The organism is Agrobacterium sp. 16-172Ci (assembly GCF_053522725.1).
Map to the genome: position 1 here is coordinate 111,246 of NZ_JBNWBW010000007.1, position 55,952 is coordinate 167,197.

At 59.7% G+C, this 55,952-nt stretch carries 57 protein-coding genes, 1 pseudogene and 1 riboswitch (2 of these 59 cut by a window edge); of the genes and pseudogenes, 31 read left to right on the forward strand and 27 right to left on the reverse strand.

What is annotated here, in order from left to right; genetic code table 11:
• The 13 genes from ACQZ40_RS09740 to ACQZ40_RS09800 all read left to right on the forward strand — a co-directional run.
• On the forward strand, nt 1-727 hold the final stretch of the coding sequence (locus tag ACQZ40_RS09740) for a chloride channel protein (RefSeq protein WP_078052968.1). The gene continues 1,055 nt to the left of window position 1, outside the view; 727 of the gene's 1,782 nt are visible here — the last part of the coding sequence; its start codon lies off the left edge, out of view; the stop codon is at nt 725-727.
• Between the two features lie 486 nt (nt 728-1,213).
• Nucleotides 1,214-2,515, forward strand: a complete 1,302-nt coding sequence (locus ACQZ40_RS09745; RefSeq protein ID WP_448747852.1) for an MFS transporter — start codon at nt 1,214-1,216, stop codon at nt 2,513-2,515.
• Nucleotides 2,516-2,609: 94 nt separating this feature from the next.
• Nucleotides 2,610-3,863: an efflux RND transporter periplasmic adaptor subunit gene (locus ACQZ40_RS09750; RefSeq protein WP_271046097.1), complete on the forward strand. Its 1,254-nt coding sequence runs from the start codon at nt 2,610-2,612 to the stop codon at nt 3,861-3,863.
• A complete protein-coding gene (locus ACQZ40_RS09755) occupies nt 3,860-6,982 on the forward strand; it encodes an efflux RND transporter permease subunit (RefSeq protein ID WP_448747853.1) in 3,123 nt (1,040 codons plus the stop codon). Before ACQZ40_RS09750 ends, ACQZ40_RS09755 begins: the two co-directional genes overlap by 4 nt.
• Complete coding sequence (locus ACQZ40_RS09760; protein WP_271046099.1) at nt 6,982-7,746, forward strand: 4'-phosphopantetheinyl transferase family protein; 765 nt, start codon at nt 6,982-6,984, stop codon at nt 7,744-7,746. Before ACQZ40_RS09755 ends, ACQZ40_RS09760 begins: the two co-directional genes overlap by 1 nt.
• Nucleotides 7,747-7,770: 24 nt before the next feature.
• The gene (locus tag ACQZ40_RS09765) at nt 7,771-8,550 is read left to right on the forward strand and encodes an amidohydrolase (protein ID WP_271046100.1); all 780 of its coding nucleotides are present in this window, start codon (nt 7,771-7,773) and stop codon (nt 8,548-8,550) included.
• Between the two features lie 137 nt (nt 8,551-8,687).
• Nucleotides 8,688-9,347 (forward strand): TetR/AcrR family transcriptional regulator, encoded by a 660-nt coding sequence (locus tag ACQZ40_RS09770; protein WP_271046101.1) that lies wholly within the window; start codon nt 8,688-8,690, stop codon nt 9,345-9,347.
• Nucleotides 9,348-9,531: 184 nt separating this feature from the next.
• On the forward strand, nt 9,532-9,885 hold the full coding sequence (locus ACQZ40_RS09775) for an ArsR/SmtB family transcription factor (RefSeq protein WP_448736894.1): 354 nt from the start codon (nt 9,532-9,534) through the stop codon (nt 9,883-9,885).
• Between the two features lie 83 nt (nt 9,886-9,968).
• Complete coding sequence (locus tag ACQZ40_RS09780; RefSeq protein ID WP_078052966.1) at nt 9,969-10,496, forward strand: arsenate reductase ArsC; 528 nt, start codon at nt 9,969-9,971, stop codon at nt 10,494-10,496.
• Complete coding sequence (gene arsB / locus ACQZ40_RS09785) at nt 10,496-11,554, forward strand: ACR3 family arsenite efflux transporter (RefSeq protein WP_448747854.1); 1,059 nt, start codon at nt 10,496-10,498, stop codon at nt 11,552-11,554. The genes ACQZ40_RS09780 and arsB overlap by 1 nt, the downstream gene beginning before the upstream one ends.
• A 2-nt stretch (nt 11,555-11,556) precedes the next feature.
• Nucleotides 11,557-11,979, forward strand: a complete 423-nt coding sequence (gene arsC, locus ACQZ40_RS09790; RefSeq protein WP_448747855.1) for an arsenate reductase (glutaredoxin) — start codon at nt 11,557-11,559, stop codon at nt 11,977-11,979.
• On the forward strand, nt 11,954-12,682 hold the full coding sequence (arsH, locus tag ACQZ40_RS09795) for an arsenical resistance protein ArsH (protein ID WP_448747868.1): 729 nt from the start codon (nt 11,954-11,956) through the stop codon (nt 12,680-12,682). The genes arsC and arsH overlap by 26 nt, the downstream gene beginning before the upstream one ends.
• 591 nt (nt 12,683-13,273) lie before the next feature.
• Nucleotides 13,274-14,023 (forward strand): DUF1062 domain-containing protein, encoded by a 750-nt coding sequence (locus ACQZ40_RS09800; RefSeq protein WP_448747856.1) that lies wholly within the window; start codon nt 13,274-13,276, stop codon nt 14,021-14,023.
• Between the two features lie 73 nt (nt 14,024-14,096).
• On the opposite strand, the pseudogene ACQZ40_RS09805 reads toward ACQZ40_RS09800, so the two are convergent.
• Nucleotides 14,097-14,308 (reverse strand): annotated as a pseudogene (locus tag ACQZ40_RS09805) (HpcH/HpaI aldolase family protein); the annotation flags it as partial.
• Between the two features lie 28 nt (nt 14,309-14,336).
• Nucleotides 14,337-15,548 carry an MFS transporter gene (locus tag ACQZ40_RS09810; protein WP_448747857.1) on the reverse strand — a complete coding sequence of 404 codons (1,212 nt, stop codon included), beginning with the start codon at nt 15,546-15,548 and terminating at the stop codon, nt 14,337-14,339.
• A 242-nt stretch (nt 15,549-15,790) separates the two neighbouring features.
• Here ACQZ40_RS09810 and ACQZ40_RS09815 point away from each other — a divergent pair, with 242 nt between their 5' ends.
• Nucleotides 15,791-16,447 carry a peroxiredoxin gene (locus ACQZ40_RS09815; protein WP_035217366.1) on the forward strand — a complete coding sequence of 219 codons (657 nt, stop codon included), beginning with the start codon at nt 15,791-15,793 and terminating at the stop codon, nt 16,445-16,447.
• A gap of 53 nt (nt 16,448-16,500) precedes the next feature.
• Here the strand turns inward: ACQZ40_RS09815 and ACQZ40_RS09820 are convergent, their stop codons facing one another.
• Nucleotides 16,501-16,953, reverse strand: coding sequence for a DUF5680 domain-containing protein (locus tag ACQZ40_RS09820; RefSeq protein WP_448747858.1), 453 nt, complete (start codon nt 16,951-16,953; stop codon nt 16,501-16,503).
• Nucleotides 16,954-17,120: 167 nt separating this feature from the next.
• Here ACQZ40_RS09820 and ACQZ40_RS09825 point away from each other — a divergent pair, with 167 nt between their 5' ends.
• Genes ACQZ40_RS09825 through fghA form a run of 3 tightly spaced genes read left to right on the forward strand, consistent with a single transcriptional unit; the run spans nt 17,121 to nt 19,123 of the window.
• The gene (locus ACQZ40_RS09825) at nt 17,121-17,576 is read left to right on the forward strand and encodes a YaiI/YqxD family protein (protein WP_080852077.1); all 456 of its coding nucleotides are present in this window, start codon (nt 17,121-17,123) and stop codon (nt 17,574-17,576) included.
• Nucleotides 17,577-17,601: 25 nt separating this feature from the next.
• A complete protein-coding gene (locus ACQZ40_RS09830; RefSeq protein ID WP_174035979.1) occupies nt 17,602-18,261 on the forward strand; it encodes a DUF1345 domain-containing protein in 660 nt (219 codons plus the stop codon).
• Nucleotides 18,262-18,289: 28 nt separating this feature from the next.
• Nucleotides 18,290-19,123 carry an S-formylglutathione hydrolase gene (gene fghA, locus ACQZ40_RS09835; RefSeq protein ID WP_142779156.1) on the forward strand — a complete coding sequence of 278 codons (834 nt, stop codon included), beginning with the start codon at nt 18,290-18,292 and terminating at the stop codon, nt 19,121-19,123.
• Nucleotides 19,124-19,183: 60 nt separating this feature from the next.
• Here fghA and ACQZ40_RS09840 read toward each other — a convergent pair whose 3' ends face one another.
• From ACQZ40_RS09840 to crcB, 6 genes are all read right to left on the reverse strand, one after another.
• The gene (locus tag ACQZ40_RS09840; RefSeq protein ID WP_448747859.1) at nt 19,184-19,573 is read right to left on the reverse strand and encodes a RidA family protein; all 390 of its coding nucleotides are present in this window, start codon (nt 19,571-19,573) and stop codon (nt 19,184-19,186) included.
• Between the two features lie 248 nt (nt 19,574-19,821).
• Entirely contained in the window at nt 19,822-20,310 is a 489-nt protein-coding gene (locus tag ACQZ40_RS09845; RefSeq protein ID WP_271046118.1) for a hypothetical protein, read from the reverse strand.
• Between the two features lie 60 nt (nt 20,311-20,370).
• Nucleotides 20,371-21,165, reverse strand: coding sequence for an ATP12 family chaperone protein (locus ACQZ40_RS09850; protein WP_448747860.1), 795 nt, complete (start codon nt 21,163-21,165; stop codon nt 20,371-20,373).
• Nucleotides 21,166-21,194: 29 nt separating this feature from the next.
• On the reverse strand, nt 21,195-21,863 hold the full coding sequence (locus ACQZ40_RS09855) for an HAD family hydrolase (RefSeq protein ID WP_448747861.1): 669 nt from the start codon (nt 21,861-21,863) through the stop codon (nt 21,195-21,197).
• A 6-nt stretch (nt 21,864-21,869) separates the two neighbouring features.
• On the reverse strand, nt 21,870-22,859 hold the full coding sequence (locus ACQZ40_RS09860) for an RluA family pseudouridine synthase (protein WP_035264040.1): 990 nt from the start codon (nt 22,857-22,859) through the stop codon (nt 21,870-21,872).
• A 66-nt stretch (nt 22,860-22,925) separates the two neighbouring features.
• Nucleotides 22,926-23,303 (reverse strand): fluoride efflux transporter CrcB, encoded by a 378-nt coding sequence (gene crcB / locus ACQZ40_RS09865; protein ID WP_003523608.1) that lies wholly within the window; start codon nt 23,301-23,303, stop codon nt 22,926-22,928.
• Between the two features lie 204 nt (nt 23,304-23,507).
• On the opposite strand from crcB, the gene ACQZ40_RS09870 reads away from it, so the two are divergent.
• A complete protein-coding gene (locus ACQZ40_RS09870; RefSeq protein WP_065655458.1) occupies nt 23,508-23,810 on the forward strand; it encodes a hypothetical protein in 303 nt (100 codons plus the stop codon).
• Between the two features lie 238 nt (nt 23,811-24,048).
• On the opposite strand, the gene ACQZ40_RS09875 is transcribed toward ACQZ40_RS09870, so the two are convergent.
• Entirely contained in the window at nt 24,049-25,020 is a 972-nt protein-coding gene (locus ACQZ40_RS09875) for a copper chaperone PCu(A)C (protein WP_448747862.1), read from the reverse strand.
• Nucleotides 25,021-25,107: 87 nt separating this feature from the next.
• A complete protein-coding gene (locus ACQZ40_RS09880; RefSeq protein WP_448747863.1) occupies nt 25,108-25,488 on the reverse strand; it encodes a hypothetical protein in 381 nt (126 codons plus the stop codon).
• A gap of 173 nt (nt 25,489-25,661) precedes the next feature.
• Between ACQZ40_RS09880 and ACQZ40_RS09885 the strand changes: the two genes are divergently transcribed.
• The 6 genes from ACQZ40_RS09885 to ACQZ40_RS09910 all read left to right on the forward strand — a co-directional run bounded on the left by ACQZ40_RS09885 (nt 25,662) and on the right by ACQZ40_RS09910 (nt 32,345).
• A complete protein-coding gene (locus ACQZ40_RS09885; protein WP_448747869.1) occupies nt 25,662-25,847 on the forward strand; it encodes a DUF3008 family protein in 186 nt (61 codons plus the stop codon).
• Nucleotides 25,848-25,971: 124 nt separating this feature from the next.
• A riboswitch (glycine riboswitch) is annotated at nt 25,972-26,059 on the forward strand.
• A gap of 154 nt (nt 26,060-26,213) precedes the next feature.
• Entirely contained in the window at nt 26,214-27,353 is a 1,140-nt protein-coding gene (gcvT, locus tag ACQZ40_RS09890; protein WP_125145717.1) for a glycine cleavage system aminomethyltransferase GcvT, read from the forward strand.
• A 28-nt stretch (nt 27,354-27,381) separates the two neighbouring features.
• Nucleotides 27,382-27,744: a glycine cleavage system protein GcvH gene (gcvH, locus tag ACQZ40_RS09895; RefSeq protein ID WP_065655405.1), complete on the forward strand. Its 363-nt coding sequence runs from the start codon at nt 27,382-27,384 to the stop codon at nt 27,742-27,744.
• On the forward strand, nt 27,744-30,608 hold the full coding sequence (gcvP, locus tag ACQZ40_RS09900; RefSeq protein ID WP_433823618.1) for an aminomethyl-transferring glycine dehydrogenase: 2,865 nt from the start codon (nt 27,744-27,746) through the stop codon (nt 30,606-30,608). Before gcvH ends, gcvP begins: the two co-directional genes overlap by 1 nt.
• A gap of 217 nt (nt 30,609-30,825) precedes the next feature.
• The gene (locus tag ACQZ40_RS09905) at nt 30,826-31,383 is read left to right on the forward strand and encodes a fasciclin domain-containing protein (RefSeq protein WP_065655403.1); all 558 of its coding nucleotides are present in this window, start codon (nt 30,826-30,828) and stop codon (nt 31,381-31,383) included.
• Between the two features lie 158 nt (nt 31,384-31,541).
• Entirely contained in the window at nt 31,542-32,345 is an 804-nt protein-coding gene (locus tag ACQZ40_RS09910; RefSeq protein WP_161987928.1) for an endonuclease/exonuclease/phosphatase family protein, read from the forward strand.
• A gap of 39 nt (nt 32,346-32,384) precedes the next feature.
• On the opposite strand, the gene ACQZ40_RS09915 is transcribed toward ACQZ40_RS09910, so the two are convergent.
• A complete protein-coding gene (locus tag ACQZ40_RS09915; RefSeq protein ID WP_080856330.1) occupies nt 32,385-32,888 on the reverse strand; it encodes a hypothetical protein in 504 nt (167 codons plus the stop codon).
• A gap of 194 nt (nt 32,889-33,082) precedes the next feature.
• Between ACQZ40_RS09915 and ACQZ40_RS09920 the strand changes: the two genes are divergently transcribed.
• Nucleotides 33,083-34,369: an MFS transporter gene (locus ACQZ40_RS09920; protein ID WP_448747864.1), complete on the forward strand. Its 1,287-nt coding sequence runs from the start codon at nt 33,083-33,085 to the stop codon at nt 34,367-34,369.
• Nucleotides 34,370-34,427: 58 nt separating this feature from the next.
• Here ACQZ40_RS09920 and ACQZ40_RS09925 read toward each other — a convergent pair whose 3' ends face one another.
• From ACQZ40_RS09925 to cysG, 5 genes are all read right to left on the reverse strand, one after another.
• Nucleotides 34,428-35,240, reverse strand: coding sequence for a ferredoxin--NADP reductase (locus ACQZ40_RS09925; protein ID WP_338810331.1), 813 nt, complete (start codon nt 35,238-35,240; stop codon nt 34,428-34,430).
• Nucleotides 35,241-35,386: 146 nt separating this feature from the next.
• A complete protein-coding gene (locus ACQZ40_RS09930) occupies nt 35,387-35,893 on the reverse strand; it encodes a DUF934 domain-containing protein (RefSeq protein ID WP_448747865.1) in 507 nt (168 codons plus the stop codon).
• A gap of 10 nt (nt 35,894-35,903) precedes the next feature.
• Nucleotides 35,904-37,574, reverse strand: a complete 1,671-nt coding sequence (locus tag ACQZ40_RS09935; RefSeq protein WP_003521340.1) for a nitrite/sulfite reductase — start codon at nt 37,572-37,574, stop codon at nt 35,904-35,906.
• Between the two features lie 8 nt (nt 37,575-37,582).
• Entirely contained in the window at nt 37,583-37,897 is a 315-nt protein-coding gene (locus ACQZ40_RS09940) for a DUF2849 domain-containing protein (protein ID WP_003521341.1), read from the reverse strand.
• Entirely contained in the window at nt 37,890-39,353 is a 1,464-nt protein-coding gene (gene cysG, locus ACQZ40_RS09945) for a siroheme synthase CysG (protein ID WP_078052952.1), read from the reverse strand. The genes ACQZ40_RS09940 and cysG overlap by 8 nt, the downstream gene beginning before the upstream one ends.
• A 263-nt stretch (nt 39,354-39,616) precedes the next feature.
• Here cysG and ACQZ40_RS09950 point away from each other — a divergent pair, with 263 nt between their 5' ends.
• Nucleotides 39,617-40,204, forward strand: coding sequence for a deaminase (locus ACQZ40_RS09950; protein WP_142845485.1), 588 nt, complete (start codon nt 39,617-39,619; stop codon nt 40,202-40,204).
• A 77-nt stretch (nt 40,205-40,281) separates the two neighbouring features.
• Complete coding sequence (gene mazG / locus ACQZ40_RS09955) at nt 40,282-41,127, forward strand: nucleoside triphosphate pyrophosphohydrolase (protein ID WP_271046128.1); 846 nt, start codon at nt 40,282-40,284, stop codon at nt 41,125-41,127.
• Nucleotides 41,128-41,286: 159 nt separating this feature from the next.
• On the opposite strand, the gene hflX is transcribed toward mazG, so the two are convergent.
• From hflX to dusB, 8 genes are all read right to left on the reverse strand, one after another.
• Nucleotides 41,287-42,723: a GTPase HflX gene (gene hflX / locus ACQZ40_RS09960; protein ID WP_173999839.1), complete on the reverse strand. Its 1,437-nt coding sequence runs from the start codon at nt 42,721-42,723 to the stop codon at nt 41,287-41,289.
• Nucleotides 42,724-42,815: 92 nt separating this feature from the next.
• Entirely contained in the window at nt 42,816-43,058 is a 243-nt protein-coding gene (hfq, locus tag ACQZ40_RS09965; RefSeq protein ID WP_003496145.1) for an RNA chaperone Hfq, read from the reverse strand.
• Nucleotides 43,059-43,242: 184 nt separating this feature from the next.
• Nucleotides 43,243-44,619, reverse strand: coding sequence for a Trk system potassium transporter TrkA (gene trkA, locus ACQZ40_RS09970; RefSeq protein ID WP_125145726.1), 1,377 nt, complete (start codon nt 44,617-44,619; stop codon nt 43,243-43,245).
• 48 nt (nt 44,620-44,667) lie between these two features.
• Complete coding sequence (ntrX, locus tag ACQZ40_RS09975; RefSeq protein ID WP_003521348.1) at nt 44,668-46,032, reverse strand: nitrogen assimilation response regulator NtrX; 1,365 nt, start codon at nt 46,030-46,032, stop codon at nt 44,668-44,670.
• A complete protein-coding gene (locus ACQZ40_RS09980) occupies nt 46,022-48,283 on the reverse strand; it encodes a sensor histidine kinase NtrY-like (RefSeq protein WP_078052949.1) in 2,262 nt (753 codons plus the stop codon). Before ACQZ40_RS09980 ends, ntrX begins: the two co-directional genes overlap by 11 nt.
• Before the next feature lie 150 nt (nt 48,284-48,433).
• On the reverse strand, nt 48,434-49,885 hold the full coding sequence (ntrC, locus tag ACQZ40_RS09985) for a nitrogen regulation protein NR(I) (RefSeq protein ID WP_035217434.1): 1,452 nt from the start codon (nt 49,883-49,885) through the stop codon (nt 48,434-48,436).
• The gene (locus ACQZ40_RS09990; RefSeq protein WP_035264009.1) at nt 49,882-51,030 is read right to left on the reverse strand and encodes a two-component system sensor histidine kinase NtrB; all 1,149 of its coding nucleotides are present in this window, start codon (nt 51,028-51,030) and stop codon (nt 49,882-49,884) included. Before ACQZ40_RS09990 ends, ntrC begins: the two co-directional genes overlap by 4 nt.
• Nucleotides 51,027-52,043 carry a tRNA dihydrouridine synthase DusB gene (dusB, locus tag ACQZ40_RS09995; RefSeq protein WP_174035963.1) on the reverse strand — a complete coding sequence of 339 codons (1,017 nt, stop codon included), beginning with the start codon at nt 52,041-52,043 and terminating at the stop codon, nt 51,027-51,029. Before dusB ends, ACQZ40_RS09990 begins: the two co-directional genes overlap by 4 nt.
• Before the next feature lie 276 nt (nt 52,044-52,319).
• Here dusB and ACQZ40_RS10000 point away from each other — a divergent pair, with 276 nt between their 5' ends.
• Nucleotides 52,320-53,507 (forward strand): bifunctional 2-C-methyl-D-erythritol 4-phosphate cytidylyltransferase/2-C-methyl-D-erythritol 2,4-cyclodiphosphate synthase, encoded by a 1,188-nt coding sequence (locus ACQZ40_RS10000; RefSeq protein ID WP_174035962.1) that lies wholly within the window; start codon nt 52,320-52,322, stop codon nt 53,505-53,507.
• Entirely contained in the window at nt 53,504-54,013 is a 510-nt protein-coding gene (locus tag ACQZ40_RS10005) for a CinA family protein (RefSeq protein WP_448747866.1), read from the forward strand. Before ACQZ40_RS10000 ends, ACQZ40_RS10005 begins: the two co-directional genes overlap by 4 nt.
• Here the strand turns inward: ACQZ40_RS10005 and ACQZ40_RS10010 are convergent.
• Together ACQZ40_RS10010 and ACQZ40_RS10015 are read right to left on the reverse strand one after the other, a co-directional pair.
• Nucleotides 53,995-54,450 carry a type II toxin-antitoxin system RatA family toxin gene (locus ACQZ40_RS10010; protein ID WP_065655387.1) on the reverse strand — a complete coding sequence of 152 codons (456 nt, stop codon included), beginning with the start codon at nt 54,448-54,450 and terminating at the stop codon, nt 53,995-53,997. The genes ACQZ40_RS10005 and ACQZ40_RS10010 overlap by 19 nt on opposite strands.
• 9 nt (nt 54,451-54,459) lie before the next feature.
• Complete coding sequence (locus tag ACQZ40_RS10015) at nt 54,460-55,029, reverse strand: P-loop NTPase family protein (RefSeq protein WP_174039128.1); 570 nt, start codon at nt 55,027-55,029, stop codon at nt 54,460-54,462.
• Between the two features lie 239 nt (nt 55,030-55,268).
• Here ACQZ40_RS10015 and ACQZ40_RS10020 point away from each other — a divergent pair, with 239 nt between their 5' ends.
• Both ACQZ40_RS10020 and ACQZ40_RS10025 read left to right on the forward strand, forming a co-directional pair.
• A complete protein-coding gene (locus ACQZ40_RS10020) occupies nt 55,269-55,445 on the forward strand; it encodes a hypothetical protein (protein ID WP_003496171.1) in 177 nt (58 codons plus the stop codon).
• Between the two features lie 128 nt (nt 55,446-55,573).
• A protein-coding gene (locus tag ACQZ40_RS10025) for a helix-turn-helix transcriptional regulator (RefSeq protein ID WP_173999827.1) crosses the window boundary here: on the forward strand, nt 55,574-55,952 show its 5' portion. The gene runs 356 nt beyond the window's last position; the window shows 379 of its 735 coding nt (coding positions 1-379); it begins with the start codon at nt 55,574-55,576; the stop codon falls past the right edge of the window.

A 55,952-nucleotide genomic window follows, 5' to 3' on the forward strand; every position in this document is an offset into this window, starting at 1 on the left:
GGGCTCGCTGCTCGGCAAGATTTTCGCACTCTGCGCACCCTATATCGGCTATGGGTCGACGGCGCCCATCGTCTATGCCGTGATCGGCATGAGCGCCTTTGCCGCAGCCATCATCGGCGGTCCGCTGACGATGACGTTTCTGGCGCTGGAACTGACAGGCGACTTCCAGATCACGGCGCTGGTGCTTGCCGCCGTCATCACCACTTCGCTGGTGGTGCGCACGACCTTCGGTTACTCCTTCGCCACCTGGCGTTTTCACCTGCGGGGCGAGAGCATTCGCAGCGCCCATGATATTGGCTGGATCCGCGACCTGACGGTCGGCAGGATGATGCGCGCCGATATCCGCAAGGCCAATGTCAGCATGGGCCTCCCGGCCTTCAAGGAGAAGTTCCCGCTCGGTTCGACGCAACGGGTAATCATGACCCATGATGACGGGCGTTATGCGGGCATCGTCCTCGTGCCGGAAATTTACGCGGACCCGATGGATCGCGACCCCAGCAAGATCAGCCTCGAAACCTATCTGCAATACAAGAACGATGTGCTGCTGCCGACCATGAATGCCCGCCAGGCGGCGGCAGCCTTCGATGCGGCGGAGAGCGAAGCGCTGGTTGTCGTCAATGACAAGATCGAAAATCGGCCTGTCGGATTGCTTACCGAAAGCCATACGCTGAGGCGCTATAGCGAAGAACTGGACTTAAGACGCCGGGAGGCATCAGGTGAGTTTTGATGTTACATTAGATTGTCAGTTTTAATTATTGATATAATTATATTTTTTATATCTAAATTCACCTCAGTTATTTGCGGAAAAGAGTTTTGTCCACGCAAACACGCCTCGGCTAAATTCCTGTGACAAGCACGGAAACGAGGGTCGAGGGCTGGCTCCGGCCCGGGGAGCCAATTTGTCGCGTATGGGCGCAGAAAAAGCTGCCCCAATGTCCAGTCTTCACCCATCGCCTGACATCGCCTGCACATGCGACCCCAAACGACATTTCCCGTCACCCTGTCATTTTCTCGAGCCCCGCTTGACAAAAAAACATTCGCCATAATAAATAGACTGACTACTTAATTAATGAAATGAATGGCTGAGATGAGCCGGGCAGGCGAGGTGTGAGGATCGTTCATACGCGTCCGCTTCGGGAACCTGTGCGGCCGGATATTTACCGCCTTCATCCTTACCGGCAGCGCCGGGAGCCGATGAAACTTGGAGAGTGCGATGCCTTCAGACAGCAGCACGGTTGAGACGATGCCTCTTGCGATGTCCTGTGGTGAACTCGAAACGGTTTCGGGGGCCGGGTTTCGCGGGCTTAGTCTTCCGCGTCGTCGTGCGCCGCTTTATGGCGTCATCCTTGCCGGAGGCCTGTCGCTTTTCGGCAATGCGGTGGCGGCCGTTGCGTTGCCGTGGATCGTGCTGTCCCTGACCGGCAATGCCGCCTGGACGGGAATAGCGGCGGCGGCGGGCATGATACCGCTGGTTATCGGCGCTTTCTGCGGCGGCCCCATCGTCGACCGTTTCGGTTCGCGCATCGTTGCGGTTACCGCCGATCTTGCCAGCGCCCTGAGTGTCGCCGCCATTCCCTTTCTCATGATGGCGGGGCAGATGGATATCGGCTTTCTGCTCGGCCTGATCGTGGTCGGGGCGCTGCTCGACGGCCCGGGCATGATCGCCCATGATGCAAGGGTGCCGGAACTTGCCCGCATCGCCCGGATGCCGATCGAGCGGGTCACCTCGATAGATGAATTGCTCGAAAATGCGGCGATGATTTTCGGCCCGCCGGTCGCGGGCATCGCCATTGCCGCTTTCGGGATGGAATATGCCTTGATGATCACGGCGGCCTGTTCGCTGCTCGCCGCCATGATCGGCGCGATCTGTTTGCCGCGTCATAGGCGCAAGTCCGCCGGTGCGGAGAGCGGCGATGCGACATTTGCGGGTCTGCGCTTTCTGCTGACGGAGCCGCTTCTGCGTCTTCTGCTTATCGTCGCCATGGTGATGCTGGCGGTTTTCGGGGCGCTCAACGCCGTTGTCCTGCCGGTGCTGTTCAAGGCCAGCGGCGCGGATGTCCTCGATCTCGGGCTGTTTCTTTCGGTCTCCGGGGCAGGGGCGGCTTTGTCGGCGGTGGTTTTCGCCATTCGCGGTCATTCCTGGAACGGACGGGCCGTGCTGCTCGCCGGCATATCAGGCGCGACGTTTTCCATCGGTCTCATCGCTTTCCTTCAGAGCGGTCCCTTGCTGCTCATCGCGGCCGCCATGATCGGCCTTTCCACCGGGGCGCTCGGCCCGCTCGCCAATGCGATGTTTCTGAAGCGCGCGCCGGCCGCGATCCGCGGCAGCGTGCTTGGAACCACGGCGGCGATTGCGATGATGGCGACCCCTCTTGCCGTGCTGATCGCCGGTTTCGGCCTCGAAGCCGCCGGCGCCGCCTGGTTCTTGTGGGGGCTCAGCGCCACGCTCTGCCTGCTGCTGCTCTGGGTTTTACTCAGCCCGGCCGCACGCGCACTGGCGAAATCGCCACCATGAGCGGGCGGCCACCTGTTCCTTCGAGATGCAATCAAGCCACCCGTGCGCCGCAGCTTTTGCCGCACCCGATGTTCAAATCCGGACCCGTCCTGCCATGAACGAGCTGAATTCCTCTTTCCCAAATCCCCAGCCTGCAAACCCTCGACCACTACCCGGCGAAACGACAGGACGACGGCCTTCCAGACGCCTGCTCTGGTGGGCGCTGCTCGCCATTGGACTTGCGGGCGGCGTTGTCTGGATGATGCTGCCGGTTGAGGAGGCGCCCGCAGAGGCGCAGACCGTGGCGCCCGTCAAGGTGCGGCCGCATGTGTCCGTCGTCACCTCAGCGCCTTATGGTTTCAACGCCGGTCAGGATGTTGCCGGCCTTCTCGCCGCCCGCAACGATATTTCCATCGGTACGGCCGTGACCGGCCAGCGCATCGTCGAGGTTTTCGTCGATGTCGGCGACACGGTTGCGGCCGGGCAACTGCTGGCGCGGCTGGAAAGCAAGACACTCGCGGCCCAGGTCGAACAGACGGAGGCGACCGTCGCCCGCGCCCGTGCCACACTCGCCGAGGCCGAGGCGGCGGAGATAGAGGCGAGCGAGAATCTGCGCCGCGCCGAAGGGCTTTCCGGCTCCAGCGTCAGCAAGGAACAGCTTGGCCAGCGCCGCGCCGCAGCGGCCATGGCGCAGGCAAAGATAGAGGGCGCCCGTGCCGAACTGGCGGGCGCGCAGGCGCAATTGACCCAGCACCGTCTCGAACTGGAGCGGACCGAGATCCTTTCGCCGAAACCCGGCCTCATCACGAAGCGCCATGCCCGTATCGGCGCGATGCCGGACAGCACGGAGCCGCTGTTTCGCCTGTTGCAGGATGGCGAACTGGAATTTCTGGCCGAAGCGCCGGAACGGGTGCTGCCGTCGCTGCAGACCGGTCAATCCGTAGCGATCGCGGTCAATGGCGTCGGCCGGGCCATTCAGGGGACCATCCGTGTCGTCGAACCGGCGGTTAATACCCAGAACCGTCTCGGCATCGTGCGCATCGCCGTTCAACCGGCCGCCGATCTGAGGGCAGGCGCCTTCGCGCGCGGCAAGGTCGATCTCGGCGAGCGCCGTTTTCTCGTTTCTGTTCCCGAAGCCGCGCTGCGGCTGCGCCGCGAAGGTGCGGCCCAGCTTGTGGTGGTCGATGGTGAGAACAGGGTGGCGCGCCGCGCCGTTCGTGTGGGGCAGGCGCAAAACGGCATCGTTGAAATCCTCGAAGGGTTGAGCGCGGGCGAGCGCGTCGTGGAAAGCGCCAGCGCCTTCCTGCGCGACGGCGATGAGATCGTCGGCGTCAGCGAAGTCGCGCAGAAGGAGGCGGATAGCCGATGACCAATATTTCCTCATGGGCCATCCGCCGCCCCATTCCCACCATCGTCCTGTTCCTGCTTTTGACGCTTATCGGCATCCAGTCCTTCATGAAGCTGCCGGTCAACGCCAATCCGCGCGTCGATTTTCCGATTGTCACGGTTTCCGTCGTTCAGGCGGGCGCGGCCCCGGCGGAGCTTGAAACGCAGGTAACGCGGCGTGTCGAAGGTGCGATTTCGGGTCTTGCCGGCATAAGACACATACAGTCGACTATCGGCGACGGACTTTCCACCACGACGGTCGAGTTCCAGCTCGGCATCGATACGGCTCGCGCCACCAACGATGTGCGCCAGGCCGTTTCGCAGATACGCTCCGAAATGCCGCGCGATATCGAGGAACCGATTATCGCCAGCGTCGATGTCGAGGGTGGGGCGATCCTCTATTTCGCGGTTCGCGCCCCGCAAATGTCGCCCGTCGATCTCTCCTGGTTCGTCGACGAGACCATCGGCCGCGAATTGCTGACGACCAAGGGTGTGCAGCGGGTGCAGCGCATCGGCGGCGTCAGCCGGGAAATCACCGTCCAGCTCGATCCGGACCAGCTGATCGCCTTCGGCATCAATGCCGAGGATATCAACAATCAGGTTCAGGCCTTCAACACCAATGTGCCCGGCGGCAGAAGCCGGCTCAACGAGAAGGAACAGTCGATCCGCGCGGTTGGCGGCGCGATTACCGCCGGCGAGCTGGCGGAACGGCCGATCAGCCTGCCGAACGGTCAATGGACGACGCTCGCCACGCTCGGCAAGGTGGCGGATGGCGCGGCCGAACCGCGAGAACTGTCGCGCCTCGATGGCGAACCGGTGGTCGGCTTTTCGGTGTTCCGCGCCAAGGGGTCGAGCGACACGGCGGTTGAAGACGCCGTCAATGCCACGATTGCGCGGTTGGTCGACATCTATCCGGGTGTCGAGATCGACCGGGTGCTCTCGACCGTCGACTATACCCGGGCGAGCTATCAGGTCGCCATGGAGACGCTGATCGAAGGTGCTGCGCTGACCGTCGTTGTCGTCTTCCTCTTCCTGCGCGACTGGCGGGCGACGTTGATCGCGGCCGTCGCCATGCCGTTTTCGATCCTGCCCACCTTCGCGGTGATGTTGTGGTTCGATTTCACCCTCAACAGCATCACCCTTCTGGCGCTGACGCTGGTGATCGGCATTCTCGTGGATGACGCCATTGTCGAGGTGGAGAATATCGACCGGCATCTGCATATGGGCAAGCGCCCGTTTCAGGCGTCTATCGATGCGGCGGACCAGATCGGTTTTGCGGTTCTCGCCATCACCGCCACTATCGTCGCGGTGTTCCTGCCGGTCAGCTTCATCGGCGGCGTCATCGGCCAATATTTCAAGCAGTTCGGACTGACCGTCTCCGTCGCCGTGCTTGCCAGCATGCTGGTGGCGCGTCTCGTGACGCCGTTGATGGCCGCCTATATTCTCGTGCCGAAGGGGGTGAAGCATGAAGATCACGGCGCGCCGAAATCCCGTATGGGTCGGAGTTATGTGGCGCTTCTGGAGCTTGCGCTTCGCCATCGGCTGAAAACCTGCGGCATCGGCGCTCTGGTGCTCGTCGGCTCCTTCCTGCTGGTGCCGCTTCTGCCCTCGGGCTTTCTGCCGAGCGATGATCGCAGCCTGTCGCGTATTTTGATCGAGCTGCCGCCGGATTCGACGCTGCGCGATACCGACAATGCCGTGCAGTCCGTTACCACGGCGCTCCGGGAAAGGCCGGAAGTCAAAAGCGTCTTCGCTTCCATCGGCAGGACGGATGACGGCCCCGATGTCGCGCGCGCCTCGCTGCTGGTCACTCTCGTGCCGGCTTCGGAGCGTACGCTTTCCCAACGTCAGTTCGAGCTCGGCGCCGCAAGCCTCATCGCCCGCACACCCAATATCCGCTTCGCCTTCCAGAATGAAAATGCGGCGCGCGATATTTCCATCATCCTCGTGGGTGATGAGCCGGAGAAGCTCGCCGCTGCGGCTCTTGCCGTGGAAACCGGCATGCGCGGCATCGAGGGCATCGCCAATGTGCAGACCACTGAACCCCTGCCGCGGGCGGAATTGCAGATCCGGCCGCGCTTTGACGAGGCGGCCCGGCTCGGCGTTTCCACGCAATCCATCGCCGCCGTCACGCGTGTCGCCACGACGGGCGATACGGACGCCAATTCCGCCAAGTTCAACATCGGCGACCGGCAGGTGCCGATCCGTGTCATGATCGACCGGGGGGCGCAGAGCAATCTCGATACGCTCGGCATGCTCCGGGTGTCGGTGGCAAATGGCAGCCTGCCGCTGATGTCGGTCGCCGATCTTTCGGTTTCGGAGGGGCCGGGGCAGCTCAACCGCTTCGACCGCCAGCGCCGGGTGACCGTCAGCGCCGATCTCGCAGGCATTCCGCTTGGCGTCGCGCTGGAGCGTATCAATGCGCTCGAAGCCGTGGCCTCGCTTCCGGCCGGCGTGCGGCAGGTGCAATATGGCGATGCCGAATATATCGGCGAGATGTTCCAGAGCTTCAGTGCCGCCATGCTGTTCGGCCTGATGATGGTTCTGGCCGTGCTGATCGTTCTCTTCAAGGATTTTCTGCAGCCGATCACCATCCTCGTGGCACTGCCGCTTTCGGTGGGGGGCGCGATCGTCGGCCTGCTGCTTTATGGCGGCGCGCTCGATCTGCCGGCGGTTATCGGCCTGCTGATGCTGATGGGTATCGTCACCAAGAACTCCATTCTGCTGGTGGAATTCGCCATCGAGAAGCGCAATGGCGGGCTGAGCCGCCAACGGGCGCTGGTGGAGTCCGGCGTCGAGCGCGCCCGTCCGATCATCATGACCACGCTTGCCATGGTTGCCGGCATGATGCCGGCGGCGCTGGGGGTGGGGGCGGATGCCGGTTTCCGCGCGCCCATGGCGATTGCCGTGATCGGCGGCCTGATTACATCCACCCTGCTGAGCCTCGTTTTCGTGCCCGTGGTCTTCACCTATATGGACGATCTGCGCGGCTGGCTCGGCCGCAGGTTGCAGAATCTCACTTCCGTGACCGCCGCAGACCGGGCAGGGGCGGAGCGTCAGATAGCCGCCGGCGAGGCCGCAACGGTGCAGGGGCAGGGATGATGGCGGATTATCCGGTCTCAGGCCTGAAGACGCCCGCCATGCACGAGCATATCGCCGCCGCCGTCGGGCGATCCGAGGGTTTCCTCTCTGGTCCAGTTTTTCTCGATACCGGATCGGAAAACGTCATCGCGCTCGAGGTGCAATATCACCTGCCGTTCTACAGGACGGCCCTGTTCGACCGGCTGGACGTGGCGATGCCGAAGCTGCTGGCGGAAGCGGTTCCCAAGCGGCAGGCCGAGTTTCTCGCGGGCCGTTTTCTGGGGCAGGCGGCGCTCGCGCTTTTCGGGCATGACCCTCAGCCGATCGGCATCGGCAACAAGCGCGAGCCGGTATGGCCTTCAGGCATAAGCGGCTCGATCAGCCATTCCCACGGCATCTGCGTCTGCATGGTAACGCAGGACTGCGATGTGAGGGTCGGTGTCGATATCGAAAAAATCGAGCCGGGAGCGGTAACGGAGGTCATCCTGAAGCGCGCCCTCGAACCGCTGGAGCGCCGGCTGATTGCCGACCGGGAGGAATGTGACGCAGGCATACTGCCTTTTCTGGTGTTTTCCGCCAAGGAGACGCTGTTCAAGGCGCTTTATCCGGTGGTTGGACGCCATTTCGATTTCCAGGCGGCGCGTCTTTTCGAGAAACCCGGCCGCGATGAATTGCGGCTGGAACTGACGCGCCCGCTGCATCGCTCGCTTCCGGCGGGACGCCGTTTTTCCATCCGCTTTTCGGTGACGGGCAGTTTTGTCCGCACCTGGCTTGTTTGTCGTTAAACCCATATTTTCAGGGAGATATTGATGAGTGACAAGGATCTTCGCGTAACGCTCGTGCAGGCCGATCTGGCCTGGGAAAATATCGAGCGGAATTTGCAGCAATTCGACCGGCACCTCGATGGGATCGAGGCGACGGATCTGATCGTCCTGCCGGAGATGTTCACCACGGGTTTCAGCATGAACCCGAAGGCCGTGGCGGAACCCATGGATGGGCAGGCAGTAAACTGGCTGCTGGAGACCGCGCGCCGACATGACGCGGATATCGTCGGCAGCGTGGCGATTGCCGAAGACGGCCGTTATTTCAATCGGCTGATCTGGGCGCGTCCGGACGGCACGCTCATTCATTACGACAAGCGGCATCTGTTCACCTATGCGGGCGAGCACGAGCATTATACGCCGGGGCAGGCGCAGCAGTTGATCGAGCTGAAGGGCTGGAGCATCGCTCCCTTCATCTGCTTCGATCTGCGCTTTCCGGTCTGGTCGCGCAATCGCGGCCAATATGATGCGGCGATCTATATAGCGAGCTGGCCCGCCCGCCGGGCTTCCCACTGGAAAACGCTGCTGCCGGCCCGGGCCATCGAAAACCAGTCCTATGTCATCGGCGTCAACCGCATCGGTATCGATGGCAACGATCTCTCCTATGACGGCGACAGCATGGTCATCGACCCCTTGGGCGAGATATGTTTTCACGCCAATGTGAAGGCAACCGTGCATCAGCAGCGACTCTCCCGCCAATTGCTGGATGAAACGCGGGCAAAACTGCCTTTTCTTCGCGAATGCGAGCGGTTTGAATTGACCGCCTGATACCTCTGCCAGCCGAAAATCCGGCCGGGGCGGGTGCTTCTCCGCCCCCCCTTCGCCTTTTACGGGTAAGGGCGGGTTGACAGGCGGCCGCGATATAATTAATGGACTAAGTGCTCAATTAATTTATGGGAGCAATCATGGCCCGCAAGCTGGATCCAGCCAAGCATGAAGCCAAGCGGCAGCAGATTCTCGAAGCCGCCATTACCTGCTTCGCGCAAAACGGCTTTCACCAGACCACCACGGCGCAGATTTGCGCAGCGGTCGGCATGAGCTCCGGCAATCTCTTCCATTATTTCGATAGCAAGGAAGCGATCATCGAAACGATCGTTGCCGAAGAGCGACGGGAAACCGCCGACTATTTCGCCGAACTCGGCGCGGCGGACGATCAGTTCGGTGCGATTTTGGGTTTCGTCGACGCCTCGCTGGAGCTTGCGACCGATCCGACCTATGCCCGGCTGGTACTGGAAATCGCTTCCGAAGCCATTCGAAATCCAGCCATTCATGCGCTTGTACGCACCGCCGACCAGGAAATTCGCGCAGGCATCGCCGATCTCGTGCGCAAGGGAATGGAGCGGGGACAGATCGACGCCAATCTCGACGCCGAGCGCGCCGCCACCTGGATCGCCGCATTGATAGACGGTGTTTTCTCGCGTCTGGCGGTCGATCCCGATTTCCAGCCCCTGAATGAGGCCGAGATGATGCATCTGATCATCGGCCGATTCCTGTCGGCGCGGCAATATTCCAATGCAGCGGATGAAGCCGGACGATGTCCGACGCCGGCAACGGCTGGGGCATAGGCCCGTACCGAATAGTCCCGGAAAACCGGACTGCGGTCTCAAGGACGGTCGTGTCGCGGCTTTACGACGCGAAGCTGGTTTAAGCGCGTTCAGAGGCAGGGCGAGGGGAATTCCTTCGCCCGGCCTGTCGACCATGACGATATCCGGTACTTGACACACCCAATATATCCATTATTCTGGATATATGGATAACAGTAGTGCAATAACCGCGCTCGGCGCGCTCGCCCAATCTACCCGACTGGAGACCTTCCGGCTTCTCGTGCGCCACGAGCCGGATGGCATTCCGGCCGGTGAGCTTGCGCGTCTTCTTGACGTTCCCCAGAACACGATGTCGGCACATCTCGCCACGCTTTCCCGGGCCGGTCTGGTCAAGAGTGAGCGGCAGAGCCGGTCTATCATCTATCGCGCCGATCTTGACGGGTTGCGTCTGCTGACCCTGTTTCTGCTGAAGGATTGCTGCGGTGGTTCGACCGAGCTTTGCGCGCCTTTGATTGCCGAGCTGACACCCTGCTGCAGCCCGCAGGTAAAGCCGTCATGAGCGCCGCCGGGCTGGTGTCCACCACTTCTTCTGCTTCGATCGCGGGGCTTGCGAGACCACCGATCTAACCACGGAACGAAACCATGACCGACAAGATCTATAACGTGCTCTTTTTGTGCACGGGCAATTCCGCTCGCTCCATTCTTGCCGAATCCATTCTCGCCAAGGAAGGTGAGGGGAGGTTCAATGCCTATTCGGCCGGCAGCCAGCCGAAGGGAGAGGTAAATCCTCACGCCCTGAAGGAACTCGCGGTACTGGGGTATCCCACCAGCGGCTTCACCTCGAAAAGCTGGGACGTGTTTGCCGGACCTGATGCGCCCCGGATGGATTTCATCTTCACTGTGTGCGACAGCGCCGCCGGAGAAGCCTGTCCGGTCTGGATCGGCCATCCGATGACGGCCCATTGGGGGATAGAGGATCCCGCCGCTGCGGTCGGCTCGGAGATCGAGGTTCAGCGCGCCTTCGCGCAGGCCGCGCGTTTCCTCAAGAACAGGATCGCGGCTTTCGTCAGCCTGCCCCTGCAATCCATCGATCGAATGGCGCTGGAAACGCAGCTTCGGCAGATCGGTGCATTGGATGGAACCACCAATCCTGAAGGAAAGTCGGCCTGATGTCTGCCTTCGAACGATATCTGACCGTCTGGGTGTTTCTGTGCATCGTCGCCGGTGTTGTGCTCGGCCATCTGATGCCCGGCGTCTTTCAGCTCATCGCTACGGCCGAGATCGCCAAAGTGAATATTCCGGTCGCGATCCTGATCTGGCTGATGATCATTCCGATGCTGCTCAAGATCGATTTCCGGGCTCTTTCGCAGGTCGGCATGTTCTGGCGCGGCATTGGCGTGACGTTGTTCATCAACTGGGCCGTCAAGCCGTTCTCGATGGCGCTGCTGGGCTGGTTTTTCATCGGCTGGCTGTTCCGCCCTTATCTTCCGGCTGGTGAGATCGATTCCTATGTCGCCGGGTTGATCATCCTTGCCGCTGCTCCATGCACCGCCATGGTCTTCGTCTGGAGCAACCTTACACGCGGCGAGCCGCTGTTTACGCTGTCGCAGGTCGCGCTCAACGATGCGATCATGGTCGTGGCCTTTGCTCCCGTGGTCGGCCTGCTGCTCGGCCTTTCCGCCATTACCGTGCCCTGGGATACGCTTGTTCTCTCCGTTGCGCTCTATATTGTCGTTCCGGTCATCCTTGCGCAGCTGATCAGGCATCGGCTCATGACTGACGGCACCTCACGGATGCTGGATTGCGTTCTCGCAAAGCTGCAGCCGGTTTCTCTCGTGGCGCTGCTCGCGACACTCATTCTTCTCTTTGCCTTCCAGGGCGAGCAAATCATCGCCCAGCCCGCCATCATCGGCCTGCTCGCCATTCCCATCCTCATCCAGGTCTATCTGAATTCGGGGCTTGCCTACCTCCTGAACCGCATGACGGGTGAGCGCCATTGCGTCGCCGGGCCTTCCGCACTTATTGGCGCCAGCAACTTCTTCGAACTGGCGGTCGCGGCCGCCATCAGCCTGTTCGGCTTTCAGTCAGGTGCTGCGCTGGCAACCGTTGTCGGCGTCCTCATCGAAGTTCCGGTCATGCTTTCGGTCGTCTGTATCGTGAACCGCTCGAAGGGCTGGTATGAGGCCGCACCCGCCGTTTCCCGAACGATAATGACCGAAAGGCAGTGACTATGGACATCACCATCTATCACAACCCGTCCTGCGGGACGTCGCGCAACACGCTGGCGCTGATCCGCGCGGCAGGGATCGAACCGACCGTAATCGAATATCTGCGGGAACCGCCGACACGCGAGAATCTCGCAAGAATGATTGCGGATGCTGGCCTGACGGTGCGCGAGGCCATGCGCGAGAAGGGGACACCTTATGCCGAGCTCGGTCTCGATAATCCGGACCTGAATGACGACCAGTTGCTCGATGCGATGATGGAAACGCCGATCCTCATCAATCGCCCCTTTGTCGTAACACCGCTCGGCACCAGGCTCGCCCGTCCTTCAGAGGTCGTGCTGGATATTCTGCCGGACGCTTTCAAAGGGCCATTCTTCAAGGAGGATGGCGAGCAGGTTCTCGATAATGAAGGAAAGCGCATTGTCTGACAGATTTCCCGCGTTACAGGCGCATCACCTGCACAGCATTGACCCGGAGGCTCTGCGTCCGGCGTTTTCGACCCATAAACCACGCATCCTGATCCTTTATGGCTCGCTGCGCGAGGTGTCCTATAGCCGTCTGCTGGCATTCGAGGCTGGGCGGCTGCTCGAACACTTCGGTTGCGAGGTTCGGATATTCGATCCGAAGGGCCTGCCTTTACCCGATGAAGCGCCAGCCAGCCATGCCAAGGTGCAGGAACTGCGTGAACTTTCAGAATGGTCGGAAGGACAGGTCTGGGTAAGCCCGGAACGTCATGGCGCAATGACCGGCATCATGAAGTCGCAGATCGACTGGATTCCTCTTGCAATCGGTTCTGTACGGCCGACACAGGGCAAGACGCTCGCCGTCATGGAAGTGTGCGGCGGCAGCCAGTCCTTCAACGCCGTGAACCAGATGCGAATTCTCGGCCGATGGATGCGGATGATCACCATTCCCAACCAGTCCTCGGTGGCAAGGGCGTATCAGGAATTCGACGCGGAAGGCCGGATGAAGCCGTCATCCTATTATGACCGTGTCGTGGATGTCTGTGAGGAACTGGTAAAATTCACGCTGCTGACGCGTGACGCTTCCAGCTATCTCACAGATCGATATAGCGAACGCAAAGAGTTGGCAGATGAACTTGAGAAACGTGTTTCGCTAAAATCAATCTGACAGGGTGAGTTCAGTTCAACGTTTCGTGCTTTTCAATTCCGGAACCATATGATCAGTTCGATTGTGGTGGGAAAAGATATACGCAGGGTTTCGAGGCGTTGAACCAGCCATGGCTCGATTTTTCGGCGACATATGTAATGAGCAAGAGCCGTAAAAATCCGGTACTACATCATCGAATAAGTTCCATAATCTATCTTATGCGATCATTCTTCTGGATTGAAACCGTCCCCCCTTAAGGATGTTTGCCCTGCGCATAGTCACTGGTATCCTCCGTTTCCGATAGCCGCTAACAGGCGCAAAATCCGTCCGTCGACGTCGGTGGAAACGGAAAGAATGGGCGGGTCACCAGACGTTGCAGAAAAGTCGCATCGTAACGGCTTTCGGCCTTTTCGGCGCGCTGGATGACTCTGCCTCGGAACGATCATTTGTTATTGTCGCGGCCGAAGAGCATTGGCGCATCGAGGTAGACTTTGCCTAAGTAAATACCGGTCTCAATCCAGTTTCACCCGTATTGCCGGATGGCCGCAGGCTGTCGGCGTATGATCATGTTCATCGGGTGGTGGCAAGAGACCGGTTTGGCATTGTTACAATGTGCCCTGCGCAGCGCCGCTGTCTCAGCTCTTCACCACCCCAGAACACCGCCATGCCGTTCCCGTAAGGGTTTTCTCCTGCACCATCTTGGTGGACTTCCGAATGGAAGACCAAGAGAGTATGTGCAATTTACTTCGGGTCCAATGGACCATTACGCCACGAACGGCGCCCCAGCCCTGGCTTGCATGCATCGGATGCGGTGGCCTAAGGGCATTTCAGGCAAGCGGCAAGATCCGGCTCAATGCCAATGGCCGCAAGCTGGACGCCTGGCTTATCTATAGATGCATAATCTGCGACAAGAGCTGGAACAGGCCGATTTTCGAGCGGCAGAATGTCCGGGACATAAGCCCTGCGGTTCTCGAAGCGCTGCAGTCCAACGATCCGCAATGGATAAGGGCGGAGACCTTCAACCTCGAAGCCTTGAGACGTAAATCGCAGCGCGTCGACGAGTTTCCCGAATTCAATATCGCGAAACAGATAAGGGATGAACCTCCCGACTGGGCCATGGCGGAGATTGATCTCACGGTTCCTTTTCAGGCCGGCATACGCCTTGATCGTCTGCTGGCGTCTGAACTCGGGCTTTCGCGGTCGATGCTGCAGAAGCTTCAGGATGATGGTTCGCTTCGGGCGCAGTCCGAACATTCCGATCTTTTGCGGCGGCGGGTTAAAAACGGCACCCGGATTGTGATCGCGCGCTGCGGCGGCTTCGATCCGGTGCATTTGTGGAAACCCGTCACGGCGGATTTCTAACGGCATGGCAAGGGCCTTAAGGTTCAGGCCCTCGCTTGCGGCATCGTTAAAACCGAAGAACCTCTGCTCCGCCTCAGGCGAGCGCCTCCTTCACCGCGGCGAGACCGCGGCGCAGGAACGGATCGGAATGGATGTAGAAGAATTGCACGCCACGCTTCCGCCAGTGCGGCATTTCTTCCAATGTCGCGAGCGTCCCCACGATTTTTCCGGCTGCGCGTATCTTGTCGACAGCAATGGCGACCTTCTGCATCACCACCTCCGGCGCGGCTCGCCGAATGGCGGCGCGGAACGTCGTCGTGTTTTCGGTAGAGGCTCAGGCGGCGGCGCTCTTTCGACGGGACACCCAGATCAACACCGTCAATGCGGTAAAAGACAGTGCGGCGCCTGCCAGGAAGGTGCCGAAGGAACCGTGGAGGTCCCACAGCAAGCCGGCGATGACATTGCCGACCAGTACCGCGAGACCCGTCATCAGATTGAAAACGCCGAAGGCCGTTCCCTTGAGATGCGGCGGCGCCGTTTCCGCAATCAGGGCTGCGAGCAGCCCCTGCGACAGGCCCATATGCAGCCCCCATAGAAGAATGCCGAACAGGAACAGCGGAATGGAATTGGCAAAAGCGAGCGTCAGATAGGAGGCCACCAGCACGACCATGCTCGCCGCGATAATCCCTGAGCGGCCGATCCTGTCCGAAAGCCGGCCGGCGGGATAGGCTGTCAGGCCATAGACGGCATGCATGATGACCATCGTGATCGGTATCCATGCCGGCCGGAAGCCTGCCTCTTCGGATTTCAGCAACAGGAATGCTTCGCTGAAACGGGCGAAGGTCAGGAGCGACGCCGCGATGATGACGATCCAGACCGCCCGATTGAGTTTCGCAAAATCGGCGAGCCGGAATGGCTTTTCGGCTTTCGGTCTTGCGGGCGCATCCGGTTCCGTCACACCGGCGATGAGAATGAACACCGCAAGGAAAGCGGGAATGACCGCGATCCAGAAAATGGCGAGTACATTTTCGCTGAGCGCGAACATCAGCCCGATGGCCGCCAGCGGCCCGAGGAAGCCGCCGACCGTATCGAGCGACTTTCTAAGCCCGAATGCGGCGCCACGAATTTCAGGCGGCGTCACATCGGCAATAAGGGCATCGCGCGGCGTTCCGCGAATGCCCTTTCCGACCCGGTCCACCGCCTTGGCGGCGACGATCCAGCCAAGCGAGGTGGCAAAGGGAAAAGCGAGTTTCGAGATTGCGCCGAGACCGTATCCAAGCACGGCGAGCATTTTCCGCCGCCTCGTCCAGTCCGCGATAATCCCGGAAAACAGCTTGGTCGTGGTGGCGATGGCAACCGACATTCCCTCGATGAAACCGACAGTAACCGCGGAAGCACCGAGACCGGAAACGAGATAATAGGGCAGCAGTGTCTGCACCATTTCCGAAGAAATATCCATCAGAAGGCTAACGATGCCCAGCACCCAGACCGTCGCTGGAATGCGTGCCCGAACCGTCGCGGAAACAGGCGCAGAAGAAGTCGTCATGATGGCCCCCGATCGTCTCTGGAATAATCATGTCCTCCTGAAACAATCAACCGGGCGGATATCGTGCAACCGCGACAAACGGGGAAAATCAGGGCCATCAAATCTGTGGGGCTGAAGCAAATACTGCCGAAGCCCGATGAAAGGGCTGGCCATTTCATGCAAAAACTCTAAGCTCCAGCGCCGGACACGGATTGCCGAGAACCATCAGTTTTCAGTTCAAATCATTAGGGAGAAAACATCAGATGAGCCTGCGTATCAACGACATAGCACCAGACTTCACCGCCGAGACCACCCATGGTCCGGTGAGCTTTCACGACTGGATCGGCGACGGCTGGGCGGTCCTGTTTTCGCATCCGAAGAACTTCACCCCCGTCTGCACGACGGAACTCGGCGCGATGGGCGGCCTGCAGCCGGAATTCGAAAAGCGTGGCGTCAAGATCATCGGTATTTCGGTCGATCCGGTCGAAAGCCATGAAAAATGGAAGAACGATATTCGCACCGCGACCGGTTTCAACGTCGATTATCCGCTGATCGGCGACAAGGACCTGAAGGTAGCAAAGCTTTACGACATGCTGCCGGCCGGCGCTGGCGACAGTTCCGAAGGCCGCACGCCTGCCGATAACGCCACCGTGCGCTCCGTCTTCGTCATCGGTCCCGACAAGAAGATCAAGCTGGTCCTCACCTACCCCATGACCACCGGACGCAACTTCGAGGAAATTCTTCGCGCGATCGATTCCATCCAGCTCACCTCCAAACATCAGGTGGCGACACCGGCCAACTGGAAGCAGGGTGAAGATGTCATCATCACCGCCGCCGTTTCCAACGAGGATGCGATTGCCCGTTTCGGCTCCTACGACACGGTTCTTCCCTATCTGCGCAAGACCAAGCAGCCCGGCTGATTTGAAGCCTGTGATGGGGCGGTGAACATCGTCGTCCCATCCCGCCGCATCTCTCATGGCTTTATGATCCCGCCATGATAGTCAAGCCGGTACGTCTCGACATGGCCCCGGTAAATGCGCTCGATCCCGGTGAAGGACCGGAATTCACCTTCATTCGTATCGACATAGACCAGATTTTCCACCGGGTTGGTGAAGCCGCCAAGGAACCGGCCCTGACGATAGAGCGTGGAAAGCGACCGCTGAATGACCATGCCGGCCGTGGCGCCGTCGATCATGTCGGGCCGGAGGATGCGGCCGTAATAACTCATCGCCCACACCGCCGTTCCCTGATGCCAGACAACCTCCTGGCCGATGAAATCGGTTCCCCCGAAATAGCTGTCGATATAGTGCCAGTCGCCGCTCTGATAACCGAGATCGTGCGATCCCTTGCGGGTGGGCGTCGCGGATTTGCTGCCGCCGCCGACATAGGTGGCGGACTTCGCCTGCACAATGAACTCTTCCAGCATGGGAAACCTTTCGAGACAAGAACATAAAGTGAACATAGGCGATTTTCAGGGTGGTCGCAAGTGCCGCCCCCACCCGGCATCGACCCCGCATTTCAGCAATGGCGGGCTTGGTAATCGCGGCGTTTGCGCTTAGAAGCGTGACAGGAATTATCTCAAAAAGAGTGCTCATGCCGCAAAACCCGCAAATCTATGTCGATGCCGATGCCTGCCCCGTGAAGCCGGAGATTCTCAAGGTGGCGGAGCGGCATGGGCTGGAAGTGACCTTCGTTGCCAATTCCGGTCTGCGCCCGTCGCGCGATCCCATGGTGAAAAACGTCATTGTTTCCGCCGGTTTCGACGCGGCGGACGACTGGATCGCCGATCATGCGGCCGAAAACGACATTGTCATCACCGCCGATGTGCCGCTGGCTGGCCGCTGCGTCGCCAAGGGTGCGCTGGTGACCGGGCCGACGGGCCGCGTTTTTGACCAGTCGAATATCGGGATGGCGACGGCGATGCGCGATCTCGGCGCGCATCTGCGCGAAACCGGTGAAAGCAAGGGATATAATGCAGCTTTTTCACCGCGTGACCGCTCCGCCTTTCTGGAGACGCTTGACCGTTTCTGCCGCCGTGTCAAAAAATGACGGCGCCAACGGAAAGGTGCCGCTCATGACCCCGGCCAATATGAAAAGCAACAGCTATCGCCGCCATCAACCTTTCGTCGTTGCCTTTTTGGTCGGTGCCGTGAGCCTTGGCCTGGCGCTGGTTTTTGCGCCGCCGCTGGCGATCGAGATCGCGGCCGTTCTGTTCTTCCTGACCTATCTCACCCTGATTGCCTTTCGCCTGTCGGGCCTGACGGCGCAGCACCTTAAGGCCCATGCCGATAGCGACGATCTGCCTGCGGTCGCCATCATCGCCGTTACGCTGCTAGCCGTTGCCGTCGCGGTGGTATCGCTGTTTCAGGCTCTCAACCATGCGGGCGAGACTATCTGGACGCTGCTCATCGCCTTCGCGTCGGTTATCTTCGGCTGGCTGACCATCCACACCATGACCGCCCTGCATTACGCCCATCTTTACTGGCGGCCCGCGATGGTGGACGGCAAACGCCAGCATCGCGGCGGCATGGATTTTCCGGGCACGAAGGAACCCTGCGGTTACGACTTTCTTTATTTCGCCGTGGTGATCGGCATGACGGCGCAGACGTCGGATGTGGGGATAACCACGACCGCCATGCGCAAGGTGACGCTGCTGCACTCCATCGTTTCTTTCTTCTTCAATACGGTTCTTGTGGCGGCGGCGGTCAATGCAGCCGTTTCGCTTGCAGGCTGAACCGCAAAATTTCACAAGGAATGGCTTCATGAACATTATTTCGCAGAATACGGCCTTTGGCGGCATGCAGGGCGTATTTTCGCACACATCCGAAACCCTGAAATCTGAGATGAGCTTTGCGGTTTACGTGCCGCCGAAGGCGATCCATGAGCCCTGCCCTGTCCTGTGGTATCTTTCCGGCCTCACCTGCACCCATGCCAATGTCATGGAAAAGGGCGAATATCGCCGCATGGCCTCGGAACTCGGGCTGATCGTCGTCTGCCCGGATACCAGCCCGCGCGGCAATGACGTGCCAGATGAGCTGACCAACTGGCAGATGGGCAAGGGCGCCGGATTTTATCTCGATGCCACAGAAGAGCCCTGGTCCGAGCACTATCGGATGTACAGTTATGTGACGGAAGAACTGCCTGCTCTCATCGGCCAGCATTTCCGTGCGGATATGAGCCGCCAGGGCATTTTTGGCCATTCGATGGGCGGCCATGGCGCTATGACCATTGCGCTCAAGAACCCCGAGCGTTTCAAGAGCTGCTCCGCCTTTGCGCCGATCGTGGCTCCCTCTTCGGCCGACTGGTCCGAGCCGGCGCTGGAAAAATACCTCGGTGCGGATAAGGCTGCATGGCGTCAATACGACGCCTGTGCGCTGGTCGAGGACGGCGCGCGTTTTCCCGAGTTCCTGATCGATCAGGGCAAAGCCGATAGTTTTCTTGAAAAGGGCCTGCGCCCCTGGCTGTTCGAAGAAGCGATCAAGGGCACGGATATCGGCCTGACGCTGCGCATGCATGAGCGCTACGACCACTCCTATTATTTCATTTCCACCTTCATGGATGACCATTTGAAGTGGCATGCGGAGCGGCTGGGATAAGGATGGAGAAGCGGGCTGGCGGCGCCCTGTAAGCGCCGCCGCTGCCGATTTAACCTGACATTACGGGATGCGGGCAATGACCTTGATCTCGAAATCGAAGCCGGCAAGCCAGTTGACGCCGACGGCCGTCCAGTTCGGGTAAGGCTTTTGGCTGAAAATCTCCTGCTTGACGGCCATGATCGTTCCGAACTGGTTTTGTGGGTCCGTGTGGAACGTCGTCACATCCACAATATCATCGCAGGTGCAGCCCGCCGCTGCAAGCGTGGCCTTGAGGTTTTCAAAGGCCAGCCGGACCTGACGTTCAAAATCCGGTTCAGGCGTTCCATCGGCACGGCTGCCGACCTGGCCGGAAACGAAAAGAAGATCACCGGATCGGATAGCTGCGGAATAGCCATGCTCCTCGTAAAGCGCATGCCTGTTGGCGGGGAAAATTGCTTCGCGTGCGGTCATTATGCATCTCTCTTTTGGCTGAGTGGTCATGGATGCCGAGAAGCGTTGCTCTTTTTAAAAGAGGCTTCGGACGCCCATTTACATACGTTACGTATGTCAGATAGTTACATACGCGCCGCATGTCAATTACATATACGTGACGTATGTTAATTTAAGAGCACCGAAGATGCGCCTGATTGAAGCTTGAAATATTTCGGAAGCTGAAATGCGGACGAATAGGCTTCGCGCTCTCGCCTTTTGTGTCCTGCTCATGGAAACAGAGCCGTCGCCAGCGTCGTCGGGCCGGGTCGGCTGAGCCTGAATTCGCGGATCACACGTTCGGCGACACCATAGGCAAGTTCCTGCTCTATCGACTGATTATCGAAGCTGACGACGGTGGCGGTGAATTTGGCCTCGGCGATCACCTCTCCCGTCGCGACGGCTGCGGCGCGGACGATGACCTTGGCTGACGCCCTTTCCCCGAACAGGAACGGGCCGCGTGCAACGGATGCGAGACGGATGGTCAGTACCACGCGCGGCCGCGTTTCTCCACGCGCCGTTGTTTTGATCGCATTCTGCACCTGCGCATGAATGGACTGCATCAGCGCCGGAGCGACATCCGGGCGTGCGGCGACGAATGCGCCGCGCACATCGTACAGCAGCCGGTCAGTATGGGTCGCTTCCGGTTCCAGCCTGAAAGACATGAGCGTGAAACACGCCAGCACAAGAATGCCAAGGCGTTTCAACGAGGTGGTCATGATCAGCGGCTCCCCTAACGTGAGGTAACCGCATATTCGGCCATCAGGGTTAGAAAAGCGTTAAGACGCGCTCTTGAGCGACTCCAGAACATTGAGTGCCGCGCGCATATCGACAAGCCTGACGGCGCGGCGCTCAAGCGCCTCCTCGTCCTCGCGCCATTGCTCGGCGGTCCAGTCCTCGTCCAGATGGGCGAGCGCCCAGGCTTCCTCCAGCGTCAACTCCCCTTCCGCCAGCGCCAGCGCCAAAATGGCGGAGCCGGTCAGCGATGTCATGGTGTGGAGAGCGGCAAGCGCAATCGGCGTATCGTATTTCTTCAGCGTTACCGCAAAGGCCGCGATGGCTTCGCGCGGCTGGTCCTGATGCATCACGCCTTCAACGAGAATGAAGCGCGCTCCGAGCACATTGGCCGCCCAGTCCAGAACCGGATCCCAATGGTCCGTCTGCCGCGCAACCAGCGCTTCCGGATCGCCGGCGCGATAGCAGAGGAGATCGGAAGAGGAAAATCGAAGTATGTCCTCAAAAACCGCCTGGGTATCATTGGCGACGCCATCAATGGCCGTGTTCACATGCCGAGAAACGGGCATGACCACCGGATTGACCACTTCTTTCTGGGCATCCCATTCATCGCGAAGCAGTTCCGCCAGCGCGCGCGTCGGGACGGTCAGCGGCTTCTTGGCGGGGGTGCGCAGCGGCTTGCCATCGAGAAGGATGGTAAAACCGCCCTCCTCCGCCTCGCCGACGGTGACATCCTGATAGAACCGCTTCGGCAGAGGTTTCTGCATCTGGATCTGCGCGCGCAGGATCGGGTCGGGATGGCTCAGGCCCTCCGAAAGGTCGTTCAGGAGATCACGCATGGCACGTCCTCGTCAGTCGGATAGAAAGGTTATTCAAGAATATCGGCCGGAACATAGGCCGGAATTTCGCGCGGATGGCTGACGACCGCATCGGCGCCTGCCTTCCAGAGATCGTCGACCGAGGCATAACCCCAGGCGACGCCGATTGCTTTCGCGCCGGCGGCCTTGGCCATCTGCATGTCGTAGATCGCATCGCCGATAACGACAGTATCGGCCGGAACCATGCCGGTTTCATGGCAGCATTCCATCACCATGGCCGGATGCGGCTTTGAGGGGCAATCATCCGCCGTGCGCGAAACGATGAAGTGATCGGCAAGGCCGTGGGTCTGCAGAATATGGGTAAGACCGCGACGACCCTTGCCTGTCACCGCGCCGATCAGCACATCGTCGCGTTTCGAAAGCGTATCGATCAGCGTGGCGATACCGTCGAAAAGCGGCACGGTCATTTCCGGCCGCTCCCGCAGGGGATGATAGAGTTCCCTGTAACGTTCCGTCATCGCCTTCGCTTCATCATCCACATGTGCCCTGCCCAGCATGCGGGCGATGGCGATATCCAGCGTCAGACCGATGATCGCCTTGGTTTCGGAGATATCGGGGCTCGGCTTGCCGAAATCAGCGAAAGTATCTGACATGACGGCATGGATCAGGCCGGCGCTATCCACCAGCGTTCCGTCGCAATCGAAAAGAACCAGTTTCATGGGCTCTCAGTCTTCCCTGTCGCCATCGGCCACGTCGAGACCGAGGAGGTTCCAGGTCTGTACCATATGCGGCGGCAAGGGTGCGCTGACCCGAAGCCGGCCGCCATTCGGATGCGGAATGTCGATATGGCGTGCGTGGAGGTGCAGGCGCTTCTGGATGCCGCCCGGGAAATCCCAGTTCGGATCGTCGATGTAATATTTGGGATCGCCGATAATCGGATGGCCCATATGCAAGGCGTGCACGCGAAGCTGATGCGTGCGGCCGGTATAGGGTTCCATTTCCAGCCAGGCGAGGTTCTGCGCGGCGGTATCGATGACGCGGTAATAGGAAACGGCGTGATCGGCCCCCTCCTCGCCATGCTTGGCGATACGCATGCGATCGCCATCCATCGTCTGTTCCTTGACCAGCCAGGTGGAAATCTTGTCCTGATGCTTGCGCGGCACGCCCTTGACCAGCGCCCAATAGGTCTTCTTGGTATCGCGTTCGCGGAAGGCAGCAGTCAGCTTCTGTGCAGCACCGCGGGTGCGGGCAACCACCAGCACGCCCGACGTATCGCGGTCGAGGCGGTGCACCAGACGCGGCTTTTCGCCCTTCTGATTGGTCCAGGCTTCCAGCAGCCCGTCGATATGGCGAGTGACGCCGGAGCCGCCCTGCACGGCAATGCCGGCCGGCTTGTTGAAAACGAAGACCTTGTCGTCCTCATGCAGGAGCATGCGCGCCAGAAGCTCGCCATCTTCGGAATGTTTGAGGTCTTTCGATCCGATCGGGCCGCTCTTGACCTTGAGATCGGAATCGACCGGCGGTACGCGCACCATCTGTCCCGGCTGCACGCGTGCATCCGTCTTCACCCGGCCGCCATCCACACGCACCTGGCCGGAGCGCAGAAGCTTCTGCAACTGCCCGAAACCAAGTCCCGGATAATGAATCTTGAACCAGCGATCGAGGCGCATACCGGCCTCGTCGGCCCCGACCTTGATATGCTCGATACCTGCCATGAAATTTCCAGTCTTTCTGTCCTGATCGCGCGCCCTATTCGTCGGCGCGCCGTTTGGACCAAGCCTTTAGAACAAACTGCGGCCCAAGGCCAGCCCGGCGAAAACCGCGGCAATGGAAACCGCAAGGCTTGCCAGCACGTAAACGGCCGACAGCCCGAGCGCGCCGCGTTCGAATAGCGCGACCGCATCGAGCGAGAACGACGAGAATGTGGTGAACCCGCCGAGCACGCCGGTGACGAGAAACAGGCGCATTTCCATCGAGGCGTTCAGCCGGCGCGCCACAAGCTCGACCAGCAGACCGATCAGGAAAGATCCGACCACATTGACGGCAAGGGTTCCCCAGGGAAAATTCGGTCCGGCCAACCGCATGCTCCAGACCCCGACCAGATAACGGAACACGGAACCGATTGCGCCGCCTGCAGCGACAAGGGCGATATTGATCATGGGGAATTGTGTCTCCGGAAGAAATCGTCGGACCGGACGGTCCAGGACATTTTTAGACCATGGGAACCGCCGGCGAAACCCCTTTGCCCGGCGCTTTGGACTGTTAAAATACGATTAAATTGCAGCTGTGCGATTTAGCCTTCCAACAATGGGCAACTGTTAATCTACGGTTTTTTAGGGTCGGCGAAGATGGCCGGAGGTTCGATGACACAGGTTCTTTCCGTTTCCGCGAATACAGCGGCCTATGCGCTGGAGGCCATGAAGCCGCCGCAACGCGTGCCGCGCAAGAGCGAGGTTGAAGAGGCCATTCACGAACTGGCGCGCAAGGCCGAAAACGGGGATGACTTTCAGCTCAGGGGCCTGATGACGACGATCAAGCCGCCGGCCCTAACCCTCTATTTCCTGATAGCAAGCAGCCAGCGCCAGGAGCCACAGGCGACACTCGAGCAGGCCGTGGAGGCCTACGAGGAAAACAGCTTCACATCAAAATCTGAAAGTAATTTATAGATCAAGTGGATATATATATATATTAATGTAATTTCTTCAGTTTTTCGCCATATAGGCGGAGCCTTCGCATTCAGCCTGGTGTCAGACTGATCTTCTAGAGATTTGCGACCGAGTTCAGGAAAATCACGTGGGCGAATGCCACCCGGCTTTTCCGCCACTGCGCTGAAGAACAAACACGACAGATGAAAATTTGCGGCTACCGGACCTGTCACGCGTTCCGGTAGCCGTTTTTTATCGGTCAATTATGCTGGTGGTCGCCGCCGCCCTTGGCTGCGCCTGCGGACAGCACGATCTCCACCTTGCCGGCCTTTTCGAAGATGAGCGTCACCGGCACCTTGTCGCCTTCGGCAAACGGCTTCTTCACATCGAAGAACATCATGTGCAGGCCGCCGGGCTTCAGCTCCACCGTCTGGCCGGCGGGAATGACGATGCCGTCATCCAGCTTGCGCATTTTCATGACGTCGTTGACCATGGCCATCTCGTGGATTTCTGCACGTCCGGCGGACGACGATTCAACGCCGATCAGCTTGTCGTCGCTATCGCCGGTATTCTTGATCGTCACGTATCCACCACCCACAGGCTGGCCCGGCAGCATGGCCTTGGTCGTTCCCTCGGACACTTCGAGGCTGCCGGCCTTCACGACATCCATATCCATGGCGGAATGATCATGGCCGCCGGCATGCGCAGCCTTTGCGGCAACGCGAATGGTGGGAGCGGGACTTTTCAGGGAATGTGGATCGACGCCGGCCGCTGCCACTTCGTCCCAGGCAACCTTGCCTTTGTCGCCGCAGAGCTGCGTTACCTTGAATGGCAGGTCCTGCCCCGCCTCAATACCGGAGATTTTTCCCTGCACGGAGAAGGTGTCGTAGAATTCATCCGGCAGGTTGCCGCCCTTCCAGCGGATTTCGACCGGTCCGCTTTTAATCTCCTTGCCGTGGTCCTTGTAGGCCTTCTGGTAGTCTCCCTTGATGACCTCCAGTTCCCAGCCAGCCTTGGGCTGGGGCTTTGCGGCAATGAAACCTTCCGGCAGTTTGATCTGAACTTCGGTGGTGGCGAGCCCGCCTTCGCAGCCATGCGGCACCTGGAGGGCGGCAACGACGGTGCTTTCCTGTTCGGCCGAACCGTCAACGAATGTGGCATGGGCGAAAGCCTGCACGGTCGAAACCGAGGCGACGAAAAGGCTGCATGTGATGATCTTGGTGGTTTTCATTTGCTTGTCCCTGCGGCTGCTATCCCTCTGGGTCCGCGCAGCCGCTCCGTGCCGCCAAAGGCGGCGATGATCCCGTAAAACGAAAAATCAGGCGAACAGGGACGGAGGGCCGCGCGCGGCGGGCTTCTGGATCGTCAGCACGGAGCGGAAGCTCCATTCCGCAGGCAGGCGGTAGTCGAGCCAGGCAAACTCAGTCTTCAGCCAGCCAGCCGTATCGGGCATCGGCAGAAGAATGGACGAGGCGAGCAGGCAGGCCTCGCAAAACAGGATGGCGTCGCCGGAATGGGCGGGGCCTTCCTTGTTATGGGAAGCATTGACGCCGTTGCCATGGCCAAGGCAGATTTCCGCGAAGGTGCCGTCCGGCAGCCGGTAACTCTCATCCAGCGCAACGGCGGGTGCTGCGGCAAGCGCCGGCTTGTGGGCAAAACCGAGGGACAACATCAGGGTCGCGCAGAAAATGCGAAGCATTTTCTCCATCCGCATCAATCGTCGTGTTCGATTTGCATCCATGTTCTAGGCGATATCCCTGTTTCTCTCCGATTTCAAAGGGGAATTTTGCCGCAGGCCAGACCGTCGCAAGGGAACAATAGATGCCAGGCGGCATTTTCCTGCCACAACCATCATTCCAAGGGAGGCCCGACATGCCAGCCAAATCGAAGGCCCAGCAGAAAGCGGCGGGCGCCGCACTGGCGGCCAAACGCGGAGAAACGAAGAAATCCAGTTTAAAAGGTGCTTCAAAAAGCATGGAGAAGTCCATGACAGAAAAGGAACTTGAGGATTTCGCATCGACGAAACGCAAGGGCCTGCCTGAGAAAAAATCCGAATGAAGAAAGCCGCCAAGACCATCTGTCGCCGCGGATCGCTGCGCCGATGGCGCAGATGGAGCAAGAATCTGTTCAGATGCGTCATTTGGTCCTTGCCAATAACGGGTCTTCGAAGATAATAAGCGTCGCATCATCGTTGGGAGAAACCGCTTCAATGCGGTGCCGAAGGAGCAACCGCCCCGGAAACTCTCAGGCAAAAGGACCAGCGGTGACGACGGAACTCTGGAGAGAAGCCACCTTTCATAAGGACGGCTCGCCGAAGGGATAACAATCTCAGGCGACAAGGACAGAGGGGGCTCTTGAACCCGGTGCGTTTTTCGCGCCATGACCTGAGCCCGCGCGATATCTCGCGCAACCCTGGAGGCGTCCTTGGACGATACCGCCGCGCTGAAAACCACGCCGCTCCACTCCCTGCACATATCGCTTGGCGCCCGCATGGTGCCCTTTGCCGGTTACGACATGCCCGTGCAATATCCGGCCGGCGTTCTGAAGGAACATCTCCAGACCCGCACCTCCGCCGGCTTGTTCGACGTGTCCCATATGGGTCAGGTGATCCTGAAAGCGAAGTCCGGCAAGAATGAAGATGCCGCACGCGCGCTCGAAAAGCTGGTGCCGGTTGACATTCTCGGCCTCAAGGAAGGCCGCCAGCGCTACGGTTTCTTCACCGACGAAAATGGTGGCATTCTGGATGATCTGATGATCACCAATCGCGGCGATCATCTTTTTGTCGTCGTCAACGCCGCCTGTAAGGATGCCGATGTCGCCCATATGAAGGCGCATCTTTCCGATGCCTGCGAGATAACTCTTCTCGATGACCGGGCGCTTATCGCGCTTCAGGGTCCGCGCGCTGAGGCCGTTCTGGCTGAACTCTGGGCCGGCGTCTCGGAAATGAAATTCATGGATGTGCAGGAAGTGCCGCTGCATGACGTGCCGTGCATCGTCTCGCGCTCCGGTTATTCCGGTGAAGACGGCTTTGAGATTTCCGTACCGGCCGACAAGGCCGAAGAAATTGCCAAAGCCCTGCTCGAACATCCCGATTGCGATGCCATCGGGCTTGGTGCGCGCGACAGCCTGCGCCTCGAAGCCGGCCTTTGTCTCTACGGCAACGATATCGACACTACGACCTCCCCCATCGAAGCCTCGCTCGAATGGGCGATCCAGAAAGCGCGCCGCGCCGGTGGAGACCGCGAGGGCGGTTTTCCTGGCGCGGAGCGTATTCTCGGCGAACTGAAAGACGGCACATCGCGCCGCCGCGTCGGCCTGAAGCCGGAAGGCAAGGCGCCGGTGCGCGGCCATTCGAAGCTGTTTGCGGATGCCGAAGGCAAGACGGAAATCGGTGAAGTGACCTCGGGCGGTTTCGGTCCCTCGGTCGAAGGTCCCGTCGCCATGGGTTACGTGCCTGTTTCCCACGCTGCTCCCGGTACGGCGATTTTCGCGGAAGTGCGCGGCAAATATCTGCCCGTCACCGTCGCCGCCCTTCCCTTCATCAAGCCCACCTATAAACGATAATCTTCATCCCATCTCCGGAGAGAATACGATGCTGAAATTTACCGCAGAACACGAATGGCTGAAGTTCGAAGGCGATATCGCCACCGTTGGCATCACCAGCCACGCCGCTGAACAGCTTGGCGATCTCGTTTTCGTTGAATTGCCGGAAGTGGGCGCCACCTTCTCCAAGGATGGCGACGCGGCAACCGTTGAATCCGTCAAGGCGGCTTCCGATGTCTATTGTCCGCTGGATGGCGAAGTGGTCGAAATCAACCAGGCCATCGTTGATGATCCCTCGCTCGTCAATTCCGACCCGCAGGGCGCCGGCTGGTTCTTCAAGCTGAAACTCTCCAATCCGGCCGATGCCGAGACGCTGCTCGATGAAGCGGCCTACAAGGAGCTGATCGCGTAATGACGACGCCCACCGAATTCCATTTCACCGACTATCAGCCCTATGATTTCGCCAACCGGCGTCACATCGGGCCGTCGCCGTCGGAAATGGCCGAGATGCTGAAGGTCGTTGGCTATAAGAGCCTCGATGCCCTGATCGACGCCACCGTTCCCTCCTCCATCCGCCAGAAAGTGCCGCTGACCTGGGGTGCGGCGCTGACCGAACGCGAGGCGCTCGACCGCCTGCGTGAAACGGCCAACAAGAACCAGGTTCTGACCTCGCTGATCGGCCAGGGTTATTACGGCACCATCACGCCGCCGGTCATCCAGCGCAATATTCTGGAAAACCCGGCCTGGTACACGGCCTATACGCCCTATCAGCCGGAAATCAGCCAGGGCCGCCTTGAGGCGCTGCTGAACTACCAGACCATGGTCTGCGATCTGACCGGTCTCGATGTTGCCAACGCATCGCTGCTCGATGAAGCGACGGCGGCTGCCGAAGCCATGGCGATGTGCCAGCGCGTTGCGAAATCCAAGGCGACCGCCTTCTTCGTTGACGCCAATTGCCATCCGCAGACCATTGCGCTGATCGAGACCCGCGCGGCCCCGCTCGGCTGGAAGGTGATTGTCGGCAACCCCTTTACTGATCTCGACCCGGTCGATGTGTTCGGTGCGATCTTCCAGTATCCGGGCACCCACGGCCATGTCAGCGATTTCTCCGGCCTGATTTCCCGCCTGCACCAGACGGGCGCGATTGCCGCCGTCGCCGCCGATCTTCTGGCGTTGACGCTGCTCAAATCTCCCGGCGAAATGGGCGCTGACATCGCCATCGGCACCTCGCAGCGCTTCGGCGTTCCGGTTGGTTACGGCGGTCCGCACGCGGCTTACATGGCCGTCAAGGATGCGCATAAGCGCTCCATGCCCGGCCGTCTGGTCGGCGTTTCGGTCGATGCGCGCGGCAACCGCGCCTATCGCCTGTCGCTGCAGACACGCGAACAGCATATCCGCCGCGAAAAGGCCACGTCGAACATCTGCACGGCGCAGGTGCTGCTGGCCGTCATGGCCTCCATGTATGGCGTCTTCCATGGCCCGCAGGGCATTAAGGCGATCGCCCAGCAGACCCACCAGAAGGCCGTTCTGATGGCCAAGGGGCTGGAAAAGCTCGGCTACACCATCGAGCCGGAAACCTTCTTCGACACCATCACCGTTGAAGTCGGCCACATGCAGGGCGTCATCCTGCGCTCGGCCGTTGCGGAAGGTGTGAACCTTCGCAAGGTGGGCGCGACCAAAATCGGCATGAGCCTTGACGAGCGCACGCGCCCGGCGACGCTTGAGGCGGTCTGGCGCGCATTCGGCGGCAATTTCTCGATCTCGGATTTCGAGCCGGAATATCGCCTGCCGAAGGACCTGCTGCGCACCAGCCAGTATATGACGCATCCGATCTTCCACATGAACCGTGCCGAAAGCGAGATGACCCGTTACATCCGCCGTCTTTCGGACCGTGATCTGGCGCTCGACCGCTCGATGATCCCGCTCGGTTCCTGCACCATGAAACTGAATGCGACAGCGGAAATGCTGCCGATCACCTGGCCGGAATTTTCCGACATCCATCCCTTCGTGCCGGCCAATCAGGCGCTCGGTTACAAGGAGATGATCGACGATCTCTCCGAAAAGCTGTGCTCGGTCACCGGTTACGACGCCTTCTCCATGCAGCCGAATTCCGGCGCGCAAGGGGAATATGCCGGGCTTCTGACCATCCGCAACTATCACCTCGCCAATGGCGGCACACACCGTGACGTCTGCCTCATTCCGACGTCGGCGCATGGCACCAATCCTGCCTCGGCGCAGATGGTCGGCATGAAAGTGGTGCCCGTCAAAGTGCGGGACAATGGTGACATCGATATCGATGATTTCCGTGCAAAAGCAGAGCAGTATCAAGAAAACCTCTCGTGCTGCATGATCACGTACCCGTCCACCCACGGCGTGTTCGAGGAGACGGTTCGCGAGATTTGCGAAATCACCCATAAGCATGGTGGACAGGTCTATCTGGACGGTGCCAACATGAACGCCATGGTCGGTCTCGCCCGCCCCGGCGATATCGGTTCGGACGTTTCGCATCTCAACCTGCACAAGACCTTCTGCATTCCGCATGGCGGCGGTGGCCCCGGCATGGGACCGATCGGTGTCAAGGCGCATCTTGCTCCCTATCTGCCCGGCCATCCGGCGACGGACGGTCGTGAGGGTGCGGTGTCTGCAGCTCCTTTCGGCTCCCCATCGATCCTGCCGATTTCGTGGAGCTATTGCCTGATGATGGGCGGCGAAGGGCTGACGCAGGCCACTAAAGTGGCGATCCTCAACGCCAACTATATCGCCGAGCGGCTGAAGGGTGCGTACGACGTGCTCTACAAGTCCGAAACCGGCCGCGTGGCGCATGAGTGCATCATCGATACCCGCCCGCTGGCAGATAGCTGCGGCGTGACGGTGGACGATGTCGCAAAGCGCCTCATCGACTGCGGTTTCCACGCGCCGACCATGAGCTGGCCGGTTGCCGGCACGCTGATGATCGAGCCGACGGAATCCGAAACCAAGGCGGAAATCGACCGTTTCTGCGATGCCATGCTGGCGATCCGCGAGGAAGCCCGCGACATCGAGGAAGGCCGCGCGGACAAGACCAACAACCCGCTGAAGAACGCGCCGCACACAGTGGAAGACCTCGTTGGTGAATGGGATCGTCCCTATAGCCGCGAAAAGGGCTGCTTCCCGCCCGGCGCGTTCCGCATCGACAAATACTGGTCGCCGGTCAACCGCATCGACAATGTCTATGGCGACCGCAACCTCATCTGCACCTGCCCGCCGATGGAGGCTTATGCCGAAGCGGCTGAGTAAACTTCGTTTCGCTCAAGACAAAAGCCCGGATCGCTCCGGGCTTTTTTATGTCGACACATAGATAATCATTCTTGAAATCAATTATTTATCATTTTTCCTGGCTCGCCTCGAAACTTCGAGGAGCCGGCTTCCGTCTCTTGTGTCGCTACGGATCACCGATAGCGGCCACCGAAAGAAGTGCCTTTCGGGGTTTGGAAGTCACCAAGGAGGAATAACGATGTACAACGTTTCTGTTCGCGTCCTGACGCTGGCCGCAGCTCTTTCCATCGGCATGGTTTCCGCTTATGCCGCGAACCCCAAAGTTGGCGGCGCCGCAATGTTCGAGGACAAGAACATCGTTGAAAATGCGATGAACTCGAAAGACCATACAACGCTTGTCGCAGCGGTCAAGGCTGCCGGGCTTGTCGAAACACTTCAGGGAAAGGGCCCGTTCACGGTGTTTGCACCAACCAATGAGGCTTTTGCGGCCCTTCCGAAGGGTGCGGTCGATGATCTTCTGAAGCCCGAGAACAAGGAGAAGCTGGTCAAGGTGCTGACCTGCCATGTGGTTGCCGCCAATGCACTGTCACCCGCCATCGAAAAAATGATCAAGGACGACAAAGGTGAGCATGACGTTAAGACCGTCGGCGGCTGCGTTCTCAAGGCCAAGGAAAGCATGGGCAAAATCACGTTGACGGACGAGAATGGTACGGTTGCCCACGTCACCATCGCCGACGTCAAACAATCCAATGGCGTCATTCATGTCATCGACAAGGTGTTGCTGCCGAAGATGTAATATAACGAGACGGCAGGCGACTGGTACATGTAGAGGCCCGGAGCGATCCGGGCCTTTTCCGTTACAGCAGCAACGTTTCTCGGCCCCGCCGCACACGATTGCTCGCCACACATTCCATGCTAGAACGGATGCCACAATCAAGCGGCGATGGAGTGGGAATGCGTGTGATTTGCCTGAATGGTTGGGGCGGAAAGCTTCATGACGAGATTGTTCCCTATATCTCCTCATCAGATCCCGATATTCTTTGCCTGCAGGAGGTGGTGCACACGCCGACTGCCTTTGAGGACTGGCTGAGCTACCGCGATCACGGCATCGACCTGCCGCAAAGGGCGAACTTCTTCCACGAAATCGCCGAGGCCTTGCCGGATCACCTCGCGATCTTCTGTCCGGCGGCGCAGGGTGATCTCTGGCACAGCGAGATTAGATATCCTTCCCAATGGGGGCTGGCGACATTTGTGCGCAAATCCATCGCCATCGTTGCGCAGGCGCAAGGGTTCGTGCACGGGACTTTTTCCGCAGACGGATATGGAGATCATCCACGGTCGCGCACGGGCCACGCCGTCAGGGTTTTCGACTTCACCACCGGTCAGCCGGCCGTCATCGCCCATATGCACGGATTGCGCGACCTCAGCGGCAAACACGATATCCCCGCCCGTCTAGCGCAGGCGAAACGCCTCGTACAACTTGTCAAAAACATTGCTGAGGATGGCGACCGGATCATCGTCTGCGGTGATTTTAATGTCCTGCCTGACAGCGAGACCTTCACTGTGCTGAAGGAACTGGATCTCACCGAACTCGTCACGACACGCGGCTTTACTGACACCCGGACCTCACATTATGCCAAAGCGAACCGTTATGCGGATTACATGCTGGTCAATCCAGCCGTGCAGATCGATCGTTTCGATGTGGTGAGGCAGCCGGAAGTTTCGGACCATTGCCCCCTGCTGCTCGAATTCCACTAGAAACCCGAGCCGCCCATCCGTCATTGTCTCACCGCTGACTTAGCGAACGAGCCGGATATCGCTCGTCACCACCGTCTTGCCGGTCCTGCCGTCCTTATCGGTGGTGCGCAGCCGCAGACCGTTGGCTCCAATCTTTTCAATGGTCATGGCAGCAATGCGATCGCCGTTGATATCCCGGTTCCATCGCACTGTCAGATTTATGGCGTTTCCCTGTCTTGTGCCGGAAAGTGCGGATGGGCGGCCGGAAGGCCCAGTATAGGCGCCACTGTAGCGTCCGCCTTTCTCCGACAGATCGGCAGCGATTGCCCGCCTTACCACGAGAAGGCCGCGGCAAGTGCCTGACATGTTGAGCGAAGATGCCCCCGCATTGGAGTTCAGTGTGCAACTCACATTGATCGGCGGCGTGCCTATCCGGGTAATCACGGTTCCCTTGCCTGCCCATGTGCCTTTCAGCGATGAGAGAAATGCGCGTTCGTCCGCATGTGCGGGCTGCGTGCCGAGCAATGCGGCCGAAAATAAAACTGCAAAAACCTTGATCTTCATGGCGCGTATCCGTTTTTCCACGAAGACTAACTCACGAGTACCGTTAAACGTTCCTCCAGCCGACTTTGCAGCGACCAAAAACATCTAGGATTTATCCTCATGTCGTGCCAATGCAACCAAATGCGGGCACAGATGTTTTTCGCCAGCCTCAATTAATTCCCATTCCCTCTTGCATATTTTTCGGAGCATATTTCATGACGACAATCGGCGTTTCGGCACCACCCGGCGGACTTCCTTCCGGTGGCTTGCCGCGTAGCGGTGGTATCTCAGACCGCACGCTTTTTGCCCTTGCAGCGCTGAATTTTTTCCTTGCCGATGCCCGTGACGGCCTCGGGCCGTTTCTGGATGCATTTCTGGCGACACAGGGCTGGTCTTCGCTTTCGTTGGGCATGATCGCCACGGTCGGTGGCCTCGTCGGTCTGCTTGCCACACCGCTCTGCGGCGCGCTGGTGGATGGGACGACGTGGAAACGAACGCTGATTGCCATCCCCGTTGTTCTCGTGACCGTCGGGGCGTTGATCACGCTGATCTTTCCGGATGTTTGGATCGTCTGGACCGGCCAGATCATGACGGCGGTGGTTGGCGCAGTGGTCGGTCCCGCGCTTGCCGGCCTCACACTCGGCCTTGTCGGCGAGCGACTGTTTTCCCACCAGATTTCGCGCAATGAGTTCTGGAACCACGGTGGTAATTTTGCGTCGCTTTTCGCGACTTATGTGGTCGTAACGTTCTTCGGCATGAACGGGATAATCGGTCTGATGCTGCTGACCGCTGCAGGCGCCCTGCTCGCTACGGCGGCCATTGATCCCGATAGGATTGATCACAAGGTTGCGCGTGGCCTTGCCGAAGACAAGGGAGAGCCGGGGCCGTCCGGCATCAGGGTGCTGCTGCACGAACGCGGGCTGATCTTTCTCGCCATCATTCTGCTTGTTTTCCACTTCGGCAACGCGCCGATGGGCCGGTTGATCGCACAGGATTTCGCCATTGAACTGCAGACGCCCTTCCGCACCACCGCCATCATTACCGGCGTCGCGCAATTCGCGATGATCTTCGTCGCCGCAATGGCCCCATGGCTGATACGCCGTTTCGGTCTCTCGACCGTTTTCATCATCGCGCTGATCGCGTTGCCGATACGCGGTCTCCTCGCCTCGGCCTTTTCGGATTTCTGGGTGATCTTCCCGGTGCAGTTTCTCGATGGCGTTGGCGCGGGCCTGCTCGGCATCGTCACCCCGGTTGCGGTGGAGAGGATTTTGAAAGGCACCGGTCGTTTTAATGTCGGCCTTGCCAGCGTCATGATGGTTCAGGGTATCGGCGCATCGTTCAGCAATGTCGTCGCAGGCTGGCTGGTGACGAAGGGCGGTTATTCGCTGTCGCATCTCGTCGGCGGCGGCATTGCCGCTATCGCCATCGGGCTTTTTCTTCTCTATCGCAACGAAATAGCCCCGAAACAGGATGACGACGCCGCCTCTCAACACCCGCACTGAAGGCGCAAACAAAAAGGAGGCCTGACGGCCTCCTGAAATCTCGTAGCTTTTTATGGGATCAACCGACGAAAGCGCGCTCGATCACGAATTCGGCGGGCTTGTTGTTGGCGCCTTCGTTCAGGCCGGCTTTTTCCAGAAGCTCCTTGGTGTCCTTCAGCATTGCCGAGGAGCCGCAGATCATGCCGCGATCGACTTCGGGATCGAGAGCCGGAACGCCGAGATCCGCAAACAGCTTGCCGTTCTCGATCAGCGTGGTGATGCGGCCCTTGAAGGGGTAATCTTCGCGGGTGACGGTCGCATAGTGCTTCAGCTTGTCGCCGACGATTTCGTTCAGGAATTCGTGGTTACGGATTTCCTCGACCAGATCAAAGCCGTATTTCAGCTCTGCAACATCACGGCAGGTATGGGTGAGGATGACCTCTTCAAACTTCTCATAGGTCTCGGGGTCACGGATCAGGCTTGCAAAAGGCGCAATGCCGGTGCCGGTGGAGAACATGTAAAGCCGTCTGCCGGGTGTCAGTGCATCCAGAACCAGCGTGCCTGTCGGCTTCTTGCGCATCAGAACCGTGTCACCGGGCTTGATCGCCTGAAGATGGGAGGTCAGCGGACCGTTCGGAACCTTGATCGAGAAGAATTCCAGTTCCTCGTCCCAGGCAGGGCTGGCGATGGAATAGGCGCGGTAGATGGGCTTGTCGCCGACCATCAGGCCGATCATGGCGAATTCGCCGGAACGGAAACGGAAGCCGGCCGGGCGCGTCATACGGAAACGGAACAGGTGGTCGGTATAGTGCTCCACCGATAAAACCGTCTCGGCGTAAACACCGTCAGGTATCTTGATCGCGAAATCTTCCGTCTTGGCTGGCGCGTTCATTTCAGGTTCCGTCCATTCTTATTCGATGCGACATTCTCCGACCGGGCAATTATACCATTTTTGCTCCGGTTTGAAGGCATGAGAATGTCAATACTGCCATGTGCGTAGGAAATATGTATCAAAAACTCATATTTCCACGCAACGTGTCATAGAGACGCACGACGACGCCAGCTATAGGCCTCACCGCCGCTCGCCGGCTTGGCCGTCGGCTGGTAATAAACCGGAATTTCCGGCAGGCGATTTTCGGACAGGCGGCGGATGGCCGTGCCGTTCGTCACCGCAAAGCTGGTGAAGCCGGTGCGAAGCATCAGCGGCACCTGATCGATCAGGACGTCGCCAACCGCCCTCACCTCGCCCGCAAAACCGAGACGACTGCGCAGCAGCGAAGCGTGGCTGAACCCGCGTCCGTCATTGAAGGCCGGGAAGCTTATGGCGACAAGGTCGATACGGTCGAGATAGGGTCCGAGCCGCGTCACATCGTCGGCGGGCGTGATCAGAACGCCGAGGCCGATATCGTTGCTTTCGGCGGCACGAACCAGAAAATCGGCGAGCGGCAGCACGGGCTTCTGCTCCGCCGTCGCTTTCACTTCTTCCGTTTCGATCAGCCAGGGATCGTTTTCCACGAAGCCGTCGCGGGTCCAGATTTTCGTCATGGCATTCTCCTCAGGCGGCTTCTGCAGCGGAACCGTAGAGCGCATCCTTGAACGGTTGCGGTCCAACGCGGCGATAGGCTTCGAGGAAAATTTCTTCCTTCGAAAGGCGAAGCCCGAGATAGGTGTCGACGATGGTTTCGATGGCGTCGGTGACTTTTTCCGGCTCGAAGCCACGGCCGATGATTTCACCGATCGAGGTGTTCTCATCGCCCGATCCGCCAAGCGTGATCTGGTAAAGTTCCGCGCCCTTCTTTTCCACACCCAGCAGGCCGATATGGCCGACATGGTGGTGGCCGCAGGCATTGATGCAGCCGGAAATCTTGATCTTCAGCTCACCGATTTCCGCCTGACGCTCCGGCGAACCGAAGCGGGTGGAAATTTCCTGCGCCACCGGAATGGAGCGCGCATTGGCGAGCGCGCAATAGTCCAGCCCGGGACAGGCAATGATATCGGTGATCAGCCCGGCATTGGCGGTCGCGAGGCCCGCACCCACCAGTGCGCGATAAACCGGCTCGAGATCGGCCAGCGCCACATGCGGCAGGATGATGTTCTGCTCATGGCTGATACGGATTTCATCGAAAGCATATTCCGCGGCGATATCGGCGACGAGTTCCATCTGCTCATCGGTCGCATCGCCCGGAATGCCGCCGATCGGCTTCAGCGAGATCGTCACCATGCCGTAATCGGGATGCTTGTGCGGCGCGACGTTCTGCTCGACAAAACGGGCAAAACCTTCATCGGCCCGCTTCCAGCGCGCCAGGCTTTCCCAGCCTTCCGGCCGATCCTTCAGCGCCGGCGGCGCGAAATAAGCGGTGATTGCCGCAATATCGGCATCCGGAAGCTTCAACTCGGTGTTCTTGAGTTCAGCGAATTCGACCTCGACCTGGCGGGCCAGTTCTTCCGCACCGGTCTCGTGCACGAGGATCTTGATGCGCGCCTTGTATTTATTGTCGCGGCGGCCGTGCAGGTTATAAACGCGCATGATTGCCGTCGTGTAGGAAAGCAAGTCCTCTTCCGGCAGGAAGTCGCGGATTTTCTTGGCGATCATCGGCGTGCGGCCCTGCCCGCCGCCGACATAGACGGCGAAACCGATCTCACCCTTATCGTTCTTTTTCAGATGCAGGCCGATATCGTGCACCTGAATGGCGGCACGGTCGCGCTCGGCGCCGGTGACGGCGATCTTGAACTTGCGCGGCAGGAAGGAGAATTCCGGGTGAACGGAAGACCACTGGCGCAGGATTTCCGCATAGGGACGCGGATCGGCGACCTCATCGGCGGCCGCGCCGGCGAAATGATCGGCGGTGACGTTGCGAATGCAGTTGCCGGACGTCTGAAGCGCGTGCATTTCCACGCTCGCCAGTTCGGACAGGATATCCGGCGTATCGGAAAGGCGCGGCCAGTTGTACTGGATGTTCTGACGGGTGGTGAAGTGGCCATAACCCCGGTCATATTTGCGGGCAATATGAGCCAGCATCCGCATCTGCTTCGAATTCAGCGTGCCGTAAGGAATGGCGACGCGCAGCATATAGGCATGCAGCTGAAGATAGACGCCGTTCATCAGGCGCAGCGGCTTGAACGCATCCTCGGCCAGTTCGCCGGAAAGGCGGCGCTCGACCTGATCGCGAAACTGCGCCACGCGGCCTTCAACAAATGCGTGATCGAACTCGTCGTAACGGTACATATTATTCCTCAGACTGCGATGAATGCTGCATCGGCCGGCTTGAAGCCGGTGGCATAGTGCACGGTGGGGCCGGCGGCGCGAATGCGTTCGCGAAGACGCGTCGGCCAAAGCTTGCCGTTCTCTTCGATGACATCGATGACGGCCACATCGACGACCTTGTTGGCGGAGAAATCCCGCTTGCCGATTTCCTCAAACGAGGCGACGGCCTCCGCATGGCGGGCAACGATTGCGCCCTGCAGGTTCTCCGTCCACTCCCCGTTGGCATCGAGCCAGACGGCGATGCCATCGCTCAGGCGGTTGGCGGTCAAAACCTTGTCAGCCATTTACATACTCCCGTTTGAAATCCGCCGGCCGCACTGACAATGCAAGCGCCTCGGACCTGTCAAAATTGGCGCCCGCCACCGCATCGCCGATGATGACCATGACCGGTCCGGTCAGTTCATCGCGATGTTCGAGTTCGGGCAGATCGTTCAGTGTGCCATGCAGCAGGCGGCGATCCGCGCGGCTGGCGTTTTCGATGACGGCAACCGTGGTTTCCACACCCAATCCCGCGTCGATCAGCCGCTTCGCGACCGAAGCAGCAACACTGCGGCCCATATAGACGGCGATGGTGGCGCCGGAAACCGCAAGCCTTGCCCAATCGGGCAGGACATCGCCAGCCAGATCGTGGCCGGTGGTGAAAATCAGCGATGAAGCGACACCGCGCAGCGTCAGCGGCAATTCGAAATCCGCAGCGGCGGCGAAGGCCGACGTGATGCCGGGCACGATCTCATAGGCAATACCGGCTTCGCGCAGCGCCGCCATTTCTTCGCCTGCCCGGCCATAGACCAGCGGATCGCCGGATTTGAGGCGCACGACGCGCTTGCCATCTTTGCCGAGGCGCACCAGCAGGCGGTTAATCTCGTCCTGCGACTTGCTGTGGCAGCCCTTGCGCTTGCCGACGGAGAGGCGCTCGGCATCGCGGCGGCCCATATCGACAATCGCCTGTGGCACAAGCGCATCGTAAACGATCACATCGGCTTCCATCAGCACGCGCTGCGCGCGCAGCGTCAGCAGATCTTCAGCGCCCGGTCCTGCGCCGACGAGCCAGATACGTCCTTCGCTGCGTTCGGGCGATTGCAGCAGGCGGTCGACGGCCTGACGGGCGGAGAGCGTATCGCCAACGGCGACGGCATCCGCCACCGCACCTGAAAAGAACCGTCGCCAGAAATTGCGCCGCAAGGCGCCCTTCGGCACGTTCTCCTCGGCCGCATCACGATACTGCACGGCAAGGCGCGCAAGCTTGCCAAGCGACGGCGACAGCATCTGGTCGATGCGGGCGCGGATCATCTGGGCGAGAACCGGCCCTGCCCCTTCCGTGCCGATAGCCACGGCGACGGGCGCGCGGGCGACGAGCGCCGGGGTGAAGAAATCGCAGAATTCCGGCTGATCCACCGCATTGGCGGGAATTTTCGCGGCGCGCGCGAGGGTGACGATCTCACGGTCCAGCGCCTCATCGCCGGTAGCGGCGAAGACCAGCGTGGCGCCTTCGATCAATTCGCCGGCGAAAGCCAAAGCTCGATGATCAATGCCATTTTCGCTGATATAACGGGCAAAATCGGCTTCCGGCTTGTCGGCATAGGCAATGATATGCGCGTTGGTGTTGGCGAGAAGCCTTACCTTCGCGAAGGCTTCATCGCCATTTCCGAAAACAGCGACCTGCCGTCCCTCGACCCGGAAGAAAGCGGGGAAGGTTGAAAGGCGGTCGCCAGCAGCGGAAAAATCATGTTCGTTGTGCATTGGACATATATCCCGCATTGCGGTGCAAGATTGAAGAAACAGAAATTCAAGCCTTTCCGGCACCTGGATTTTTATTTCTCGAAGACCCCGGTTTTGGAGGAAAACAAACCGGCGATGCTTTTCCGCACCTGCGCAAGCTCTGAGAATCCCCTTGCAATCCCTTGACAAAGCGGGTTCTCGCGCCGAACAAGGAGCGACCATCGACTGTCGATTTCCCCATGCGAAGACCGCTTTTCCTTAAAGCGGCATGAAGGACAAGACCCTTGACCAGCTCCACCCTCGCCGCCCGCCTTCTCGATGTCATCGAACACGATATCCTGCCCTTGACGGCGCGTGGCGTCAGCCTTGGCAACAAGGTTTTCGGTGCGGCGATCCTGCGCAAATCGGACCTGTCGCTGGTGATCGCCGAGACCAATAACGAGCTGGAAAATCCGCTCTGGCATGGCGAAGTGCACACGCTGAAACGGTTTTACGAGTTGGGCGAAAAGCCGAACACGAAGGAGCTGATTTTTCTCTCCACCCACGAACCATGCACCATGTGCATGTCCGCCATCACCTGGGCGGGCTTCGATAATTTCTACTCCTTCTTCAGCCACGAGGATTCCCGCGACGCTTTCGCGATCCCTCACGACCTGAAAATCCTCAAGGAAGTTTTCGGACTGGAACCGGGCGGGTATCGCCGCAACAATGCCTTCTGGAATTCGTATTTCATTGCCGATCTGGTGGAGGGTGAAGACGATCCGCGGAAGACCACGTTGAAGGCGCAGACGGCCCGCATCAAGGCCGCTTATGACGATCTTTCCACCAGCTACCAGTCATCGAAGAGCGGCAACGACATTCCGTTGAACTAGGGCATTTCCGCAGGACGTGCGTGACGGTTTTCCGTCCCGGCGATGCGCAGAAACAAAGAACGAAGGTTTGAGACATTATGGAAGCCTCGAAGGATATTTCCCGCCTGATCGAGATCATGGAAGCCCTGCGGCAGCCGGAAACCGGTTGCCCATGGGATGTCGTGCAGACCTTCGAGACGATCAAGCCCTATACCATTGAAGAGGCTTATGAAGTCGCCGACGCTATCGAGCGAAAGGACATGGACGATCTTTGCGAGGAACTGGGCGACCTTCTGCTGCAGGTGGTTTTCCATGCTCGTATTGCCGAAGAGATGGGCGAATTCGCCTTCGGCGACGTAGTGCATGCCGTGACCTCGAAGATGATCCGCCGTCATCCCCATGTCTTCGCCGTATCCGACGCCGACACGCCGGACGGCGTCAAACTACAATGGGATCGTATCAAGGCGGAAGAAAAACGCGAGCGTGCAGAGCGACGCGCGCGACGTGGTATCACCGAGGATTTCAAGGCCGGCTTTCTGGGCGGCGTACAGCGCAGCCAGCCGGCGCTGACCGAAGCCCTGAAGCTGCAGGAACAGGCAGCGCGTGCCGGTTTCGACTGGTCGAACCCCGCTCCCATTCTCGACAAGATCGAGGAGGAAATCGCCGAATTGCGTGAGGCGCTGGCGAAAGGAAAACCGGAAAAGGTCTCGGACGAGCTCGGCGATCTCATTTTTGCCCTCGTCAACATCGGCCGGCATGTCAAAGCCGATCCGGAAGATGCGCTGCGCGGTACGAACACGAAATTCCGCAGGCGTTTCAATCACATCGAAACGTCGCTCACTCAAAATGGCGAAACGCTGGAAGAAGCGAGTCTCGAGAGAATGGAAGATCTCTGGCAGGCGGCGAAACGCATCGAACGTTCGCTTGATACGGTTTCGTCCTAGCCCACCGTCACCCCGGATTTAGTCCGGGGTCCAGTGCGATCAAGTCCTTGATCGCAAAAGACTCGTTTTTCACGACGCAGACGCGTCGTGGCTGGATTCCGGCTCAAGGCCGGAATGACGGGGAGAGGTTTTCGCGCCTTATAATCGTCCCAGGAACGCTTAGCGCTCCCAGTCCTCGCGTTCGCGGACAGTCGCTTTACCAAGCTTCCGTTCCAGTTCGGCCGCTTGCGCTTCCGAAAGGCGCACATCAAGCGCAACCGATCCATCCTCATGGTCTTCACGACCGTCGACAATGGAATTGCTATAGACCCACGAGATCAGCGGCAATTGTTCGATAGAGAGCACAACGGTCGTTTCCGTCAGAACACCGGAAAGACGCTTTGAAATCTCGTCCATCAGGGCATCGACGCCCTCACCCGTGATGGCCGAAACGGCGCGGATATCCGAACGGCCCTCGGCACGCTGCATGATGGCGTCATGCGCTTCCGGCTCGAGACGGTCGACCTTGTTCCAGACCTCGATGATGCGCTTTTCCGCCTCCTTCTCGTCAATGCCGAGGTCACCAAGAATACGCAGCACATCCGCAGACTGGGCGGCATTGTCCGGATCGGACATATCGCGCACATGCAGAACGAGATCGGCTTCCAGCACCTCTTCCAGAGTGGCGCGGAAAGCGGCGACCAGATGCGTCGGAAGATCGGAAATGAAACCGACCGTATCGGACAGGATGACGGTGCGACCATGCGGCAATTTCATGCGGCGCAAGGTCGGGTCGAGCGTGGCGAACAGCATATCCTCCGCCAGAACGCCTGCGCCGGTGATGCGGTTGAACAGCGTGGATTTGCCGGCATTGGTGTAACCGACCAGCGCGACGATCGGATGCGGCACCTTGCGGCGCTTGGCGCGGTGTAGCTGGCGCGTGCGCACGACCTGCTCCAGTTCGCGCTCCAGCTTGACGATGCGTTCCTGCAAAAGTCGGCGGTCCGCTTCGATCTGGGTTTCACCCGGACCGCCCATGAAGCCCGCACCGCCGCGCTGGCGTTCAAGGTGGGTCCAGCTTCGGACGAGGCGGCCCTTCTGGTAGTTCAGATGCGCAAGATCGACCTGCAGCGTGCCTTCCTTTGTGGAGGCGCGGCGGCCGAAGATTTCAAGGATCAGGCCCGTGCGGTCGATGACCTTGCAATTCCACTGCTTTTCGAGATTGCGCTGCTGCACTGGGGTCAACGGATGATCGACGATCACCAGGCCGGAATCGGTCTCGTCGAGAAGATGACCGATTTCTTCGATCTTGCCGGTTCCGAACAGCGTGGCCGGGCGCGGCTGGTTCACCGGAACGATGAGACCCTGCGTCACTTCCAGATCGATGGCGAGCGCCAGTCCTTTTGCTTCCTCAAGCTTGGCTTCGACCGAACGGCCGGGGGCAGCCGGGCCGGCAGCCGCGTCGCGCGTTTCGCGCTGCTTGAGGACCGGCACGAGAACAACCGCACGCATGTCGTCGCGGCGCTTTTCCTGCTCCGGAATAATCGATTCGTTCGAGGTGTCGCGCGTTGAAATGGGTTCAGCCTTGTCCAGAAAGAGGATTGCGGCCGACCGCATCCGCGCGGGCGGCCATGGGGATTAACCTGACGGCACGGGAAATGTTCCCGGTCCGGGTCAGTCTATGTCGAATATCCGTCGAGGGAGCCCGATCAGGCCGCGCCTTCTTCGCTTTCGAACATCTGCATCGGCTGACCGGGCATGATGGTGGAGATCGCATGCTTGTAAACAAGCTGCGAATGACCGTCACGGCGCAGAAGCACGCAGAAATTGTCGAAGGAGGTGACAACGCCCGTCAGCTTGACGCCGTTGATCAGGAAAATCGTGAGCGAAATCTTTTGCTTACGAACGGTATTGAGGAAGAGATCCTGAAGGTTTTGAGAACGTTCCGCCATGGCGCCGCTTCTTTCTTTTTTGCCGGCAGGGATACCGGAAAATAATCAATCAATAATAAGCCGGCCGAGTCTTGTCCCCCGCTTGGCCGACCTCAAACTCTGGTATCAAATCGTGTTCCGTTCCGCAACGGTCAAAACAGCCGAATGAGTACGAGTATTGACCCACATTTTCAATTCGGGACAGTCAAAAATATTGTATCGAAACACGGAAAAGTTGTTCCACGTCGCGCACCGCATCGGCGGATGCGAACAGCACGACCCGGTCCTTCGCCTTGATTTTCGTGCTGCCATCCGGGCGGATCACCACGCCGTCGCGATAGATCGCCCCGATGCGCACACCCTCCGGCATATCGATGTCGCGGAAGGACTGGCCGACCAGCGGCGACGTCTCCAGCGCTTCCGCCTCGATCACCTCCGCCGAGCCGCGCTGGACAGCATAGACTGAGCGGATGCGGCCCTTGCGCACGTGTTGAAGCACGCGGGAGATCGTCACGGCCCGAGGGTTGATATAGGCATCGAGCCCCAGAGAGCGGGCGACGTCGTGGAACGACGTACTGTTCAAAAGCGCCAGATTCGATTTGCAGCCGAGCTGCTTGGCAATCACCGCCGCCAGAATATTGGTCTGATCGTTATTGGTGAGCGTCACGATAAGATCGGCATCCTGAATATCGGCCTGCATCAGGATTTTCTGGTCGAGCGCCGAGCCGTGCATGACGATGGTGTGGCTTAACTGTTCGGATGCGGCAACCGCCCTGTCTCGGTCCGCCTCGATGATCTTCACCCGCGTTTTCGGCTGCATTTCCTCGATCTTGCGGGCGACGAAGTGGCCGATATTGCCGGCGCCGGCAATCACGATGCGCTGCGCTTCCTGCTCCTCATGGCCGAAAAGGCTTAAGGTGCGACGAGCGTGCTGGCGCTGGCAGATGACATAGGCAAGGTCGCCCACCCGCAACTGTTCCGAAGAATGCGCCACCTTGAGGACACCATCCCGATACACCCCCACCACCGTGGCGATGAGGTCTGGAAAGAGGCTGGAAAGCTGCTGCAGCGGCGTGTTGATGACCGGGCAATCCTCCATGCATTCGATGGCCAGCATGTAGATCGTGTCGTCGGCGAAACGCACCACATCCGTTGCGCCCGGAAAGGCGATGCGCCGGAGCACCATCTTGCCGACTTCGACTTCAGGCGAAATCGTCACGTCTATGGACATGTTCTCGCGGCTGAAGAGATCGGCATATTCCGGCTTCAGATAGCTCTGGTCGCGGATGCGGGCGATCTTGGTCGGCACACTGAACAGGGCATGCGCCACCTCGCAGGCGACGATATTGATCTCGTCATGCAAGGTCACGGCGATGATCATGTCGGCCTGGTCAGCGCCGGCCTTGGCCAGCATGTCGGGATGCGCGCCATGGCCGACATAACCGCGCACATCCAGCGTCTCGGTAATGGCGGTGATGAGCGGCGCGGCGGTATCGATCACCGATACTTCATTATCTTCCCGCGACAATTGTTCGGCGATGCCGTAACCCACCTGCCCTGCGCCGCAAATGATGACTTTCATGCTGTCTCTCTGACGGAATAATCGGTTACGGCGAAGCGCCTTCTTTCCTTATACGCCGAGAGATTTCAGTTTGCGATGCAGTGCAGACCGTTCCATGCCGACAAATTCCGCCGTTCGCGAAATATTGCCGCCGAAACGGTTGATCTGCGCCATCAGATAGTCGCGCTCGAACATTTCGCGGGCTTCGCGCAGCGGCAGGGTCATGATGTGCTGATCGCCCTGCGCCGAAATCTTCGGCAGCATGTCGCCAATATCCGACGGCAGCATGTCGGCCGAGATCGGCGCTTCGCCGCCCTCGGGACGGGCGAGAATCATCAACCGCTCGATATTGTTGCGCAGCTGGCGGATATTGCCCGGCCAGTCATGTGTCTGGAGAACGGCCATGGCGTCGTCGCCGATCTTGCGCGGACGGATGCCGGCCTGCTCGGAAATCTGGCGCATGAACATATCGACGAGGAAAGGAATATCCTCGCGCCGCTCGGAAAGCGCCGGCACCTTAACCGGCACCACGGCGAGGCGATGATAGAGATCTTCGCGGAACTGGCCTTCGGCAATCAGGCTTTCGAGGTGATGGGCGGTCGAGGAAATGATGCGCACATCCACCTTCACCCGCTTCCCGCCACCAACGCGCTCGAACTGCTGATCGACCAGCACGCGCAGGATCTTGTTCTGCGTCTCGCGCGGCATTTCGCCGACTTCATCGAGATAAAGCACGCCGCGATGGGCTTCTTCCAGAGCGCCGACCTTGCGCGGCTGCCCAGGCAGGCCCTCCGTGCCGAACAGCGCGATTTCCATGCGGTCCGGCGTGATCGTCGCGGCGTTGAGCGCCACGAAGGGTCCACTCGCACGCGAGGACTTCTTGTGCACCATGCGCGCCACAAGTTCCTTGCCGGAACCGGAGGGACCGAGGATCATGATGCGGCTGTTGGTGGGCGCAACCCGGTCGATGGTCTGGCGAAGCTGCGACACCGCAAGCGATGCGCCAACGAGTTCAACCGCGTCACCGGTGCGCTTCTTGAGTTCCTGAACCTCGCGCTTCAGCTTGGAGTTTTCCAGCGCCCGCTCGGCGATCAGAATGAGGCGGTCGGCCTTGAACGGCTTCTCGATAAAGTCGAAAGCGCCGCGCTTGATGGCGTTGACGGCGGTTTCGATATTGCCGTGACCGGAAATCATGACCACCGGGATTTCGGGATGGCGGCTCTTGATCTCATCCAGCAGCGCCAGACCGTCGAGCTTCGAACCCTGCATCCAGATGTCGAGAAAGATCAGACGCGGCACGCGCTCCGAAATAGCCGCCAGCGCGCTGTCGCTGTCGAACGCCATGCGGGTCTCGTGGCCCTCGTCGGAAAGAATGCCCGCTACGATTTCGCGAATGTCCGCCTCGTCATCCACGACCAGAATATCAGACGCCATATGCTGCTTCCTTGTTATTTTCGCCGCCGACCGCCTCGATATAGGGCAGCAGCACTCTGATCATGGCGCCGTGGCCGTGATCGAACTCCGGCGGGGCATCGTGGAGCTCCAGATACCCGCCATGCTCTTCGATGATTTTCTTGACGATGGCGAGGCCGAGGCCCGTGCCCTTGTCCCGCATCGTCATATAAGGTTCGAGAATGCGGTGACGGTTCTCGACGGGAAGGCCGCGGCCATTGTCGATGATGTCAGCCACGAAACGCGAATTGGCTTCGTCGAAAGCGGCGCGCACCAGAATTTTACCCGGCCGTTTTTCGCCTTCCACCGCCTCGATGGCTTCCGTCGCATTCTTGATGAGATTGCCGAAGGCCTGACCCAGCATGCGGGCATCGAACATGCCCTCCAGCGGAATCTCGCCCAGCTCCGTCGCAAACTTGGTATCGGCGGCGCTGATCTCGCGCAGGAACGCCGCATCCTTAAGGATCGCCCGCAGGTCCGACTTTTCCTTCGTCGGCTTAGGCATGCGCGCAAAGGCGGAGAATTCGTCCACCATCCGGCCGATATCGCCGACCTGCCGGACGATGGTGTCCGTACACTGGTCGAAGACGGCGCGGTCGCTCTCGTCGATCTGCTTGCCGAAACGACGCTTTATACGCTCGGCGGAAAGCTGGATCGGCGTCAGCGGGTTCTTGATTTCATGCGCAATGCGGCGCGCCACATCCGACCACGCCGTCGAACGCTGGGCGATGACGAGGTCGGTGATGTCGTCGAGGGTGATGACGTAGCTGTCACGGCTGTCGCGGGCGTCCTCACGGGTCACCTGCACATTCAGCGTCCGTTCCTTGCCCCGCCGCATGATGTTGATCTGTTTGCGGAAATTGCCGCGTGACCAGGTATTGGCCTCGTTGACCACCTGTTCGATTTCCGGCGCGATCTCCGACAGTTGCGCGCCGATAAGCTGCTCGGATGTCTGCGCCAGGAATTCTTCGCCCGACGGATTGACGATGGTGATCCTGCGGTTCTCATCGACACCGATTACGGCGGCGGTAACGCCTGACAGCACGGCCTCGATGAAGCGGCGGCGGTCGTCGATATCGTCCTTGGCCTCGATGATCTGTTCCTGCTGGCTGCGCAGTTCGGAGACCATCTTGTTGAAGGTGCGCGACAGTCGCCCGACGTCGCCATCGACGGCGCGGACGGGAACCAGCACATGCATGTTGCCGGTGGCGACACTGTCTGCCGCACTGATGAGGAGACGGATAGGCCGCACGATACGGTCGGCCACCGCAATCGCGGTCCAGATGGCGGCGAGAAGCACGATCAGCGCGAAACCGAGATAGAGGATCGCAAAGGCGATCTGCAGCGGCGCGCGGCCTGCCTCCATCGCCTTGTATTCCGCGCGGTTCTCTTCCATCAGCCGCATCGCGCTCATCACCTTGGGATCGACGGCGCGCACCGTGTAAAGGAAGGTGCCGCTGATGCCTTCGAGCTTGATAATGGCACCGACGAGGTTGGTGATACCGGGCGGTATCAGCGTCGGCTGCCCGGCGGCCGCCTTTTCAAGCGCGTCATGCGGGATGGCAGGAAGCGGTTTTTCGGTCTTGATGTCGGCCTGAGCGACGGCGTCGCCGTCCTCCTGCACCAGAAACGCGCCGAGAAGGCCGCGCCCCTTGGCCTGACGGGTCATCAGATCGACGAAGCCGGTGCGATCCAGATAAAAAAGCGCACGGTTGCGGTCGAGGTCGGTTGCCATCGACAGGGTCTGCCCCTGAAGATAACCGGCATTCTCCATCATATAGGCCTGGGCGATATTGCTCGATGAATCGACGATCGACTGCGTGCGCAGCGAAAACCAGCGGTCTAGACCGACATTCAGCGTCAGACTGGCGAAGATGGCGACGAGCACGGCGGGCGTAATCGCCACGATGGAGAAAAGCACGACTATGCGGACATGCAGACGCGCAGCCGCCCTTCCCTTTTTACGCGCTTTCAGCAGGCGGTTGATTTCGCGCCCGATGAGGAAGATCAGGCCGATCACGAAGATCGAATTGATGACGACGGAGGCGATGACGACGTTCGATGTCGGCGCGATTGGCGTGACACCCAGAAGCACGAACAGGGTGAGGATGGCGCAAACGAGAGCGACGCCGGCGAGCACCAGCCCCGGCAAAGCGAAAGACATCCTGCGATCGGCAACCACCATGCCCGCTGCTTCATCGGCAACGGCGTTTTCGGCGGCGGGTTTCCGCATGCACTACTCCCAATCGCTGGCCAGCCAGCACCACATTTATGAAGTCAGGTAAGACGCGCCTCAGACCGGCGAATCTCTTTCCTTCCTAGTGTTTTTCAAGCAACACAATGTGGCGAAAGTGCAACGACAAATGCGACCTTGTCAACATTCTCAGCTTGGGCGGGAGCTGCGATAAACGGAAACGCCAAGCTCGCGGATTTTCTTGCGCAGCGTATTGCGGTTCAGGCCGAGAAGATCGGCGGCCTTGATCTGGTTGCCGCGTGTCGCAGTCAAAGCCGCGAGAATCAGCGGATATTCGAGTTCGCGCAGAACGCGGTCGTAAAGGCCGGGCGGCGGCAGGCCATCGCCGAAACTGGCGAAATAATCCCGCATATTTTCTTCCACCGCCTGCGAAATGGTGAGCGACCCCGTGCGGACCGCCATCTTGTCGAGCGGGCTGTCGGGAACATCCGATTGCAGTTCCTGCTCGATGATCTCGCGGGTAATGACTTCCTGCGGGTAAAGCGCCATCAGGCGGCGGATCAGGTTTTCCAGCTCGCGCACGTTGCCCGGCCAGGCATAGGCCTTCATGACCTCCAGCGCCTCGCTCTCGAAACGCTTGCCTTCCAGACCTTCCTTTTCGCCCTGCTGGATAAAGTGGCGCACCAGATCGGGAATATCCTCGGCGCGGTCACGCAGCGGCGGCAGCCGCAGCGGAACGACGTTCAGGCGATAATAAAGGTCTTCGCGGAAAAGGCCCTGATTGATCGACTGCTTCAGGTCCTTGTTGGTGGCGGCGACGATGCGGACATCGGTGCGGATCGGCGTACGGCCGCCCACCGTCGTATATTCGCCCTGCTGCAACACGCGCAGCAGGCGTGTCTGGGCGTCCATCGGCATGTCACCGATTTCATCGAGGAACAGCGTGCCGCCCTCGGCCTGTTCGAAACGGCCGGTGGAGCGGTTCTGCGCGCCGGTGAAGGCGCCCTTCTCATGGCCGAAGAGTTCGGATTCGATCAGGTCGCGCGGGATTGCGGCCATGTTGATGGCGACGAAGGGACCGTTGCGGCGCTTGCCGTAATCATGCAGAGCGCGCGCCACCAGCTCCTTGCCGGTGCCGGATTCACCGGTGATCATCAGCGTCAGGTCGGTCTGCATCAGGCGGGCGAGAACGCGGTAGATTTCCTGCATCGCCGCCGAGCGGCCGACGAGCGGCATGCCGTCCTGCATGTCGTCATCGAGTTTGGCCGGCTTGCGCTTCGGTTCCGACAGGGCGCGGCCGATGATGGCGATCAGCTCCGTCAGGTCGAAGGGCTTCGGCAGATAGTCGTAAGCGCCTTTTTCCGAGGCCTTGATGGCCGTCATGAAGGTGTTCTGCGCACTCATGACCAGAACCGGCAGGTCCGGGCGGGCCTTTTTGATGCGCGGCAGCAGGTCAAAGGCGTTTTCATCCGGCATCACGACATCGGTTACGACAAGATCGCCCTCACCCGCCGAAACCCAGCGCCAGAGCGTGGCGGCATTGGAGGTGATGCGCACGTCGTAACCGGCGCGGCTCAGCGCCTGGTTCAGCACCGTGCGGATTGCGGCATCATCATCGGCGACGAGGATCGTAGCTGTCATTGGTCATTTCCTGTCGTGTTCGGCAAAGAGCGGTCGTCGAGCGCCACTTCCGGCGAGACGGGCATCAATACGCGGAAAGTCGTGCGATGGTTCTGGCTGTCGCATTCCACAATGCCGCCATGGGCGCCGATCAGCTTGGCGACAAGCGCCAGCCCGAGGCCCGAACCATTCGTCTTGGTGGTGATGAAGGGATCGAAAAGATGCGGCAAAAGATCGGCCGGAACGCCTGGGCCATTGTCATGCACGCAGAATTCGAGCGGCAGCGAGATGCGCTCCCGGCTGCCGGCGACCGAAAGCCGCATGCCGGGGCGATAGGCGGTGGTGAGGATGATTTCGCCATCCGGCTGGTTGCCAACGGCTTCCGCCGCATTCTTCACCAGATTGAGAAAGACCTGCACCAGCTGGTCGCGATTGGCATAAACAGGCGGCAACGAGGGGTCGTAGTTTTCCGAAATCTTGATATTGCGGGCAAAGCCGGCCTTGGCGATGGCCTTCACATGATCGAGCACGGAATGGATGTTGACCGGTACGCGATCCACCGGCCGCTCGTCGGAAAACACTTCCATGCGATCAACCAGCGAGACGATGCGGTCGGTCTCGTCGCAGATCAGCCGCGTCAGCGCCCGGTCTTCATCGGCAACCGACGTCTCCAGCAACTGGGCAGCGCCGCGAATGCCGGACAGCGGATTCTTGATTTCATGCGCGAGCATGGAGGCAAGGCCGGTAACGGAGCGCGCCGCCGCCCGGTGGGTCAATTGCCGGTCGATCTTGTCGGCCATCGACCTTTCCTGGAAGACGACGACCACCGATCCCGGTTCGCTGACAACAGGCGCGACATAAAGATCGACCAGCTTGTCCTGGCCTAGACGCGGCGAACTCAGATCGACGCGATATTCGTTGACCGGCGCGCGGCGCTCCCGCACCTGATCGATCAGTGCGAGCAACGGGCTGCCGAAGGGAATGAAGGTGGAAACGCGGTAGCGCGCGAGATGGGAGGCGCTCGCCCCGAAAAAGGCTTCGGCTTCCCAGTTGGCGAAGGCGATGAAACCTTCGGCATCCACCAGAATAACCGGGTTCTGCACCGCGTTCAGAACCGCCATGGCAAGCGGGTTTGCATCTGCCGGGCTGTGTTTGTCAGCGCTCATGCGGCCTTCCTTGCGGCGTCTTCGCCCGCATTTTCGCTAAGGGCAGAGCGCAGCAGATCCGCCACTTCCGCCGTGTCACGCGATGTCATGATTTCAGCCTTGTCAGTCGTGGCGATCTCCGGCGCGAAACGGTCGAGATACCAGCCGAGGTGTTTGCGGGCATGCCGGAGACCGGCTTCCCTTCCATAAAATTCCAGCATCATCTCGTAATGTTCGATGGCGATGGCGGGAATATCGCCGCGGTGCGGCGCTGAATGTCCGGCAAGCACCGCCGGCAGCCAGGGTTGCCCCTGCGCGCCGCGCCCGACCATGACGGCATCCGCACCCGAACGGCGCAGGATTTCGCGCGCATCTCCGGCCGTTTCAACGTCGCCATTGGCGATCAGCGGCACGGAAATCACCTCACGCACGGCGCGGATGGCATCCCAGTCCGCCCGTCCCTCGTAAAACTGCATGCGGGTGCGGCCGTGAACGGTGATCAGCTGAACACCTGCGGCTTCGGCACGGCGGGCGATCTCCGGCGCATTGATGGTGTTCTCGTCCCAGCCGAGCCGCATCTTCAGCGTCACAGGCACGTTGACTGCATTGACCGTTGCCTCAATGAGCGAGAGTGCATGATCCGGATCGCGCATCAAAGCCGAGCCAGAATAACCACCCGTCACCTTCTTGGCTGGACAGCCCATATTGATGTCGATGATGCCAGCGCCATTGTCGGCCGCGATCTTGGCTGCCTCGGCCATGAAATGCGCCTCGCGTCCTGCGAGCTGCACCATATGCGGAACCATGCCGGCATTTTTCAGCCGCGCCCAGGATTCGCCGCGGTTGGCGACGAGCTCACGGCTTGCCACCATTTCCGTAACGACAAGGCCCGCGCCATAACGCCAGGCAAGCTGCCGGAACGGCAGATCCGTCACGCCCGACATGGGCGCCAGCACGGCACGATTACGGATCGTGACTGAGCCGATGCTGAACGGTTCTGACAACTCCGGAAGATGCAATTGATGATCTTTCATGCAGAAGGGTTATTTGCATTATTTTTAGACAGTGTTTGAGCAGTTGCCAAGCACTTTTAGAGGGTTGCACCTTTTATTTGCTGGACGACTGCCTGCCTGTTTTGCTGTCGGCAGCAATTTGTGCAGGTTCAAAGGCGCAATGACGCTCGATCCTGCGACATGCAGGGGCGAATGCGCGTCTTATCGGGCTGGCCATCCGGGTTTTGAAACGCTAGAGCAGGACTGTCAACCGCTAAGGGTTGCGCGCAAAGCATAAGACCAATGCAGGAAAGTACCATGAAACTCGGCATCGTCATCGTCGCCGCCGGACGCGGAGAAAGAGCGGGCTCTCCCGAGGAAGGGCCGAAACAATATCGCCCTATCGGAGGCAGGGCCGTGATCGAGCATACATTGTCGACCTTCCTCGACTGGAATCATGCCTCCCCCATCGTGATCGTCAGCCATGCAGACGATGCGGCACTGCTGTCGCCGATCCTCCAGCGGCTTGATGCCGGCGAGCGGATCGTTACCGTCACGGGCGGCGCAACACGCCAGCAATCGGTGCTTGCCGGGCTGGAAGCGCTCGCCTCGGAAGAGCTGACGCATGTGATGATCCATGATGCCGTGCGGCCTTTCGTTCCCGTGGACATGCTGGAACGCATCGTCGCCCTGCACCGGGCCGGCGCCAGCGGCGTTTTGCCTGCCCTCTCCGTCACCGACACGCTGAAGCGCGGCTCGGATGGTCGCGTCGTGGAAACGGTTTCCCGGCAGGGGCTTTATGCCGCTCAAACACCGCAGAGTTTCAGCTACGGCGATATTCTCACCGCGCACCGCGCCGCTGCCGCCTCCGGAAAGTCCGATTTTACCGATGACGCTTCGATTGCCGAATGGGCGGGGCTGACGGTGACGCTGACCGAAGGTTCGGTCGATAATGTAAAACTCACTCTCAAGCGGGATATCGCGATGGCCGATGAAAAGCTCTCCCACGGATTGCCGGACGTGCGCACCGGCAATGGTTACGACGTGCATCAGCTAGAGGCCGGCGATGGCGTGACGTTGTGCGGCGTCTTCATCGAACACGACCAGAGATTGAAAGGTCATTCGGATGCCGATGTGGCTTTGCATGCGCTGACGGATGCGCTGCTCGCCACCTGTGGCGCCGGCGATATCGGCGATCACTTCCCGCCTTCCGATCCGCAATGGAAGGGTGCCGCCTCGCGCATCTTCCTCGAACATGCGGCCAAAGTGGTTCGCGACAACGGCGGCACGATCATGAATGCCGATGTCTCGCTGATTGCGGAAGCGCCGCGCATCGGCCCGCACCGTCAGGCCATGCGCGAAGCACTGTCGGACATGCTGGGCATCGCGCTGGAGCGCTGCTCGGTGAAGGCGACGACCAATGAGACCATCGGTTTCGTCGGCCGCCGGGAAGGCATCGCTGCAATCGCCACCGCTACCGTCGTCTACAGGGGCAGACCTTTATGAGCCTTTTTCCCGCCGACATAGAAGAGCTGGCGCGGCGGATCATTGCCGATTTCACCGCGCATGGTTTCATGGTCTCGACCGCAGAAAGCTGCACGGGCGGCCTAATCGCCGGTGCCCTGACGGAGATTGCCGGCTCCTCCGCTGTCGTCGATCGTGGTTTTGTCACCTATACCAATGAAGCCAAGATGGACATGCTGGGCGTTGGCTCCGAGACGCTGGCGAATTTCGGCGCGGTATCCCGACAGACAGCGCTGCAGATGGCGCATGGTGCCCTCTTCCGTTCCCGCGCGGATTTCGCCGTGGCGGTAACTGGCATCGCCGGTCCGGGTGGCGGTTCCGCCGACAAGCCGGTTGGGCTGGTGCATCTGGCCGCCCATGCGCGCGGCGGTAAAATCCTGCATCGGGAAATGCGTTACGGCGAGATCGGCCGCACAAAAATCCGGCTTGCTACGGTGAGGACGGCGCTCCAGATGCTGATAGCCCTCAATCAGGCCGGGTCCGTATAAATTTTATCGGCACGCGTCTCGAAGGCTTCCGCGAACATGCGAAAGGCCCGGTCGAACATCGACCCCATGACCGCGCCGAGCAGACGGTTCTTGAATTCATAATCGATGAAAAAATGAATGGCTGAGCCGCCCTCGTCGGCAGGCTCGAAACGCCAGCGATTGTCGAGATATTTAAACGGTCCGTCGATATATTTCACGTCGATGGCGCGCTCGGCCGGGTTCAGCAGCACCTGCGTGGTGAAGGTTTCGCGAATGGCCTTGTAGCCCACCGTCATATCCGCCACCAGCAGCACCTTGCCATCGCGCTCCTTGCGCGAACGGACGGTGAGCGCCTCGCAAAGGGGCAGAAACTGCGGATATTTCTCCACATCGGCGACGAGGTCGTACATGCGGTCGGGCGAGTGTTTGACGTGGCGATGCGTTTCGAACTGTGGCATGAGCGGCAGTTAATCCTCGATACGCAGAAGATCAAGAAGGCGGCGAAACTGTTTTCGGCTTTTCAGCTGGAATACCGGCACATCAGGACCATAAAGCGCGAAATTCTGCTCGAAAATCGGGGCATGGCGGCGTTCGAAATTCCAGATATAGCGCAGGAAATCGATGTCTATCCTTTCGGGACACCCCTCCGCCATTTCCGGGCGGGCCTTGCCATAACCCTTGATCGCCCGGCTGAGCGCGCCCCACAGGCAGAGCCAGCGCGGCATGCGCACCCACAAAACGATGTGGGATCGCGGCAGCCGTATATCGAACGACGACGGATTGCTGCCGTCCATCAGCCAGCGTTCCTCGGTAATGATGGTGGCTATCCTCTGTCGCTGCTCCTCGCGCGGGCGCGCCTGCCAGCCGGGCAGCCAGAAAACATCGCGATCCATGGAGATGTAGCGAAGTCCGAAATTGCGCGCGAGCTTCTGCGAAAGCGTCGTCTTGCCGCCGCCGGAGCAGCCCACGACCATGATTCGCTGCGCCCCGGCGATGATCGCAGCCGCATCTTCCACCCTGTGAAGATAGTTTGGCATTTCAGAAACCTCATCTGACTGCTGGATTTTTCTGCCATCACCCCGCACCGATATCTTCGCCGTGCATGACAGTTACGGAAAATTGACTATTGTAACCCCGTCGCAGGGATTGCTATTTATTTGCGACTAATATTACACCCATTGGATGCAACGGCGCTGGAAGCTCCCGATTTCACCCAGCGTATTCATCCTTGGGTTCAGACCCGACATATAACCGCTTTGAGCCACTGAGTGAGCCGATGGACGATTTTTCCAACATCATCAACCTTCTCGAATCCGCCAAGCAACTCGCATCGATGAACGGCATGCCGGTGCTTGCCTATCTGATCGACGTCGCGAAATGCGAGGCGAGAGAGAACAAGCCGGTTCTGCGCAAGCGCAAACGCGGCGAATCGACCGCCAAGGAAGACTGTTAATTGCCGGCGCGCAGAGCCGATCGATAAAGCCGACTGGCCCAATCTTCAAGACGATGTCATAATCAAACAATGAAACTGGCCGCTTTTTCGAGGCGGCCATTTCTTTGCACAATGGAAACGACAGCGTCATGACAGCCGCATCCGCCGATATCAGAACTTACAGGGAAGAAAGACCGAAGGAACGGCATGGCTTCGTTCAGATCGTTCTTCCGGTTTCCGGGCGTTTGCTGATCGATGTGGCGGGACGGCAGGACGAATTGTCGGCAGGACGCGGCGTGTTCATCCATCGCGATGCGCCGCATACGCAGGAAGCGACGGCAAGCAACCACTCGCTGGTGGTCGATATCGATGAAGGCGCCCTTCCCGAGCAAACGCTCGAGAAATTCGCCCATTCACCGTTTCTCGATATCGCGCAGGATACGCGGCAATTGATCGCCTATATGCGCGGCGTCATCGGAACAGAGGGGCGACGCGACGATATTGCCGGTCTGTGGGCACCGCTCCTGA

Bases quoted from the DNA above. Each gene is read 5' to 3' on its own strand.
- ntrC (WP_035217434.1), bottom strand. From the start codon at position 49,885: ATGACAGCTACGATCCTCGTCGCCGATGATGATGCCGCAATCCGCACG.
- ACQZ40_RS09775 (WP_448736894.1), top strand. From the start codon at position 9,532: ATGGATAACAGTAGTGCAATAACCGCGCTCGGCGCGCTCGCCCAATCT.
- ACQZ40_RS09870 (WP_065655458.1), top strand. From the start codon at position 23,508: ATGACACAGGTTCTTTCCGTTTCCGCGAATACAGCGGCCTATGCGCTG.
- ACQZ40_RS09860 (WP_035264040.1), bottom strand. From the start codon at position 22,859: ATGGCAGGTATCGAGCATATCAAGGTCGGGGCCGACGAGGCCGGTATG.
- ntrX (WP_003521348.1), bottom strand. From the start codon at position 46,032: ATGGCGTCTGATATTCTGGTCGTGGATGACGAGGCGGACATTCGCGAA.
- fghA (WP_142779156.1), top strand. From the start codon at position 18,290: ATGAACATTATTTCGCAGAATACGGCCTTTGGCGGCATGCAGGGCGTA.
- ACQZ40_RS09885 (WP_448747869.1), top strand. From the start codon at position 25,662: ATGCCAGCCAAATCGAAGGCCCAGCAGAAAGCGGCGGGCGCCGCACTG.
- gcvH (WP_065655405.1), top strand. From the start codon at position 27,382: ATGCTGAAATTTACCGCAGAACACGAATGGCTGAAGTTCGAAGGCGAT.
- gcvP (WP_433823618.1), top strand. From the start codon at position 27,744: ATGACGACGCCCACCGAATTCCATTTCACCGACTATCAGCCCTATGAT.
- ACQZ40_RS09855 (WP_448747861.1), bottom strand. From the start codon at position 21,863: ATGAAACTGGTTCTTTTCGATTGCGACGGAACGCTGGTGGATAGCGCC.
- ACQZ40_RS09880 (WP_448747863.1), bottom strand. From the start codon at position 25,488: ATGCTTCGCATTTTCTGCGCGACCCTGATGTTGTCCCTCGGTTTTGCC.
- ACQZ40_RS09940 (WP_003521341.1), bottom strand. From the start codon at position 37,897: ATGGCTGACAAGGTTTTGACCGCCAACCGCCTGAGCGATGGCATCGCC.
- ACQZ40_RS09845 (WP_271046118.1), bottom strand. From the start codon at position 20,310: ATGACCACCTCGTTGAAACGCCTTGGCATTCTTGTGCTGGCGTGTTTC.
- ACQZ40_RS09810 (WP_448747857.1), bottom strand. From the start codon at position 15,548: ATGACGACTTCTTCTGCGCCTGTTTCCGCGACGGTTCGGGCACGCATT.
- ACQZ40_RS10010 (WP_065655387.1), bottom strand. From the start codon at position 54,450: ATGCCACAGTTCGAAACGCATCGCCACGTCAAACACTCGCCCGACCGC.
- ACQZ40_RS09750 (WP_271046097.1), top strand. From the start codon at position 2,610: ATGAACGAGCTGAATTCCTCTTTCCCAAATCCCCAGCCTGCAAACCCT.
- ACQZ40_RS09875 (WP_448747862.1), bottom strand. From the start codon at position 25,020: ATGAAAACCACCAAGATCATCACATGCAGCCTTTTCGTCGCCTCGGTT.
- dusB (WP_174035963.1), bottom strand. From the start codon at position 52,043: ATGAAAGATCATCAATTGCATCTTCCGGAGTTGTCAGAACCGTTCAGC.
- hfq (WP_003496145.1), bottom strand. From the start codon at position 43,058: ATGGCGGAACGTTCTCAAAACCTTCAGGATCTCTTCCTCAATACCGTT.
- ACQZ40_RS09780 (WP_078052966.1), top strand. From the start codon at position 9,969: ATGACCGACAAGATCTATAACGTGCTCTTTTTGTGCACGGGCAATTCC.
- arsB (WP_448747854.1), top strand. From the start codon at position 10,496: ATGTCTGCCTTCGAACGATATCTGACCGTCTGGGTGTTTCTGTGCATC.
- ACQZ40_RS10020 (WP_003496171.1), top strand. From the start codon at position 55,269: ATGGACGATTTTTCCAACATCATCAACCTTCTCGAATCCGCCAAGCAA.
- ACQZ40_RS09755 (WP_448747853.1), top strand. From the start codon at position 3,860: ATGACCAATATTTCCTCATGGGCCATCCGCCGCCCCATTCCCACCATC.
- ACQZ40_RS09770 (WP_271046101.1), top strand. From the start codon at position 8,688: ATGGCCCGCAAGCTGGATCCAGCCAAGCATGAAGCCAAGCGGCAGCAG.
- ACQZ40_RS09765 (WP_271046100.1), top strand. From the start codon at position 7,771: ATGAGTGACAAGGATCTTCGCGTAACGCTCGTGCAGGCCGATCTGGCC.
- cysG (WP_078052952.1), bottom strand. From the start codon at position 39,353: ATGCACAACGAACATGATTTTTCCGCTGCTGGCGACCGCCTTTCAACC.
- ACQZ40_RS09915 (WP_080856330.1), bottom strand. From the start codon at position 32,888: ATGAAGATCAAGGTTTTTGCAGTTTTATTTTCGGCCGCATTGCTCGGC.
- ACQZ40_RS09920 (WP_448747864.1), top strand. From the start codon at position 33,083: ATGACGACAATCGGCGTTTCGGCACCACCCGGCGGACTTCCTTCCGGT.
- ACQZ40_RS09925 (WP_338810331.1), bottom strand. From the start codon at position 35,240: ATGAACGCGCCAGCCAAGACGGAAGATTTCGCGATCAAGATACCTGAC.
- ACQZ40_RS09850 (WP_448747860.1), bottom strand. From the start codon at position 21,165: ATGCGTGATCTCCTGAACGACCTTTCGGAGGGCCTGAGCCATCCCGAC.
- ACQZ40_RS09930 (WP_448747865.1), bottom strand. From the start codon at position 35,893: ATGACGAAAATCTGGACCCGCGACGGCTTCGTGGAAAACGATCCCTGG.
- ACQZ40_RS09825 (WP_080852077.1), top strand. From the start codon at position 17,121: ATGCCGCAAAACCCGCAAATCTATGTCGATGCCGATGCCTGCCCCGTG.
- ACQZ40_RS10005 (WP_448747866.1), top strand. From the start codon at position 53,504: ATGAGCCTTTTTCCCGCCGACATAGAAGAGCTGGCGCGGCGGATCATT.
- ACQZ40_RS09840 (WP_448747859.1), bottom strand. From the start codon at position 19,573: ATGACCGCACGCGAAGCAATTTTCCCCGCCAACAGGCATGCGCTTTAC.
- ACQZ40_RS09760 (WP_271046099.1), top strand. From the start codon at position 6,982: ATGGCGGATTATCCGGTCTCAGGCCTGAAGACGCCCGCCATGCACGAG.
- ACQZ40_RS09830 (WP_174035979.1), top strand. From the start codon at position 17,602: ATGACCCCGGCCAATATGAAAAGCAACAGCTATCGCCGCCATCAACCT.
- crcB (WP_003523608.1), bottom strand. From the start codon at position 23,303: ATGATCAATATCGCCCTTGTCGCTGCAGGCGGCGCAATCGGTTCCGTG.
- ACQZ40_RS09815 (WP_035217366.1), top strand. From the start codon at position 15,791: ATGAGCCTGCGTATCAACGACATAGCACCAGACTTCACCGCCGAGACC.
- mazG (WP_271046128.1), top strand. From the start codon at position 40,282: ATGGAAGCCTCGAAGGATATTTCCCGCCTGATCGAGATCATGGAAGCC.
- ACQZ40_RS09905 (WP_065655403.1), top strand. From the start codon at position 30,826: ATGTACAACGTTTCTGTTCGCGTCCTGACGCTGGCCGCAGCTCTTTCC.
- ACQZ40_RS09745 (WP_448747852.1), top strand. From the start codon at position 1,214: ATGCCTTCAGACAGCAGCACGGTTGAGACGATGCCTCTTGCGATGTCC.
- ACQZ40_RS10000 (WP_174035962.1), top strand. From the start codon at position 52,320: ATGAAACTCGGCATCGTCATCGTCGCCGCCGGACGCGGAGAAAGAGCG.
- ACQZ40_RS09980 (WP_078052949.1), bottom strand. From the start codon at position 48,283: ATGCGGAAACCCGCCGCCGAAAACGCCGTTGCCGATGAAGCAGCGGGC.
- hflX (WP_173999839.1), bottom strand. From the start codon at position 42,723: ATGCGGTCGGCCGCAATCCTCTTTCTGGACAAGGCTGAACCCATTTCA.
- ACQZ40_RS09935 (WP_003521340.1), bottom strand. From the start codon at position 37,574: ATGTACCGTTACGACGAGTTCGATCACGCATTTGTTGAAGGCCGCGTG.
- ACQZ40_RS09820 (WP_448747858.1), bottom strand. From the start codon at position 16,953: ATGCTGGAAGAGTTCATTGTGCAGGCGAAGTCCGCCACCTATGTCGGC.
- ACQZ40_RS10015 (WP_174039128.1), bottom strand. From the start codon at position 55,029: ATGCCAAACTATCTTCACAGGGTGGAAGATGCGGCTGCGATCATCGCC.
- ACQZ40_RS09910 (WP_161987928.1), top strand. From the start codon at position 31,542: ATGCGTGTGATTTGCCTGAATGGTTGGGGCGGAAAGCTTCATGACGAG.
- trkA (WP_125145726.1), bottom strand. From the start codon at position 44,619: ATGAAAGTCATCATTTGCGGCGCAGGGCAGGTGGGTTACGGCATCGCC.
- arsC (WP_448747855.1), top strand. From the start codon at position 11,557: ATGGACATCACCATCTATCACAACCCGTCCTGCGGGACGTCGCGCAAC.
- ACQZ40_RS09990 (WP_035264009.1), bottom strand. From the start codon at position 51,030: ATGAGCGCTGACAAACACAGCCCGGCAGATGCAAACCCGCTTGCCATG.